At 49.2% G+C, this 57671-nt stretch carries 55 protein-coding genes and 1 pseudogene (2 of these 56 cut by a window edge); 7 read left to right on the top strand and 49 right to left on the bottom strand.

What is annotated here, in order from left to right; genetic code table 11:
* From tkt to BLS58_RS17575, 3 genes are all read right to left on the bottom strand, one after another.
* Positions 1 to 995 carry the 5' end (the start) of a transketolase gene (gene tkt / locus BLS58_RS11420; RefSeq protein ID WP_176764723.1) on the bottom strand. The gene continues 997 nt to the left of window position 1, outside the view, so only the first 995 of its 1992 coding nucleotides appear in the window; it begins with the start codon at positions 993 to 995; its stop codon lies off the left edge, out of view.
* 156 nt (positions 996 to 1151) lie between these two features.
* The gene (locus tag BLS58_RS11415) at positions 1152 to 1385 is read right to left on the bottom strand and encodes a DUF896 domain-containing protein (protein WP_090398926.1); all 234 of its coding nucleotides are present in this window, start codon (positions 1383 to 1385) and stop codon (positions 1152 to 1154) included.
* A gap of 163 nt (positions 1386 to 1548) precedes the next feature.
* The gene (locus tag BLS58_RS17575; protein ID WP_176764722.1) at positions 1549 to 1722 is read right to left on the bottom strand and encodes a hypothetical protein; all 174 of its coding nucleotides are present in this window, start codon (positions 1720 to 1722) and stop codon (positions 1549 to 1551) included.
* 113 nt (positions 1723 to 1835) lie between these two features.
* On the opposite strand from BLS58_RS17575, the gene lexA reads away from it, so the two are divergent.
* Positions 1836 to 2468 (top strand): transcriptional repressor LexA, encoded by a 633-nt coding sequence (gene lexA / locus BLS58_RS11410; RefSeq protein WP_090398925.1) that lies wholly within the window; start codon positions 1836 to 1838, stop codon positions 2466 to 2468.
* Positions 2469 to 2856: 388 nt separating this feature from the next.
* Here the strand turns inward: lexA and BLS58_RS11405 are convergent, their stop codons facing one another.
* The 6 genes and pseudogenes from BLS58_RS11405 to BLS58_RS11380 form a co-directional block, all read right to left on the bottom strand.
* Complete coding sequence (locus BLS58_RS11405) at positions 2857 to 3807, bottom strand: ABC transporter permease (protein ID WP_090398924.1); 951 nt, start codon at positions 3805 to 3807, stop codon at positions 2857 to 2859.
* A 1-nt stretch (position 3808) separates the two neighbouring features.
* On the bottom strand, positions 3809 to 4870 hold the full coding sequence (locus tag BLS58_RS11400; protein ID WP_245723148.1) for an ABC transporter permease: 1062 nt from the start codon (positions 4868 to 4870) through the stop codon (positions 3809 to 3811).
* A pseudogene (locus BLS58_RS11395) lies at positions 4867 to 5832 on the bottom strand (ABC transporter ATP-binding protein); the annotation flags it as partial. The pseudogene BLS58_RS11395 and the gene BLS58_RS11400, both read right to left, overlap by 4 nt.
* Entirely contained in the window at positions 5831 to 7699 is a 1869-nt protein-coding gene (locus tag BLS58_RS11390) for a bifunctional metallophosphatase/5'-nucleotidase (RefSeq protein WP_425433690.1), read from the bottom strand. The gene BLS58_RS11390 and the pseudogene BLS58_RS11395, both read right to left, overlap by 2 nt.
* Before the next feature lie 347 nt (positions 7700 to 8046).
* A complete protein-coding gene (locus tag BLS58_RS11385; protein ID WP_090398922.1) occupies positions 8047 to 9198 on the bottom strand; it encodes an NADH-dependent flavin oxidoreductase in 1152 nt (383 codons plus the stop codon).
* A gap of 64 nt (positions 9199 to 9262) precedes the next feature.
* Positions 9263 to 9673, bottom strand: coding sequence for a MarR family winged helix-turn-helix transcriptional regulator (locus BLS58_RS11380; RefSeq protein ID WP_090398921.1), 411 nt, complete (start codon positions 9671 to 9673; stop codon positions 9263 to 9265).
* A 608-nt stretch (positions 9674 to 10281) separates the two neighbouring features.
* Here BLS58_RS11380 and BLS58_RS11375 point away from each other — a divergent pair.
* The gene (locus BLS58_RS11375; protein ID WP_218126217.1) at positions 10282 to 10608 is read left to right on the top strand and encodes a hypothetical protein; all 327 of its coding nucleotides are present in this window, start codon (positions 10282 to 10284) and stop codon (positions 10606 to 10608) included.
* A gap of 19 nt (positions 10609 to 10627) precedes the next feature.
* Here the strand turns inward: BLS58_RS11375 and BLS58_RS17570 are convergent, their stop codons facing one another.
* Positions 10628 to 10798, bottom strand: coding sequence for a hypothetical protein (locus tag BLS58_RS17570; RefSeq protein ID WP_218126215.1), 171 nt, complete (start codon positions 10796 to 10798; stop codon positions 10628 to 10630).
* Positions 10799 to 11150: 352 nt separating this feature from the next.
* Between BLS58_RS17570 and BLS58_RS18405 the strand changes: the two genes are divergently transcribed.
* From BLS58_RS18405 to BLS58_RS11355, 3 genes are all read left to right on the top strand, one after another.
* A complete protein-coding gene (locus tag BLS58_RS18405; RefSeq protein ID WP_425433689.1) occupies positions 11151 to 11546 on the top strand; it encodes a tyrosine-type recombinase/integrase in 396 nt (131 codons plus the stop codon).
* Complete coding sequence (locus BLS58_RS11360) at positions 11519 to 11863, top strand: tyrosine-type recombinase/integrase (RefSeq protein WP_218126213.1); 345 nt, start codon at positions 11519 to 11521, stop codon at positions 11861 to 11863. Before BLS58_RS18405 ends, BLS58_RS11360 begins: the two co-directional genes overlap by 28 nt.
* Before the next feature lie 69 nt (positions 11864 to 11932).
* Positions 11933 to 12256, top strand: a complete 324-nt coding sequence (locus BLS58_RS11355) for a tyrosine-type recombinase/integrase (RefSeq protein ID WP_245723147.1) — start codon at positions 11933 to 11935, stop codon at positions 12254 to 12256.
* Positions 12257 to 12384: 128 nt separating this feature from the next.
* Here the strand turns inward: BLS58_RS11355 and glnA are convergent, their stop codons facing one another.
* From glnA to BLS58_RS11330, 5 genes are all read right to left on the bottom strand, one after another.
* Positions 12385 to 13740 carry a type I glutamate--ammonia ligase gene (glnA, locus tag BLS58_RS11350; RefSeq protein WP_090398915.1) on the bottom strand — a complete coding sequence of 452 codons (1356 nt, stop codon included), beginning with the start codon at positions 13738 to 13740 and terminating at the stop codon, positions 12385 to 12387.
* Between the two features lie 77 nt (positions 13741 to 13817).
* Positions 13818 to 14174 (bottom strand): MerR family transcriptional regulator, encoded by a 357-nt coding sequence (locus BLS58_RS11345; RefSeq protein WP_090398936.1) that lies wholly within the window; start codon positions 14172 to 14174, stop codon positions 13818 to 13820.
* Positions 14175 to 14283: 109 nt separating this feature from the next.
* Positions 14284 to 15546: a methionine gamma-lyase family protein gene (locus BLS58_RS11340; protein WP_090398914.1), complete on the bottom strand. Its 1263-nt coding sequence runs from the start codon at positions 15544 to 15546 to the stop codon at positions 14284 to 14286.
* A gap of 511 nt (positions 15547 to 16057) precedes the next feature.
* Complete coding sequence (gene hflX / locus BLS58_RS11335) at positions 16058 to 17302, bottom strand: GTPase HflX (protein ID WP_245723149.1); 1245 nt, start codon at positions 17300 to 17302, stop codon at positions 16058 to 16060.
* 24 nt (positions 17303 to 17326) lie between these two features.
* Positions 17327 to 18235 carry an AAA family ATPase gene (locus tag BLS58_RS11330; RefSeq protein WP_245723146.1) on the bottom strand — a complete coding sequence of 303 codons (909 nt, stop codon included), beginning with the start codon at positions 18233 to 18235 and terminating at the stop codon, positions 17327 to 17329.
* Positions 18236 to 18312: 77 nt separating this feature from the next.
* Between BLS58_RS11330 and BLS58_RS11325 the strand changes: the two genes are divergently transcribed.
* Positions 18313 to 19347: a tyrosine-type recombinase/integrase gene (locus BLS58_RS11325; protein ID WP_176764720.1), complete on the top strand. Its 1035-nt coding sequence runs from the start codon at positions 18313 to 18315 to the stop codon at positions 19345 to 19347.
* Positions 19348 to 19377: 30 nt separating this feature from the next.
* Here the strand turns inward: BLS58_RS11325 and hfq are convergent, their stop codons facing one another.
* From hfq to BLS58_RS11205, 24 genes are all read right to left on the bottom strand, one after another.
* Positions 19378 to 19614, bottom strand: a complete 237-nt coding sequence (hfq, locus tag BLS58_RS11320) for an RNA chaperone Hfq (RefSeq protein ID WP_090398911.1) — start codon at positions 19612 to 19614, stop codon at positions 19378 to 19380.
* Positions 19615 to 19651: 37 nt separating this feature from the next.
* A complete protein-coding gene (gene miaA, locus BLS58_RS11315) occupies positions 19652 to 20605 on the bottom strand; it encodes a tRNA (adenosine(37)-N6)-dimethylallyltransferase MiaA (RefSeq protein ID WP_090398910.1) in 954 nt (317 codons plus the stop codon).
* Entirely contained in the window at positions 20605 to 21396 is a 792-nt protein-coding gene (locus tag BLS58_RS11310) for a class I SAM-dependent methyltransferase (protein WP_176764719.1), read from the bottom strand. Before BLS58_RS11310 ends, miaA begins: the two co-directional genes overlap by 1 nt.
* A gap of 281 nt (positions 21397 to 21677) precedes the next feature.
* Positions 21678 to 23549, bottom strand: a complete 1872-nt coding sequence (mutL, locus tag BLS58_RS11305; protein WP_090398908.1) for a DNA mismatch repair endonuclease MutL — start codon at positions 23547 to 23549, stop codon at positions 21678 to 21680.
* 20 nt (positions 23550 to 23569) lie between these two features.
* Positions 23570 to 26146, bottom strand: coding sequence for a DNA mismatch repair protein MutS (mutS, locus tag BLS58_RS11300; RefSeq protein ID WP_090398934.1), 2577 nt, complete (start codon positions 26144 to 26146; stop codon positions 23570 to 23572).
* Positions 26147 to 26324: 178 nt separating this feature from the next.
* A complete protein-coding gene (gene cotE / locus BLS58_RS11295) occupies positions 26325 to 26972 on the bottom strand; it encodes an outer spore coat protein CotE (protein WP_090398907.1) in 648 nt (215 codons plus the stop codon).
* A gap of 147 nt (positions 26973 to 27119) precedes the next feature.
* Positions 27120 to 27599, bottom strand: a complete 480-nt coding sequence (locus BLS58_RS11290; RefSeq protein WP_090398906.1) for a Dps family protein — start codon at positions 27597 to 27599, stop codon at positions 27120 to 27122.
* Positions 27600 to 27818: 219 nt separating this feature from the next.
* Positions 27819 to 28226, bottom strand: coding sequence for a YlbF/YmcA family competence regulator (locus BLS58_RS11285; protein ID WP_090398905.1), 408 nt, complete (start codon positions 28224 to 28226; stop codon positions 27819 to 27821).
* A complete protein-coding gene (miaB, locus tag BLS58_RS11280; protein ID WP_090398904.1) occupies positions 28223 to 29797 on the bottom strand; it encodes a tRNA (N6-isopentenyl adenosine(37)-C2)-methylthiotransferase MiaB in 1575 nt (524 codons plus the stop codon). The genes BLS58_RS11285 and miaB overlap by 4 nt, the downstream gene beginning before the upstream one ends.
* A gap of 91 nt (positions 29798 to 29888) precedes the next feature.
* Positions 29889 to 31568 carry an ABC-ATPase domain-containing protein gene (locus tag BLS58_RS11275; RefSeq protein ID WP_090398903.1) on the bottom strand — a complete coding sequence of 560 codons (1680 nt, stop codon included), beginning with the start codon at positions 31566 to 31568 and terminating at the stop codon, positions 29889 to 29891.
* 77 nt (positions 31569 to 31645) lie between these two features.
* Entirely contained in the window at positions 31646 to 31906 is a 261-nt protein-coding gene (locus BLS58_RS11270; RefSeq protein ID WP_090398902.1) for a stage V sporulation protein S, read from the bottom strand.
* 86 nt (positions 31907 to 31992) lie between these two features.
* Positions 31993 to 32787, bottom strand: coding sequence for a TIGR00282 family metallophosphoesterase (locus BLS58_RS11265; RefSeq protein ID WP_090398901.1), 795 nt, complete (start codon positions 32785 to 32787; stop codon positions 31993 to 31995).
* Positions 32788 to 33152: 365 nt separating this feature from the next.
* Positions 33153 to 34724, bottom strand: a complete 1572-nt coding sequence (gene rny / locus BLS58_RS11260) for a ribonuclease Y (protein ID WP_090398900.1) — start codon at positions 34722 to 34724, stop codon at positions 33153 to 33155.
* 988 nt (positions 34725 to 35712) lie between these two features.
* On the bottom strand, positions 35713 to 36738 hold the full coding sequence (gene recA / locus BLS58_RS11255) for a recombinase RecA (RefSeq protein ID WP_090398899.1): 1026 nt from the start codon (positions 36736 to 36738) through the stop codon (positions 35713 to 35715).
* A 311-nt stretch (positions 36739 to 37049) separates the two neighbouring features.
* The gene (locus tag BLS58_RS11250) at positions 37050 to 38651 is read right to left on the bottom strand and encodes a DEAD/DEAH box helicase (protein ID WP_090398898.1); all 1602 of its coding nucleotides are present in this window, start codon (positions 38649 to 38651) and stop codon (positions 37050 to 37052) included.
* A gap of 80 nt (positions 38652 to 38731) precedes the next feature.
* Positions 38732 to 39970: a competence/damage-inducible protein A gene (locus BLS58_RS11245; protein WP_090398897.1), complete on the bottom strand. Its 1239-nt coding sequence runs from the start codon at positions 39968 to 39970 to the stop codon at positions 38732 to 38734.
* 23 nt (positions 39971 to 39993) lie between these two features.
* Positions 39994 to 40569, bottom strand: a complete 576-nt coding sequence (gene pgsA / locus BLS58_RS11240; RefSeq protein WP_090398896.1) for a CDP-diacylglycerol--glycerol-3-phosphate 3-phosphatidyltransferase — start codon at positions 40567 to 40569, stop codon at positions 39994 to 39996.
* Positions 40570 to 40705: 136 nt separating this feature from the next.
* On the bottom strand, positions 40706 to 41608 hold the full coding sequence (locus BLS58_RS11235) for a helix-turn-helix domain-containing protein (protein ID WP_090398895.1): 903 nt from the start codon (positions 41606 to 41608) through the stop codon (positions 40706 to 40708).
* A gap of 16 nt (positions 41609 to 41624) precedes the next feature.
* Positions 41625 to 42398 carry a DUF3388 domain-containing protein gene (locus BLS58_RS11230; RefSeq protein WP_090398894.1) on the bottom strand — a complete coding sequence of 258 codons (774 nt, stop codon included), beginning with the start codon at positions 42396 to 42398 and terminating at the stop codon, positions 41625 to 41627.
* Positions 42399 to 42565: 167 nt separating this feature from the next.
* A complete protein-coding gene (locus BLS58_RS11225; RefSeq protein WP_090398893.1) occupies positions 42566 to 42817 on the bottom strand; it encodes a DUF3243 domain-containing protein in 252 nt (83 codons plus the stop codon).
* A gap of 86 nt (positions 42818 to 42903) precedes the next feature.
* Positions 42904 to 43626: an elongation factor P 5-aminopentanone reductase gene (gene ymfI, locus BLS58_RS11220; RefSeq protein ID WP_090398892.1), complete on the bottom strand. Its 723-nt coding sequence runs from the start codon at positions 43624 to 43626 to the stop codon at positions 42904 to 42906.
* On the bottom strand, positions 43623 to 44909 hold the full coding sequence (gene yfmH, locus BLS58_RS11215) for an EF-P 5-aminopentanol modification-associated protein YfmH (protein WP_090398891.1): 1287 nt from the start codon (positions 44907 to 44909) through the stop codon (positions 43623 to 43625). The genes ymfI and yfmH overlap by 4 nt, the downstream gene beginning before the upstream one ends.
* A complete protein-coding gene (gene yfmF, locus BLS58_RS11210) occupies positions 44909 to 46186 on the bottom strand; it encodes an EF-P 5-aminopentanol modification-associated protein YfmF (RefSeq protein ID WP_245723145.1) in 1278 nt (425 codons plus the stop codon). Before yfmF ends, yfmH begins: the two co-directional genes overlap by 1 nt.
* A gap of 10 nt (positions 46187 to 46196) precedes the next feature.
* Positions 46197 to 48506, bottom strand: coding sequence for an FtsK/SpoIIIE family DNA translocase (locus BLS58_RS11205; protein ID WP_090398889.1), 2310 nt, complete (start codon positions 48504 to 48506; stop codon positions 46197 to 46199).
* 274 nt (positions 48507 to 48780) lie between these two features.
* Here BLS58_RS11205 and BLS58_RS11200 point away from each other — a divergent pair, with 274 nt between their 5' ends.
* Positions 48781 to 48981, top strand: a complete 201-nt coding sequence (locus tag BLS58_RS11200; protein ID WP_090398888.1) for a hypothetical protein — start codon at positions 48781 to 48783, stop codon at positions 48979 to 48981.
* A 55-nt stretch (positions 48982 to 49036) separates the two neighbouring features.
* On the opposite strand, the gene BLS58_RS11195 is transcribed toward BLS58_RS11200, so the two are convergent.
* From BLS58_RS11195 to BLS58_RS11150, 10 genes are all read right to left on the bottom strand, one after another.
* On the bottom strand, positions 49037 to 49246 hold the full coding sequence (locus tag BLS58_RS11195; protein ID WP_090398887.1) for a YlzJ-like family protein: 210 nt from the start codon (positions 49244 to 49246) through the stop codon (positions 49037 to 49039).
* Complete coding sequence (locus tag BLS58_RS11190) at positions 49243 to 49971, bottom strand: ClpP family protease (protein ID WP_090398886.1); 729 nt, start codon at positions 49969 to 49971, stop codon at positions 49243 to 49245. Before BLS58_RS11190 ends, BLS58_RS11195 begins: the two co-directional genes overlap by 4 nt.
* Before the next feature lie 103 nt (positions 49972 to 50074).
* The gene (locus BLS58_RS11185) at positions 50075 to 51745 is read right to left on the bottom strand and encodes a ribonuclease J (protein ID WP_090398885.1); all 1671 of its coding nucleotides are present in this window, start codon (positions 51743 to 51745) and stop codon (positions 50075 to 50077) included.
* Between the two features lie 214 nt (positions 51746 to 51959).
* Entirely contained in the window at positions 51960 to 53180 is a 1221-nt protein-coding gene (gene dapG / locus BLS58_RS11180; RefSeq protein ID WP_090398884.1) for an aspartate kinase, read from the bottom strand.
* Entirely contained in the window at positions 53177 to 54226 is a 1050-nt protein-coding gene (locus BLS58_RS11175; RefSeq protein WP_090398883.1) for an aspartate-semialdehyde dehydrogenase, read from the bottom strand. The genes dapG and BLS58_RS11175 overlap by 4 nt, the downstream gene beginning before the upstream one ends.
* Positions 54227 to 54328: 102 nt before the next feature.
* Entirely contained in the window at positions 54329 to 54922 is a 594-nt protein-coding gene (locus BLS58_RS11170) for a dipicolinate synthase subunit B (protein ID WP_090398882.1), read from the bottom strand.
* Positions 54923 to 54925: 3 nt separating this feature from the next.
* Positions 54926 to 55810 carry a dipicolinate synthase subunit DpsA gene (dpsA, locus tag BLS58_RS11165; protein ID WP_090398881.1) on the bottom strand — a complete coding sequence of 295 codons (885 nt, stop codon included), beginning with the start codon at positions 55808 to 55810 and terminating at the stop codon, positions 54926 to 54928.
* Positions 55811 to 55957: 147 nt separating this feature from the next.
* Entirely contained in the window at positions 55958 to 56194 is a 237-nt protein-coding gene (locus BLS58_RS11160) for a YlmC/YmxH family sporulation protein (RefSeq protein ID WP_090398880.1), read from the bottom strand.
* Between the two features lie 42 nt (positions 56195 to 56236).
* Complete coding sequence (locus tag BLS58_RS11155; RefSeq protein WP_090398879.1) at positions 56237 to 57487, bottom strand: M16 family metallopeptidase; 1251 nt, start codon at positions 57485 to 57487, stop codon at positions 56237 to 56239.
* Positions 57472 to 57671, bottom strand: the final stretch of a protein-coding gene (locus tag BLS58_RS11150; protein WP_090398878.1) for a polysaccharide deacetylase family protein. It continues 832 nt past the right edge of the window; only the last 200 of its 1032 coding nucleotides appear in the window; its start codon lies off the right edge, out of view; it ends in the stop codon at positions 57472 to 57474. The genes BLS58_RS11155 and BLS58_RS11150 overlap by 16 nt, the downstream gene beginning before the upstream one ends.

The following is a 57671-nucleotide window of genomic DNA, read 5'->3' as shown; positions in this document are numbered from 1 at the left end:
GCAAACGCGCGCGTAAGTTCGGCGGCATTTTCGGGATAGTCTTGTTGGTACGCTTCGAATAGTTCCCTCCACGCCTGATAGTCATACTCAGCTTCTTGTCGTTGATTTTCAAAAAATGTCTGTACGTCCTCGGGAATATGGAAAGGTTCATGATCCCAGCCGTACGCTTCCTTAACGAGTGCCGCTTCTTCTTCTCCCAGAGGTTTCCCGTGCGCTTCATTTGATCCGGCACGGTTCGGTGACCCGAAGCCGATGACCGTTTTCACTTCAATAAAGCTGGGTCGGGGATCCGCTTTCGCTTCCCGAATCGCTCGGTCAATCGCTTCCACATCATTGCCGTCTTCGATAAAAATCGTGTGCCAGCCATAGGCTTCATACCGCTTTAAAACATTTTCGGAAAACGCACGATTCAAATCGCCATCGAGGGAGATGTCATTCGAATCGTACATGACAATTAATTTCCCTAATTGTTGATGGCCCGCAAGCGACGCCGATTCCGAAGCCACGCCTTCCATGACATCGCCGTCACTGCAAATGACGTACGTATGGTGATCGAATATTTCATAACCATCTTGGTTATACGTCGCTGCGAGATGCGTTTCGGCCATCGCCATTCCCACTGACATGGCAATGCCTTGTCCGAGCGGTCCGGTCGTGGCATCGACCCCCGCTGTGTGTCCATACTCGGGATGACCGGGCGTTTCGCTCCCTAATTGCCGGAAATTTTTCAGTTCCTCCAAACTTAAGTCATACCCACTTAAATGCAATAAACTGTACAATAGCATCGATCCGTGTCCGGCTGACAAAACAAAGCGGTCACGATCCCACCATCCCGGCTGCGCGGGGTTATGTTTAAAATGCCTTGTCCACAATGTAAATGCCATCGGCGCCGCGCCCATAGGCAAGCCGGGATGGCCTGCTCCCGCGCGATTGACGCTGTCGATGGATAATGTCCGAATCGAATCAATGGCCTTTTGTTCTATGTTGGTATTCAATGTCTTCATCCTTCCTCTCTATGTATGGCTACTTCTTATGATATACGCTTTTTAGACGTAAAACAAGAAATGACAGCACAAAAAACGGCGCTTCACCTGTAAAAGTGACGCGCCGTTTGCATTCTTCATTCTGGATTTCAAGATCGCTGCTGCTCATCAATAGGAGCGACGATGAGTTTTAGCCGTGCGTAACTTGTCCGGGGTGACTTCGTTTCCTTCTTCATCGACAACGGTTACGTTTTGAATCTGCTGCTTGAAAGAAGTGCGGAAATTCTTAAGGTATTCTTCACGTAAATCTTTTTGCTCGTTTTCTTCTTCGGTCGTTAAACCCGTTGTCTTCTCCCGTTTGGCTAGCTCATTAATGCGGTCAAGCTTTTCATCGGATATCAATGAAGCTCCCCCTTAAAAACATGGATTAGACTTATCGTTACTATAACGTTCATGAGACTTGATATCAACAGGCAATATTTTTTAATATCATGGAAAACATCGGCTTAAAACAAGTGAAGGTTACTGTGCTTTCAATTCCTTATACATTCTTTTATTCCCTTTATCAACTTTGAACATCCATTTCAACCTTTTCCATTTGCGTATCCGCAGCCGAACTGGCTTCAAGTGTGTCATTGGCGACCCACGTCATAATCACAATGGAGAGGCCAAACAAAAATAACAGAATACGCTCTTGTGTTTTTTTCTGCTTCTGCTTTTGCGCTTTTTCGTTCATCATGTCACAACCTCCAAAACGTTTGTTCTTATCAGTGTAACGAAAAGAACTAATGTTTGCAAACATCTGTTTTACATGGTATGATATGGTTACTATAAAAAAATGAGGTGAATGAATTGAAAAAACTTTCAGAGCGACAGGAGACGATTCTCGCGTATATTAAAGACAATGTGAAAAAGAAAGGCTATCCGCCCTCCGTCCGGGAAATCGGCGAATCCGTCGGTCTTGCCTCCAGCTCAACCGTCCACGGCCATCTGGCGCGTCTCGAAAAGAAAGGCTATATCCGCAGGGATCCAACCAAACCGCGAGCGATCGAAGTGCTTCACCTTGACGAAGACGGCAATGAAATCGCGGAAGCGGACAAGCCTGAAAGTGCGTATGTTCCGCTCATCGGAAAGGTCACTGCCGGGCTTCCGATTACAGCTGTTGAAAATGTGGAAGCATATGTTCCTTTACCTGAAAACATCGTCGGCGGCGACCAGGTCTTCATGCTCACCATTGAAGGGGACAGCATGATCGACGCCGGGATTCTCGATGGTGACCAGGTGATCGTACGCCAACAACCGACCGCCGATAACGGTGATATTATCGTCGCGATGACCGACGAAGAGGAAGCAACCGTCAAACGCTTCTTCAACGAAGGTGACCATATACGCTTGCAACCCGAAAATGCAACCATGGCGCCGATCATTCTCGACAATTGCCAGGTACTCGGAAAAGTAAGCGGTGTTTTCCGGACGCTTCATTGAATGAGAGCAGGGCTCCCGGCTCTGCTTCCATTTAAGTTTACATAACACTATTATTGTATACTAAGTAGTCTTGTCTTTTCACTGTATGTTCTCCCATTGCCATTTAGAATAAAGAAAACTTGGCTTATCGCCAAGCCTTTAAGGCGATAAGCCTTAGTTGCACTTATGCAGGATAAGAAAGTTATACTTTTTGTATGAAAACAACCGTTATTGGAGCAGCGCAAACCATCAGTATAACCAACATATGTCACGATTATACTTTTTGCGCTAAATCAGTTGTTTTCATGGTAGATGGTGGCTACCGGCAGCGTAGCCACATTGTTTCTTATCTGCCAAGCAAAAACCCCGATGCCCGCGGCACCGAGGTTCTATTTTTTCCAATTTATTTTCAATCCGTCTGGTTCAATGCTTTCGGAGGTTCCGCCTTACCTACAAAACCGGCAAGCGCCAGGATCGTCAGCACATACGGGAGAATCAGCATGTACACTTGCGGGATTTCGGCAAGCCCGGGTATTTGTTGGGCGGAAATGCTCAACGCCTGCGCGAATCCGAAAAATACGGCTGCCCCCATGGCCCCGACGGGATGCCATTTACCGAATATGAGAGCGGCGAGGGCCATAAACCCTTGTCCGACGATAGTTCCGGCCGAAAAATTACCGGCGGTGGTGATGGCGAATATGGCGCCGCCTAAACCGCCGAGCGCACCGCTAAGCATCACCCCGATATAGCGCATACGGGTCACTTTGATCCCCATCGTATCGGCCGCCATCGGATGTTCACCTACCGAACGTAGTCGAAGGCCGAACGGTGTTTTAAAGATCACGTACCAAACGATCGCAACGACGATAAACGCAAGGAACGTTGTCGCATAAATTCTCGAGAAAAACATCGGCCCGATCACAGGGATTTCACTTAAAAACGGGACATCAATCCTGAACAGTCGTGCACTGATCGCATCTGTTTGGCCGCGGTCAAAGACTTCCCTGACGATAAAGACACTTAACCCGAGCGCGAGAAAGTTTAAAGCCACACCACTTACAATTTGATCAGCTTTTAGTGTAATGGACGCAACAGCATGAAAAAGCGAGAAAACCGCTCCCAATATAATGGCCGCGAGCATCCCCATCCACGGAGAAGCAAAACCAAAACCGATCGATTCGAAGAATAACGTTCCGACAATCCCGGAAAAAGCGCCCATCACCATCAGGCCTTCAAGGCCGATGTTGACGACACCGGACCGTTCACTGAACAATCCACCAAGGGCTGTAAGAAGTAAAGGGGTAGATGCAATCAGGGCAGCCGGAACTATCGTATAAAGAATTTGTAGAATGTCTGCCATTTTATTTCCCCTCCTTCTTACTTTGCAAGCGACTATAGATCCATCGAATCAAGTAGCTGGAAGCGACGAAGAAAATAATTAAGGCAATGATAATGTCGGCCAGTTCCGGGGCAACGTTCGCTTGCCCCTGCATATTGTTGGCGCCTTGCTGGAGACCCCCAAACAAAAATGACGAGAAGAAAATACCGATGGCATTACTGGCACCAAGCAGGGCGACAGCGATACCGTCAAATCCATAATCCGTAAATGAGGAAAGAATCTCGGCATATTCAAACGTTCCCAGCCCGAGCATAGCCCCGCCGACACCTGCAAACCCACCGGATATAGACATCGACATGATGATATTCGTATTAACATTCATCCCGGCGTAGGCAGAAGCTTGCCGATTATGACCGACTGAACGTAACTCAAACCCTAATTTCGTTTTCCATAACAGAAACCACATGAGCACACAAGCGAGCACGGCAAGAAAAAAGCCCCAATGCAACCTGGAAAAATTCGTAATTTCTGCTAAAAATTCCGAGGCCAGTGATGCCGAATCATGAATAAAGGCCGTCCTCTGACCGGATTCCTGAAAATAAGCCCTGATCAAGGCATTGGCGACATGCATGGCTATGTAGTTCATCATAATCGTCACGATGACTTCATGAACTTGCAAACGCGCTTTTAATAACCCCGGTACGAAACCCCATAACGCACCGGCTATGGCACCGCCCAATATCGCCAGGGGCAAATGAATCATCAGCGGCGCTTCAATGGAAATGCCGACGATCACGGCCGCAAACCAGCCGACGATTAACTGACCTTCAACGCCGATATTCAAAAGCCCGGTTCTGAAAGCAAAAGCGACAGCAATACCGGAAAAAATTAACGGAATCATCTGCTGAAGGGTTTCGCCAAAATAGTAGAGATCGCCAAAAACACCTTCAACTAAGGCAACATAACCGGTCACCGGGTTGTTGCCGCTAATAAGCATAATGAGAGCACCGGCAAAGAAGCCAAACCCTATCGCGATCAGGGGAATGAACAATCCGAACCATCGGGATGTCAGTAGATTTTTCAACGTTGTCCCTCACCTGCTTCCCTTTTACCGCCTGCCATGAGAAGGCCGAGTTCTTTTTCATCCGTCTCGTCGGCCTTGACGATATCTACAATGGTTCCTTCATAGATCACGGCGATACGATCACTCAAGTTAAGAATCTCATCAAGTTCCAGAGATACAAGCAAGACAGCATGACCTTTATCCCTCTCTTCAACCAACTTTCCATGGATGAATTCGATCGCTCCCACGTCCAGTCCCCGTGTCGGCTGCGCAGCGATTAACATATCCGGTGAACGGTTAACTTCCCTGGCGATGATCATTTTCTGCTGGTTGCCGCCGGACAACGAACGCGCCGGCGTTTTTTCATTTGGGGTACGGACATCGTATTCCTGAATGAGTGCTTTCGCTTTTTCATAGATGTTTGGATAGTTTAATATGCCTTTTTTCGTATAGGGAAACTGATAATACGTTTGTAACAGCATGTTTTCGGCGACGGTGAACGCCATGACCATGCCGTGTTTATGCCGGTCCTCCGGTATATGGCCGACGCCTGCTTCGGTGACTTTTCGCGGTTTATAATGGGTGATATCTTGTTCAGAGACGGTCACCGATCCGGCTTTTACAAGTCTCAATCCGGTCATGGCTTCGACCAGTTCTGTCTGGCCATTGCCGTCAACCCCGGCTACGCCAACGATTTCACCGGCACGTACATCAAGGTTTAAGCCATTGACGACGTCCACCTTGCGTGTATCTTCGACCTGAAGATCTTTAATGGATAGCACCGTTTCTTTTGGAACAGCCGTTTCTTTCTCTACAGCAAAACTCACTTCCCGGCCGACCATCATTTCGGCGAGCTTATTCTCTGAGGTATCGGCAACATCTACCGTTCCAACGCCTCTCCCCCGGCGAATGACCGTGCAGCGGTCACAAACCTGCATAATTTCTTTCAGTTTATGTGTAATGAGGATAATCGACTTACCCTCAGTTTGCCACATCCTGAATGCGGCCTTCCACCTCGTAATCCACTTCTTCAAGGTCGACCATGTAGTCCCGAAGCATTTCCCAGTCCGTATCGCCGACGATAGTCCCGCGCCCATCATCATAGGCATCGCCAAGAACGTCATGGCCATCGCCGCCCGTAGCTGTAAAGTTGTTGGTCGCCACCGTATACATATCATCTTCAGTAATTTCTTCATATTCGCCGTCAATATTGACTTCTAAAGTTTCCACACGTTCACCCGGATCTTGACTACTGTCATACGTGAGACGGGTATCACCTGAGATGTGCAGAAAGCCCCCATTTTCTTCGGGACTATTCGATACGCTTTCCTCAAACATCTCGATTAATTCTTCACCGGATAACTCAAGCAGCGTCAGACGATTGCCGAATGGCTGCACTTCAATGATTTCACCTACAGTGACTTCGCCTGCCGCCATCGATGTACGGATGCCGCCACCGTTCTGAAAGGCCATAATCGTATCTTCATCGGTTAATCGCGCGGCTTCCAGCTGCGCATCGGAAATTAAATTGCCAAGTGCTGTCTCATCAGCGCGGACACTCTCTTCATCCCCATCTCCGTGGCGAGGGTTGGGCAAATCATTGACAACAGTTGCACCAACCTCTTCATTTTGTAGGTCTTCGACGATGTCCTGATATGGCTCCAGAATGTCCAGCGCCTCCGGATCCGGTTCGCGCTCTTCCGTGGCCATCAGTTCACCATCCACATCTGTGACAGCGCCCTTGTCATCAAAAGTTACATTCATCCAACCAAGATATTCACCATATTCTCCGGCTTGTCCGATGACGGTCGGGTCCATGTCTTCACCGTCTTCATTTTCGGTCACGATGGTGGGCGACTCTACGGTCGTGTGGCTATGACCCCCAATAATGACATCAATGCCTTCTACCTGTTCAGCGAGCAAAAGATCATTGCCAACACTCGGATCACTGTCATAGCCAATATGTGTTAAAGCGATGATTTTGTCGATGCCTTCGTCTTCAAACTGATCCACCATCTCCTGTGCCGCCTGAACGTAGTCGCTAAATGCCACATCCATCGGGCTGGAGATATCGGCCGTATCTTCGGATGTAAGCCCGAAAATACCTATGTCTTCTCCCTCATGTTCCTCGATGATGCCATCATAGATCATCCCATCTTCAACTTCACCACAGACGCCTTCCACCGTTAAATCATTTAAGCTTTCATCTTCGGAGAAATCGGTATTGCCTGCCACAATCGGAAAGTCGGCAGCTTCGAAAAAATCCACCAGTTCCGGATGACCATCCTCCGGATCACCGAGATCATATTCGTGATTGCCCGGTACAAATGCGTCGTATTCCATCAAATTCATGAACTCAATCGCATCTTGTCCCCGGAACTCGTTAAAATACAACGTTCCCGAGAATACGTCGCCGGCATCCAGGACAAGACCGTCTCCATGTTCATCTTTGGCTTCATTTAAGGTCGTAACCAATGGCGGAAACATCTCTGTTTGGCCATGATGATCGTTCGTATGATAGATGTTCATGCTGAACGTACCATCATATTTGGCGATCAAGTCATCTGCCATTGCGTGAAGAACAGCAAAACCATGTTCGGAGATGAATTGGTTTTCCTGCTGATGAGCAAGCAGATCGTGAAAACCGCCCATGTGCTCGACGACTTTGTCCGATTCACCTTGATCTTCGAAATGACCGACCGCCTGCAAATGCCTATCCAATGCATGCGGTGCGCTACTATTTGCAAATGCCCCATCCTTGTCCAATTGTTCAACAACGCTTTGCAGCTCCGCTGCCGAAATGTCGTCTGCATCATTTTCCTGCGCGACCACGCCCGTCGCGGAACTCATGACGAGCAAAAAAGCAAAAAGCAAAAACAGCGGCGTTTTCTTCCTATGACTTCGTTTCATTTAAATCACTCCCCTACTATTATTATAAATACGTAAAGGATTATGTAGCAATAATATTGCTAATATTAATTTTAGTCTATACGAACGGGTATATTAAATTTTGGGACTCAAGAGGTTAGGCGTTGTTCCGAATTTGCATACATAGACACATTCATATCGGATACACCCTTAGGTACTATAATTTTTGCATGTCTCATACATACAAAACCCTTAGCACCCGCAGTGCTAAGGGTTTCCGTTTCCTTAATGGTTTTCTGTTTCACTTCGTGGCGTTTTTCGCGTTGGCTTTACCTGCCATCAGTTCTTGGCAATGAATATAAACCGTCATTAAATTGATTCCATAAATTAGGTGGTAAATCATGTTTATCTTCTCTATAAGGGTCGAATTTCGACATGATTTCGTCCGCTTTACCATTCTGTATTTTATCAACGAAATTATGATCTAAGAGAATTTCTCTACCTAACGCCAATAAATCAATATTTTTGGGTTCTACAGCTTCTAATGCTTGTTCAGCCGTAAATATTGATCCAATACCAACTAATGGCATCCGACCGTCAATCCATTGATGAAGTAACTTAATTCTTTCTTCACCTTGATACTTACCTTCACGCGTTTTAGCGTGTACGTCCATTAATGAAACATGTAAGAAATCTAACGGTTTTTCAATTAAATGTTTCACCAGTTCTTCGGTGATTTCCATCGTTATACCTGGCGTTTCTGCTTCTTCTGGTGAAAATCTATAACCAACGATGAAATTCTCATCTGCATGAGCTTTAACCGCATGGACAACCTCATCTACCACTTTCATTGGGAATTTTAATCTATTTTCTCCCCACTCATCATCACGACGATTATAATAGGGGGAAACAAATTGATGTATGAGATAATGGTTTGCCCCGTGAATTTCTACACCATCAAACCCTGCTTCGATCACTCTGCGTGTTGCCTCGCCAAATGCTTTAATGGTGTGTTCAATTTCTTCTTGCGTAATTTCCCTGGCATGATGTTCTTCTTTTTCATAGGATGGACTATGTTTCTCATCACCCTGTAAAGTTATAGGACTTGGCGCAACGACATCTCCATTTGGTGTTAAATATGGCATTGACTGTGCCCCGCCATGATGGATTTGTACAATCGCTTTTGCGCCATTTCTCTTCATCGCTTTAGCTAATCGTTTTAAACCATCCAGATGTGAATCATGTGCAACGGAAGGCTGGCCAGGAAATGCCTTCCCCAAATCAGTCACATTACTAGCCGCAGAAATAGCTAATCCTACATCTTCAGAACGTTGTTCGATATGATCAATTTCCACATCAGAAATTGTTCCATCATCGTTCGAAGATATATGAGTGAGTGGTGCTAAGACAAATCTGTTTCTTAATTCTACTTTATTGGGTAGTTCTACTTTTTCAAATAATGGTTCAAACTTCTTATCCAATGCTACAATGCCTCCTATAAATATACATGTATGACATATATCCTTCTTGAACAATCAGTATTCCTTATTCAACAAGCCTTTTAATATTTTGTATATCTTTCTCACTCAACCGCGACTGTAAGTGATCATTAATGACCATTTCCATCTCGTGAATGTAATGTTCTCCTTTTTTCATGAGGAAGACATCAATCGATCGCTTATCATTTGCATACGTTTGGCGTTCAACTAACGACCCGCCTCGATATTGTTCAAGTCTTGTAACTAAGCGTGATAAAGCACTATGGCTAAGACCCACTTTTGGAACTAAATCTGATAACTTCATCTTCTTTTGTTCTGATTGTGCCAAGTAGTACATAAGGTAAAATTCTTTAATGCCTAATTGAAATTGTTCTTGAAGTGTACAATCCATTGCTTTCAGTAAACGGTCGTGATATTTCGTCAGATTAAGCCAAGCACTAAACAACTCATTATTCATGATTATAATCCTTTCAAGACGGCCTAAGCCTCTCTTTTAGAGAGACTCTAAAGGGAGTCAAAGACCTTCGATATGCTAAGGAAGTTTAATAAAGTATTCATCCTTGATTACGTTTTGCAGGCGTCCAACATCCCACAAGGAGTACGTATAGAAACTTATTTCCTTCACCGCCACTCAGGGTAGCCTAATAATTCATTAGGTTCGGTGTTCATTTTGCCAACAGCTTTGACCAAGATCAGCAGCTTAGCCGATATCATATAGATACCATAACAAATATTACATGCATGCGCAAACATTTTTTTGATTAACTTTAATAATTAGCCACCTTTTCAATGTTCAAGAGGAATAGATAAGCAATGAGAAGGCATTGTCTATTGCGCAGCCGGAACTATAGCAAATACTCATCTAACTAATACAGCTAATCGTTCGAGCATATCCTCGATGAACTCAGTGGAGACTTCTTCTATGTACAGAAAACCTCTCGAATTCAGTAAACTTTACCGGTAATTTTCAGATCATTCTCCAAATCGACAGCAAATGACCATGTTGATGTCGCATTCCATTCTTTGTTTTTGGAAATGGACACAGATGGAGTTGATGGCACACAGGTGATGTCAGTATTACATGCGCTAGGAATTGATTTAGAAAATGAAGATATGGGCGATATGATTGTAGATGCAATGTTGATTGATACAGCCTTTGAAGAAACTCGCCAAATTGAAAATTATCAAGTTAACCTCTTTGCAGACGAAACGACACAACTGTTAGTCCAAGGAATTGGAAATTCAAACACTATCCATAATTTAAAGCACGGGCCCCGACCCGTGTTTTTTTCATCTACAAAAAACAATCCCCTGACATCTGCCAAGGGATTGAATAAGGAGAATAACATGAGCTGCTTTGTGGGCGCGGAAGTTGGGCAAAAAGAAGTTTAGTCACAGTCGATAAAAAACTTCACTTTACACTCTTTCTCGCGGTCGCGGTCGCGATCACGGTCGTCTTTTTTATTACATCCACATCCACAGTGATCGTGGTGCTTATCGCGTCTGCAATGATCACGCTTCCTTCTTTCTTCCTCTCGTTCACATTTGCACTTAAAACGATCACCATCAAAGTCAAGTCCAAAGACGATTTCATCCCATTTTTTAAACATTTAGCATACCCCCCCTTTCTTACTGAGGTATACAATACTTTATGTAAGATCGTATATTGCTTGTAATGCACGTACCTACTTGTACGAAAAACAAACGGATTAACTAGAATGATCTGCTAAATAATGGATACAATAAAATGAAGGGATCCTTTTATAAAATACGGTGGCTATACATCATGAATAGGGATTCCTGACAAACACGGGCTCCGGCTCGTGTTTTTTGTTTAGGACTTTGTTACTGAAATGAAATTTCTGTAAAAAAAGTTCTTATTCGCAGATTCAAGGGTAAAGAAAAATGAAAAGACAGGTAAGTGATATTTCAGGCTGCGGTATAAAGATCCTACCACTCAAAAATGGAAGGAAAAGAAGCGCGAAGGTTTTAGGACAAGACCAGAAGGCGTTGCAGCACTCAAGCGGCTTGAACATGAAACTGACCTCGGGTTCGACCAGGCAAAAGATGAAACGCTGAAAGAGTATCTCCACATGTGGCTTGCGGAATACAGGGAAAACAAGGCCGCGAAAAACACCCACAAACTGGATAAGCTGAACATTGAAACACGTGCCTTGCATTATTTTAAAAATATTAGACTAAAAGATATCACCCCAGCTTTGTATCAGACATTTATTAACTACTTAATGATGATAAAGGATATAGCAAACAAACCACTGATCTCGTACACAGGACAATGTACATGTCCATCAAGCGAGCTGTTGGATTGAAAAAGATACAATCTAATTTTTGTGAGGAAGTGGTCATCAGAACACCCCGCGAAAAGAGTGAGAAGGTCAAGGTCAGGTTCATTGACTATGAACAGATTACTACTTTTCTTTCTGCAGCGAAAAAGGACAACTTGCTGTATCATGCTTTCTTTTGCCACCTAATCCAGACAGGAATGCGAAAAGGTGAAGCAGGTGCGTTGCAGTGGCAGCAGGTCGATTTGTCTGAGCAACGTATTAACATCGTCCAAACACTCGACTACGCTCCAGAGACAGATGCAGACCTGTTCGGGGATCCCCAAAGCTACAAATCAGCATGAAACATACCAATCACTAACTGGTGGACGATGCAGCTGAAAGCACACCGTGTCCGGCAGAACGACAACAAAATGAGATTTGGTGATGATTATCGGCACAACCTTGATTTAGTCCTTGCTCGTAAGGACGGATCGCCTATACCAAAATCAACCCTGTTCAACGCTTTTAGGCGCATATGCAGAAATGCAGGTATTTCAACCGATCTTGATATCCATTCTCTACGTCATACGGCTGCCGTCTTACTTCTCGAATCAGGAGCAGAGACGAAATACATCCAGGAACTTCTCGGCCACGGATCCATCACGTCAGAAGTATATACACACGTGAGCAACCGGATCGAACGCGACTCCCTGAACAAGTTTGAAAAGTATACAAAGGAACTGTTTGGATCATGACGATCCTTATTATGTTTTTCAAAGTTCGTGGCGGATTCGTGGCGGCCGGGAAAACCGGGGAACGATTGACCAGACATGCGCCACGAAAAAAAAAGCCCTGATGCTTATACACCAAGGCTTTCAATGACTTAATAACTCTGCATATACTGCTCCCGTTCCCAAGGGTGCACGGCCGTGCGGAACATATCCCATTCGATTTCTTTGGCTTCGATGAAGTGCTCAAGCGCGTGTTCACTGAGAGCATCAAGAAGAACCTTATCCTGTTTAAGTGCATCGATCGCTTCTTTTAAGCTAGGTGGCAATGCCTGGATATTTTCTTCCTCGCGTTCTTGTTCGCTCATCACATAAATGTTACGGTCGGTTTCCTCCGGTGCCCGTAATTGGCGCTTCACACCATCGAGACCGGCCGCGAGCATGGCTGCCATCGCTAAATATGGGTTCGCCGCGGGATCCGGACTTCTAACCTCGATTCTTGTGCTCAGTTTGCGTGATGATGGGATACGCACGAGCGGACTGCGGTTGCGCATCGACCATGCGATGTAGACAGGCGCTTCAAAGCCCGGGACGAGGCGTTTATAAGAATTAACGATCGGATTGGTCAGGGCGGTGAACGCCTCAGCATGGTCCAATATGCCAGCAAGAAACTGCATCGCTGTTTCACTTAACTGCGTCTCGGTGCTTTCATCATAAAAAGCATTGGTCTCCCCTTTGAAAAGCGACATGTTACAGTGCATCCCCGACCCGTTTACACCGAATAATGGTTTGGGCATGAACGTCGCGTGTAAGCCGTGCTGGCGGGCGATCGTTTTGACGACGAGCTTAAACGTTTGGATATTATCACACGTCGTGACGGCATCGGCATATTTAAAGTCAATTTCGTGTTGCCCGGGAGCAACCTCATGATGGGAAGCTTCAATTTCAAAACCCATATTCTCCAGTTCAAGAACAATATCCCGACGGCAACTCTCACCCAAGTCTGTAGGCGCAAGGTCAAAGTAGCCCCCCTGATCATTCAATTCCAATGTCGGATCGCCTTTTTCATCATTTTTGAACAAGAAAAATTCCGGCTCGGGGCCAATGTTAAAGTCGGTGTAGCCAAGGCTTCTGGCTTCCTCCAGCACATTTTTGAGGACCCTGCGCGGATCACCTGCAAAAGGTTCAGGCTCTCCGCCTTTGTGGGCGGACGGTTCATAGATATCACAAATCAGACGGGCTACTTTTCCTTTTTCCGGCGTCCACGGAAAGATGACCCATGTGTCCAAATCCGGGTATAAGTACATATCCGACTCTTCAATGCGAACGAATCCTTCAATCGAAGATCCATCAAACATCATTTGGTTATCGAGCGCTTTTTCCAATTGATCGGTAGGAATTTCCACATTTTTGACAATCCCTTGCAAGTCGGTGAATTGCAGACGGATAAATTTGACGTTTTCCTCTTCGACTAATCGTGTGATGTCCTCACGTGTGTACGATGGTGCCATGTTAGCAACCTTCCCCTCTTTTGAAAAATTTAACTTATTTATGTGGAACGTTGCCGGCTGGCAAACGTTGTCACCGTTTAATGGAAAAAGTGCGAAAGTTGCCCCTGGATGATGGATGATTTATGGGAATTGGCATTGTTGAGGGCCTCCCATCTCACCTGCTCGTGCAAACGTTTGGAATGCACGCGCTCTCGCTCCTCGTTTCGTTCTTTTTCCTGGCGGTTAGTAAGCATTTCCTTAATACCTGCCATATTAATGCCCTGCTCGGTTAATTGCTTGATATCAAGCAAGCGGTCGACGTCGGCGAACGAAAACAAGCGTTGATTGCCCTCTGTTCTCGCCGGGACGACTAAGCCGTGCGTCTCGTAATAACGGATTTGTCGCGGGGTTAACTCAGTTAAGTCCTGGACGATGCGAATGGAGAACAAAGGCATATGCAAACGGTCGCTTTGTTCCACTTGTCTCCTCCTTTCATTCACATCCAACCTTGAATATAGATTGATTATAAGTGAATATGATATTCATGTCAACTTTTTTATCAATTCATGTGAAATTACTTAACATATCATCGAGAGCGTGAACGACGGCGATTTTTACGTGGGCGAAAGAGAGACCCCCTTGCACGTAAGCGATATAAGGCGGCTTTACAGGCCCGTCAGCGCTAAGTTCAATGCTCGCCCCCTGGACGAATGTGCCGGCCGCCATGATCACTTCCCCTTCATAACCGGGCAAGGGCCCGGGAATCGGTGCGGCGTAAGCGTCGATTGGAGAGTGCTTCTGGATGCTTTGGCAAAAAGTGATCATGGCATCGCGATGTGTAAACGTCAGTGATTGAATCAAATCCGTCCGCTCTGTAAATGGATCCGGGCTTGTCTGCAAACCTGCCTTTTGTAGCAGAGCGGCCGTAAAATGGGCGCCTTTTAACGCTTCGCCCACAATCATGGGGGCGAGAAAAAAGCCTTGCAACGCCTCGTTGAGAAATCCACCGGTCGCGCCCGCTTCCAAACCGATCCCCGGCGCGCTTAAGCGCGAAGCTGCCTGTTCGACGAACCGCTTCTTTCCGGCGATGTAGCCGCCTGTTTTCGCTAACCCGCCTCCGGGATTTTTAATGAGCGAGCCCGCGATTAAGTCCGCCCCGATGTCTCCCGGTTCGTTTTTTTCCACGAATTCGCCATAACAATTATCGATAAATATGTGCACCTCAGGCCAACGGGTCTTGATGTATTGAATCTGCTGCGCAAGCGAAGCAATGGGAATCGACGGACGTTCGTCATAGCCGCGGGAACGTTGTAATACAACCCATTTCGTCTTTTCATTGACGACGTCAGGCAAATGCTCAAGATTAACATGGCCGGTTGAAGTTAACGGGAGGACACGCGTGTGTATGTCATACTCGCCAAAATGGCCGGGGCTGTTTCCGACAAGTCCGAGGACTTCTTTCATCGTTTCGTACGGATCGCCGCTTGCGTAGACGATTTCATCGCCAGGACGAAGGTTGCCAAACAAAGCGGCAGTAATCGCGTGCGTTCCGGAGACAAATTGCGGCCGCACAAGGGCTGCTTCCGTGCCGAAAGCCCTGGCATAGACTTGTTCGAGGGCTTCCCGGCCAGCATCGTCGTAGCCATATCCATCTGAGCCCTGCAAATGATGGCTGGAGATGTTTTCGGCCTGATAAGCCTTGAGGAGCTTTTCCTGATTGCTTTCCACAATGTCTTCGATTTCCCGATGGAGGGGATACCATTGTTCCTCGATCTCAGCCAGCCAGCGCGAGATTTTTCTCTGATTGTGTAATTGTGTCGTATCCATTATGTGATGTCTTCCTTTTTAACAATTTTTCCTTATTGAGGTATCATATAGCCTTTTGACCCCTTCGGAACCCCCTCATCTGCCGTTTGGGGATTCACAGGTCGCTTCTAATCCCTCTCGGGGCGGCTCAACTGGCGTTCGAGGGATTACGTCGCTCTTCTGATCCCTCTCGGGGCATCTCAACTGGCGCCTGAGGGATTACATCGCTCTTCTGATCCCTCTCGGGACGGCTCAACTGGCGTCTGAGGGATTACATCGCTCTTCTGATCCCTCTTGGGACGGCTCAACTGGCGCCTGAGGGATTACATCGCTCTTCTGATCCCTCTCGGGGACGGCTTAACTGGCGCCTGAGGGATTACATCGCTCTTCTGATCCCTCTCGGGACATCTCAACTGCCGTTTGAGGGTTCACAGCTCGCTTCTGATCCCTCTCGGAGCAACACATCTGCCATTTGGGGGTTCATACTGCCCATTTGAAAATAGTTTTACTTTGACGTTTCATTGCTGCTGTTTTACGGTTCCTGTCCTTCTTTTTTCAGGCGCTCGACTTGCGGATGGCCCTCGAATGCGTACCCTTCAAGCTTGTACATTTCTTTTTCTTCGTCAAACGTTTCCGATTGCACGAGCGTCGTTTGCCGTATAGTGTGCAGAAGGCGGCCGTTACTGGCCGGAATATGAATGGCGTAAAAGGCCATTTGCTTGCTCAATTCATCTTCCATCACCCTGTGGAGATCCCCGATATGGTGATGTTCTTTTGCGCTCACATACAACCACGGGCGATCAACATTCACGATCGGAACCGTTCCCTCATCGAGGGTTTCGGCCTTATTCATCACCGTTATGACCGGAATCTCACCGGCACCGAGCTCATTTAACAACTGGAGTACGGTTTGCTTTTCGGATTCTGCTTCCGGACTGGTGGCGTCAATAACATGGATGAGGATATCGGCATCCGTCACCTCCTCCAACGTCGCCCGGAAAGCCGCGATTAAGGTCGTCGGCAATCCCCTTATGAAGCCGACGGTATCACTGACTCGTGCCGATAAGCCCGAGGGCAAACGCAACCCCCGTGTTAAGGGATCCAAAGTGGCAAATAATAAATCTTCCGCCAACGCGTCTTCGTTCGTTAATGCATTTAAAAGCGTCGTCTTTCCACTGTTCGTATAGCCGACAAGGGTAAATTGCGGCTGGTTGAGCCGATCTTTTTGCTCACGAATCGTGGAACGATGTTTGCGAATCCGTCGTAAATCTTTTTTTAACTCATCCATTCTTCCCCGGATATGACGGCGGTCCGTTTCCAGCTTCGTTTCACCGGGTCCGCGCGTTCCGATACCGGCGCCCAGGCGTGAAAGGGACTCCCCTTGCCCGCGCAACCTCGGAAGTAAATACGTCAGTTGGGCCAGCTCAACCTGAATACGCCCCTCTTTCGTGCGCGCACGATCCGCAAAAATATCCAGAATCAATTGTGTGCGGTCAATCACGCGGGCGGTTGTTCTCGCGGTGAGCGACTGCCCTTGCCGGGGAGACAATTCGCCGTTAACGACGACAACGTCCGCTTCCCACTCTTCCACGAGCGTTTGAATTTCCTCCGCCTTTCCTTTGCCAACATATGTCGAAACGTCAGGGGCCGGACGATTTTGGGTCGCCGTCGCCATCACCGTCCCCCCTGCCGTGGTCACCAGACTTTTTAATTCCGCCAAAGAGGCGCGGGCATCGGTCTCCCTTTCCCGTTCATCGATCACTGCTGTGACGATCACTCTTTCCAAAAATCATTCCTCCCGCTATTTAAAATCAGCACCGATTAAAGTTTTGAGCGCTTCTTTATCGTGTTCCTTCTTTTCCCGCATCGTTCGCACCGCATGGTAGCGAATGGCCTGCTCGATTTCATTGCGAATGTAGCGGCCGTTACTGAATGAGTGTTCAGTCTTCCCGGCGCGACGCAACTGGATTTTTTTCTCCATTTGTTCCTTTGCTGCCGATGTCCAGATATATTCACGCTCGCCCAGCATATTTTCTGCAATTTCCAGCAACTGTTCGGTTGTAAAGTCGGGAAATTCGAGCTGCACGGGAAAACGTGAAGGCAGACCCGGATTCATATTCAAAAAGCGATTCATTTCCGTTGAATAGCCGGCCAGGATGAGCACAAACGGGTGGAGATTATCGTCCATCGCTTTGACGAGTGTGTCCACCGCTTCTTTGCCAAAGTCCTTCTCTCCCCCTCTGGCAAGGGCGTATGCCTCATCAACAAACAGAATCCCGCCTTCGGCTTTTTGCACTAAAGCCTTCGTCTTTTGTGCCGTTTGGCCGATATATTCGCCGACAAGATCCCCCCGTTCCGCTTCGATGAAATGACCTTTCTCCAAAAAACCGAGTTCCCGAAACATCTCCCCGAGTAAACGGGCAGCCGTCGTTTTGCCTGTGCCCGGGCTTCCCTTGAAAATCATATGCATCGATTGTTGTTTCGTTTTTAATTGATGTTTTTCGCGACAGCGGTTAATATGAATCCAGGCATAGATTTCACGAATGAACGTTTTTAATTCGTTGACACCGACGAGTTTATACAGCTGTTTCTCAGCTTTCTGTAATATATAGTGATCAGGATCAGCAAGCATGGCCTCTCGTTGCTGTTGATCACGTTCACGGTCCTGGATTAATACACGAATACGCGATTTCGACGTTTGTGCGTTCACGCGAACCCCCTCCCCTTCTCTCTATGGATGATCTATCAGGGCATCTGCCCATAGTTTACGCACGGGAGGGTAGATGTGTGAATCCGGAGGTCAGAGGTCGGAAGCCGGAGGCCGGAAAAGGAGGGATGGGTTTGATTCCGCAAAAAGAGAAATTGCCGACAGAGGCGCTTGAGTTTCTTGAGTTTTTAATATCCCGGGGGCGTAAATCTTCAACGATTCGAAGATACGCCTATGATCTCGCCGATTTTTACAGCTTTGCCGCGATTCATGCCGACCGCAAAGTAACGAACCTCCATCCGGTGGAAGCGATCATTCTGGAAGATTATTTTACATATTTAATGGAAACACGCGCGTACAACCGCAAAACAACGAAGCGAATCGCGGCGGTTTTGCGGCGCTATTTCCTGTTTTTATCGCAAACGCACGGGCACACCACAACAAACCTTATGCGAAACGTTCAGCTCCCTCCCGCAGCCGATGAAGCGATCAGCAAGGACGATTTACTAACGCAAAACGACCTCACCCGTTTATTTCAAAGTCTTGACTCCGATCTCGGCTTAAGCGAAGAGCAAAGACAGGCAAGGCCCCTCTTGGCTCCCCGCAACAAAGCGATGATCCAACTGCTTCTTCATCACGGCCTGCGCCTGCAGGAACTGCATAGCCTGAGCCTCGATGATGTCAATTTCGGAACGGGGACGATTTCGATTTCCCCCACTGACAGTGAAGTGCAGGCAAGAGTGCTCCGCCTTTCCAAATCGGATCGCCGGGACCTTAACCGTTACATAAAGGTGATTCCCAAGCCGGTCCGTCCTTATCCGGGTGAGCGCCATCCTTTGTTTGTCGCGTTTGATTTCCAAAAACAAACGTACCGCTGGTCTTATGAAAATGACGAACCGAAACGACTGACGATCGTCGCCATGCAAAAGATGATTCGCGAAGAAGCGAGGCGGGCCGGTTTGCCGCCGGGAAAAAGCGCGCGGCATTTCCGCCATACCTATATTGTATCTGCGCTCAGGCGTGGCCATTCCCTCGAAGCCATTCAGGAAACGCTCGGTTTACATTCCCCACTCGTGCTGTTCCGTTACCAGGACTATGTGAATGAACACACCTAAGACTCCGCGCTTTAAAAGGCGGAGTCTTTTCTAGCTTTGCTCTTTCGGCTCCAATTGGAGTTCCACATTTCGCTGCGGAGCAAACGTCGAGATCGCGTGCTTATATACCATCTGTTGCTTCCCATCCGTGTCAATGACGACGGTAAAGTTGTCAAAGGCTTTCAGAAAACCCCGAAGTTGAAAACCGTTGGTGAGAAAAATCGTGATCGGAATGTTATCCTTTCTTAACGTATTCAGGAATTGATCTTGAATATTGACATTTTTCATCTTGCTCTTCCCCCTTTTCATACATCTCTTTGCCTTATCAGTAATCTTTCGACGTGTTTGCCCATTTTCCTGCAAGATGTGTACATATTTTATCGATGAGCTTCTTTTCTTCGCCTTCCCGGACCTCAAACCACGTTACGTTTTCCTTGTTCCGAAACCAGGTGAGTTGTCTTTTCGCAAATCTTCTTGAATTTCTTTTTAATTGCGTCACTGCTTCCTCGAATGAGCAATCTCCGTCAAGGTAGGCGACGAGTTCCTTATATCCGATGCCTTTCATCGCCTGCGTATGGCGAATCCCCGCCTCGTATAAGGCGGACACTTCCGAGAGCAAGCCTTCGGCAAGCATGTGCTCAACGCGGGCCTCAATGCGCTCGTAAAGGGTTGCGCGTTCCATCGTCAATCCGATCATCAGCACCTGATGCGAGCCTGGTTGCCCATCGTCACGCGTCACCGGAGCGGGGGCAGGCTTTCCGGCGTAAATAAGCTCAAGGGCGCGGATGATCTTACGCACATTACGAGGATGGATCCGTTTGGCCGCGTCCGGATCATGGAGGGCCAGTTCCTCGTGAAGTTTCTGGGCTCCCACTTCTTCCTCCCCGCGTGCTTCCAATCGTTTTCGGAACTGCTCATCGCCCGCTACATCGTTAAATGACCAATCGGAGGTTATCCCTTTGATGTACATTCCCGTCCCACCAACGATTACCGGCACATGGCCGCGGCCGTCGATCTCGTCGATTTTTTGGATGGCGTCGCGGCGAAACTGGGCAGCTGAATATGTATCGGTCGGTGCAAGGATGTCGATCAGATGGTGAGGGACGCCATCCTGTTCTTCTGTCGATGCTTTCGCCGTTCCAATATCCAGCCCTCGATAGACCTGGAAAGCATCCCCGTTTATAATTTCGCCTGCGAATGTTTTCGCCACCTCGATACCAGCGTGTGTTTTCCCAACCGCGGTCGGTCCTACAATGACGATTAACGGTTTCTTTTCCATCACCTGCCCCTTTCCGCCGGCATCGCTCCATAAGAGACACTGCGGTGTTTCTTAATCTCCGGAAAACCTAAGCGCGTAAAGATTTGGCTCCCCCGCTCTGCCTTTAGCACAACCGCCCGTCTTGCCACTCTCTTCGCTTCCTTGAGGACGTCTTTTGTAACCTTTTCGTCCTCAGCCCAGAAACGCAGTGGCGTTAAATGGGCAGAATGAACTCGGGCTTCCCTGAACATGGGGTCAACATAAACAGTGTCAAAGGAACGGTCCTTGAGTGCTCTTAAGTAAGCCAAATGATCTTGCTGCACAACCATTATGCTTCGCATCGCCTCATTCAATCCCGGTACGTCTTCATCCCAGTGCTTAAGACCCTGGGCGACAACTTCCGCGATAAAGGGATTTTTCTCCACCCCGACCACATTTCCGGCGGGAGCGACGGCGTGGCTTGCGACGATGCTGTCAGCCCCGAGACCAAGCGTTAAATCGAGGAAATCATCCCCCGGACGCAATTGCGCGATGGAAACGAGGGGATCAACTTCTCCGCTGAGCATACGTTGAACACGAATCTTGGCCATGCTCGGGTGGAAAAAAAACGGTTGCTCGCTATCTGCGGTATAAAGCATATCCCGTCCGAGTTTTCCTACCATATAAACCTTGTCGGCCTTTCGCAAAAAAGCGTTCATCGTTTTGTGCAAACGCTCCTCGAAAGGGCATTGAAAGCGAGTAGCCAATTGATAAGCACGCTCGATCATCTCGGGAGTCGGTGAAACACTCGTCGTTATGAGCTTGTCTTCCATGCCCCTAGTGTACATGTATTCTTTCCTTCTCTCAAATCAAAAATAAGGTGTGCGGGCTGCACACCTTATTTTTGGGGTTAATTCTTGTCTGAGGTTGCCATTTTGAAAAGAACCAGTGTCATAATCACGGCGACGGCAACGGCAAAAAATGAAATACCGATAATGGCGACGAGGTCTGTTCCTGTCATGCGTTTCTCTCCTTTTTCTCCTATTAATTTTATTCTAACAAAAAAAGGCAATAACAGCTGTGACGAAGCGATGACTTTTCTTGTCTGTTACGTTTACATGACGCGCTTGAACATTTTTTCCAGTTCATAACCGCTGATGTGAACATAAATCGGACGACCGTGCGGACAGGTAAAGGGATCTATGCACGCGCGTAAATCTTCCAATAACGCGACCATTTCATCCCTACTTAAATGGTGGTTGGCTTTGATCGCCCCCTTACACGAAGTTAAGGCGGCCGCTTCTTCCCGCAACGTGCCGATATCCGGTTGTTTCAAAGCGAGCAATTGCGCAATCAACTCACGAATCGTCTCCTCCTCCAACCCTCGCGGAATCCAGGTTGGATGGGCAAGCACCCGATACGTGTGTACACCAAAAGGTTCCACGCTCAGGCCAAGCTCTTCCAGCGAAGCACCCATCTCCTCAATCCTCGCACTCTCCTCCGGTGTAAACGTCATCGTAAAAGGGACGAGCAATGATTGACTGACGCGTTCCGGTTCCCCTAGATGTTTCCGGTAATATTCATAATGAATGCGTTCCTGAGCCGCGTGTTGATCAAGCAAATAAAGCCCTTGCTCGTTTTGGGCAAGGATATACGTGCCGTGCAGCTGACCGATCGGATAGATGACCGGTACCCGCCGCGTCACTTCCGACCTTTCGGTCGTCGTTTCGTATGACTGCGCCGGGGCTTCGTACGCCGCTGGCTTATCATCACGGCCGAAGGGATCATAAGCTTTTTCATCTGTACCACCCTGAGCCTGTTCCTCCGCGCCCGGGGAGCTTTCCCTTATAGTTTGTTCATGATCCCTCTCTCTTAAGCTGGAGGATGTTGGCTCATCTTGTTGGCTGCCCCCGGAAAACGTCAGAGGCAATTCCTGGGCTTTTTCCGGCGCTTTGTCCGAAGATCGCGACACAGCGCTCTCGATTGGTTCCGGAATGAGCGTCTCTTTTTGCAAACGATCCCGGATCATCTCACTGATTTCGGCGAGTAACTCATCTTCTTTGCTGACACGCACATCCCATTTGGAAGGATGGACATTGACATCTACGAGGACAGGATTCATTTCAATCGCGATGACAACGACCGGATACCGGTGGATCGGCAACAATGTTTGGTAAGCTCTTTCAATCGCTTTTATAAACGGGAAATGTCTGATGTAGCGCCCATTGATAAATACGCTCATATAGTGGCGGCTCGCCCGATTGACTTCCGGTTTGGCAATGAAACCGCTCAGTTCATGATCCGCGGAGCTTCTGGACACCGTGAGCATATTTTCCGCCACCTGTTTGCCGTAAATCGCGTATAAGACGGCGCGCCGGTCCCCTTTACCGTTGGTGAAGAGCAATGGCTTCCCGTTGTGAACGAGGCGAAAAGATACATCAGGGCGCGCCAACGCCGTGCGGTTAATAATGTCTGTCGCTTTACCGAGTTCCGTGTTTACGGTTTTCATGTATTTCAGACGGGCGGGCGTATTGAAAAAAAGCTCCTCGACGACGATGGACGTGCCCTGTCGCGCTTTGCTCCTGCTCCGCGCGATTAACCGCCCGCCCTGATAACGAAGCTGGAGGCCGGCTTTATGATTCTGCGCGGTTTCCATCGTCAATTTGGACACCGAGGCGATACTCGGAAGGGCCTCTCCGCGAAAGCCGAGCGTCTTGATTTGCTGGAGATCGTCTTCATTTTTGATTTTACTGGTCGCATGTCGCAAAAACGCCTGTTCCGCCTCGTCCGGGTCGATGCCCGTCCCGTTATCCAAAACGTGAATGCGCGAGAGCCCCCCTTCTTCCAGTTCGATGTCAATACGCGTGCTTCCCGCGTCCAACGCGTTTTCCACCAGCTCTTTCACGACGGATGCCGGGCGTTCAACGACCTCGCCGGCCGCAATTTTGTTGGAAAGGGTTTCTTCCAATGTAACGATCACACTCATGACTCTCCTCCTTCCGTCATTCAGGATTCCTTTCCTGAGCGCAGCTGCTTCTGCCAGCGATTAATCGCCTGCAGCGCTTCGATCGGCGTCAGGTTCAATACATCCATGTCACGCACTTGCGCGGCAATGGATGACGCTTCTGCCGGTTCTTTTTCCTTACGTGGCGCCCGATTCGATCGTTGATCCTCCTCATAGATAAACAGCGGCACTTGTTCATGGGGCTCTTCTTCCCTGTTTTCCAATTGTTCCGGCGGTTGTTCATAATGCACCAGCAATTCACGCGCACGCTCGATGACCCGGTCGGGAAGATGAGCTAATTGCGCCACATAAATGCCGTAACTTTTATCGGCCCGTCCTTCTTCGACTTTGTGCAAAAACACGACCTCACCGTCTTCTTCCTCCGCCCGTACGTGAACGTTCCATAATTTCCCGAGTTCGTCCTCCAAAGCGGTTAATTCATGATAATGGGTGGAAAATAACGTTTTCGCACCGATCTCTTCATGAATGTATTCGACGATCGAACGGGCGAGTGCCATCCCATCATACGTCGATGTCCCGCGGCCAATTTCGTCAAGCAATATAAGGCTGTCCTGGGTCGCTTCCTGCAGGGCGTGTTCGGTCTCAAGCATTTCCACCATGAACGTACTCTCGCCGCTGACGAGATCATCGGCGGCTCCGATGCGTGTAAACATTTTGTCGAACAAGGGAAGCGTCGCTTCATCCGCGGGCACATAACAGCCTATTTGCGCCATAATGGCAATGATGGAGATTTGCCGCATATACGTACTCTTGCCCGCCATATTCGGCCCGGTAATGAGCAACAGTTCCCGCTCGTCGTCCATATGTACATCGTTGTCGACGTACGCTCCGCTTGCCAGTGTTGTTTCCACGACAGGATGGCGACTGTTGACGAGCGACATCGTGCGCTCCTCGGAAAAACGGGGACGCACGTATCGTCTTTCCTCGCTCACGCGTGCGAAGCTTTGCAGGACATCGATGTAGGCCATCATTTCGGCCAACGGTTGCAGCTTGGATATATAGGCAGTCGTTTCTTCCCGCACCTGTTTAAAGAGGTCGAGCTCCAGCTGTTCCATTTTTTCTTCTGCCTCGAGAATACGATTTTCCATCTCTTTAAGGTCCGGAGTGATAAAACGCTCGGCATTGGCCAGTGTCTGTTTGCGTTCAAAATGGTCCGGTACGTGTTGCAGTTGTGCTCTGGAAACTTCGATATAATACCCGAAAACACGGTTATAGCCCACTTTTAACGTTTTAATGCCTGTGCTTTCCCGCTCTGTATGCTCAAGGTTTGAGAGCCACGTTTTCCCGTTTTCACTGGCCTCACGATATTCATCCAGTTCCTCGTGATACCCGGCACGAATCATGCCGCCTTCACGAATCGTCGTTGGCGGCTCATCCACAAGGGCGGCTTCCAGGTGCGTGAGCAGCCCCTCGCAGCGGTCGATATCGTGCGTGAGGCGCTCCCCTTCCTCCCCGAGCGTGGGCAACAGTTCGATAATCGCCGGGACTTGTTGCAGGGAATGGCGTAACTGTACGAGCTCACGAGCGTTGACATGCCCGTACGCCACACGACCAACGAGACGCTCAAGGTCATAGACAGAACGAAGATGCTCCTCGATTTGCGCCCGCGTCATGACGTCATCCACGAGTCGGTTGACGAGGGCGAGCCTTTCTTCCACATCAGCCCGATTCACGAGCGGCCGTTCCAGAAACCGTTGCAACAGGCGACTTCCCATCGCTGTGCTCGTCTTATCAAGCAGGTGAAACAGACTGCCTTTTTTCGTTCGTTCCCGTAGTGAAGCTGTAAGCTCCAGGTTGCGGCGGGTATGTACATCCATTTGCACAAATGTGCGCGAGGCAATCGTCGCCAGCGGTTGCAAGTGATCGAGCGCCCGTTTTTGTGTGCGGCCGAGATAATTGAGCATGCGGCCAAAGGCTGCGCGGATATGCGGATTTGTTCCATCATATAAATGTGTGTATCGCGAAGGTATCTCTTCGTTTTCCTCATAGGAGACCGTCATTGCTGTTGTCGTTTGCCATGCCTCCCATGAAGGGGGGAGGTCTCCCGCAGGAAAGACCACTTCTCGCAATCCGTCGACCATAAGCGCTCTTTCCAGGTCAACGACGGCAGAGGCGATCACCCCGCCCTCGGTCTTTCCGGTCGTCAAATCTGTGCGAACATAAGCCGTCGTGCTCTGATCATCGCCTGCCAGGGCGGCAATATAGTGATTATCGTCCGCTTTTACGGCCTGCTCTTCCATGATCGTGCCCGGCGTGATCACGCGAATCACCTCGCGTTTCACGACGCCCTTGGCCGTTTGCGGGTCCTCGACTTGTTCACAGAGGGCAATCTTATAACCCTTTTCGACTAAACGGGTGATGTATTGCTCGGCCGAATGGTAAGGGACCCCGCACATGGGAGCGGCATCTTCACCTTTTCCCCGGCGCGTCAAGGTGATTTCCAACTCTCTGGCCGCCAGGCGGGCATCATCGAAAAAGAGCTCGTAAAAATCCCCTAGCCGGAAAAATAGAAAAGCGTCCGGATGTTGATCTTTGATCTCGTGATATTGCTCCATCATCGGTGTTTGTTGTTTCGACACAAAGGATTCCCCCACTAGACACTACTATTTGAAATTATAGCATAGGGAGGACGTATACACGAACGGAAAACTAAAAAAAACGAGTGACGGGTCACCAAGCCCTTCACTCGTTTTTTGGCTTTCGCCATTGCTTGACGAAAAGCCAAGTTTTCTTTAGTTATTCCTTCTTTTCACTATGATGGTGCTCTTCTTCGTGCTCTGAGTCTTCTTTCTTCCGAAGGCGTCCATGCAATTCAAATTCTCCGGGTCGCCGGCCGAGAAAATCCGGTTTAATGTCATCTTTTAATTCCTCATCGGACACTTGCTCATCCCATTTTACGTCGCGATAATAGTCATCTTCCTTCGACGGATGAACCAAAATGCTCACTTTCGTCTCCCCCACGACTTCCGCAGCAAACTCTTTTTCCACTTCAACGTTCACTTCTTTATCCTTCTTTGAGATGGAGGCTTCGATCGTATTCGGTTGTTTCGTCGCTCTCGCGATCACATCGAAATCGTCGGTCATGACTTCATCCGCGCGCATTTTCAAGGGCACATGTTCTTTGTAGGATACCTTTTCACTGGCTACATCTGTTTTCGTATTGTCTTCATATGAATACCAGACATTAATGTCATAATTTCCGGTAATCTCCACGCTGTCCCCCTTTCGTCTCGCATCATAATGGTGGTTAATCACCCAGCACCCGAGGATACTTGTCGGACGATGGGCCGGCTTAATCGTGTGTGTCGTCTTCGAGAATTTTTTTCCTTTCCCGATAACCGCCTTTGTTATAATTTCACGATAATGCTCCCGGCTTTTATCCACGTGACGGTCCCTCCTTTATAATTCGGGCTTACGGCGTTTTCATGCCTCTCCTTCATATGTATGAGCAGTTTTGTCGTTCATGACTGCTCATGAGAAAAACTTGGCTATAAAAAAACCTGCCGTTGACGGCAGGTCTTCTTTCATTATTTATTCTCTTCCCGAATAAGCCCGTAACATCCAGTCGTCCTTCTGGAAATCGCGTGCCATATCCTGGACAGCATCGGCGAGGGATAACGCTTTGTTATTTTCCAGATCTTCGACCATCTCCAGCAATTGTCCGCTAATGGCTTGCAAATCGGCGGATAAGTTATCCACCATTTCCTGTTGGTCTTCGGTGCCGGAGGCCTCCTCGATGGTCGCGTTAGCCATAAATTCTTTCATCGTCGCAACCGGCTGAACTTGAATTGCCAGCATTTGCTCGGCATAGTCATCGATGTAGTCTTTTGTCTTGTTGTACATTTCCTCGAACTTCTCATGGAGTGAAAAGAAATGTGTGCCTTTCACAAACCAGTGATAATTATGAAGTTTTACATACAACACATGTAAATTCGCGAACTCTCGGTTTAAATCCTTCTCCAGCGTGCGTGCGCTTTGTCCTTTAATTTCAATTGCTTGTCGCTTTGCCATGGTTATATCCTCCTTTTCATTTTTGAGGTTGTTCCTTCATGATTACAATATCTATTATATTATAATCATTATTAAAAAACAACCTTTATTAAATAATCCTTTCGACAAATTCTTTTGCCACTTATCTCATTCCCGTATTACACGGAAAGTATGCCTCGAATTTTAGAAAAATGACCAGGTATGCACGTGGCATACATGGTCATTAGAGGCGGATCGTATCTACTTGTTTTCCTTGAGGGCCGACGACGCCTGTCCCTGGCGTTCCTGAATCTCTTTGGTGACCGTATTTGAAATCGTCGTCGAGACGAGCTGCAGAACTTCATTCACGTCGCTTTGGCTCTGTTTGAACTCCTTGACGATGGGAATTTCGTCGATTTCCGCGTGCAGAGCGTTGATCTCTGCCTCTTTCTGGCGGACAGCCTCGGTCTTGTTGTAATGTTTCAGGTTCACAAGTTCTTTTTGCTCGCTTTTGATATTGCTGATCAGCGTTTGGATTTTTTCATTGCGATTGATTTTTTCCTCTGCTTTCTTGAAAAAATCAACTTCCTCCGTATCGACCATCATCTGCCCGAGATCCCTGGCCTTGGCAAGAATCTCATCTTTTGTATACAGGCGCTCCTCCGTCATACCTTTTGCACCTCACTGTTTTCAACCATATCTCCGTTCAACGACCATGTCTTCACATCGGTAATACGCACGTTTATAAGCTCGCCGATGAGTTGTTTCGGCGCTCGTACATTGACCAGCTTATTCGTACGCGTACGTCCGGCGAGAATGTCCGGGTTTTTCTTGCTTTCTCCCTCGATGAGCACTTCCACGACTTGATCCTGCATTTGTTCATTGCTGCGTGCGGAAAATTCGTTGACGACTTCATTAAGACGCTGCAAACGATCGCGTTTGACTTCATGGGGCACATTATCTTTCATACGAGCCGCCGGCGTGCCTTCACGCGGAGAATAAATATACGTAAACGCACTGTCATAGCCGATTTCCCTCACTAGGGAAAGAGTATCCTGAAATTGCTCTTCCGTTTCGTTCGGAAAGCCGACGATCAAGTCTGTCGTAAACGTAGCGTTCGGCATCGCTGTCTTGATTTTGCGGGCCAGTTCAAGATATTCCTCACGCGTGTACTTGCGACCCATCAATTTTAACACATCGCTGTTGCCGTGCTGGACCGGCAGGTGAATATGTTCAAGGAGGTTATCTCCCTTGGCCAACACTTCGATGAGACGATCATCAAAATCACGGGGATGACTCGTCGTAAACCGGACACGCGGGATATCGATTTTACGGAGCTCATCCATTAAATCACCGAGCCCGAAATCGTCTTCCAGGTCTTTGCCGTACGCGTTCACATTCTGACCGAGCAAGGTGATTTCTTTATACCCGTGCCTGGCCAGCTCGCGCACTTCCTGGATAATATCTTTGGGGAGGCGGCTCCGTTCCTTGCCGCGAGTATACGGAACGATGCAATACGTGCAAAATTTATCGCATCCGTACATAATATTGACCCAGGCCTGAATGTTGCCTTGCCGACGGCGGGGCATGTTTTCCACCACATCCCCTTCCTTGGACCAGACTTCCACGACCATTTCCTTACTCTGGATCGCATCCTTGAGCAAATGGGGCAAACGATGGATGTTATGCGTGCCGAAAACAAGGTCGACGTGTTGATGCTTTTGCAAAATCCGGTTGACGACATTTTCTTCCTGCGACATGCAGCCGCAAAGACCGAGGACGACCTCGGGACGTTCTTTCTTGAGGTTTTTGAGATTACCGACCTCGCCGAACACTTTATTTTCCGCGTTTTCCCGGATCGCACATGTATTTAACAGGATGACATCGGCATCATCGGTCGTATCGGTAGGCGTGAACCCGAGTTCTTCCAGGATACCGGACATATTCTCCGTATCATGTACGTTCATCTGACACCCATAGGTGCGGATGTAATATTTTTTCCCATTCCCGATGTGCTGCATATCTTCGGGAATTTTAAAGTCATAATACACGTCCGTCTCATTGCGGCGACGCCGCTGCCCTTTTCGGTAGTTTGGCTGTTCATTTATTTTTATACGACGGCCGCCGATCTTCATGATTTCCTGACCGTCATCGTTGACTTCGATGGTTGCATTGGAGAAATCAAAGTACTTGCTGTAATCTTTATCTTTATTGGGTTGACGGCGTTGTTCCTCGTTCATAGGCGAGGGAAGCCCCCTTTCCTGCTTTGCCATCCTTTAAAAATTATAAAGCTTCCATCGCCTGAAGGCAACCACTACGCCACGTGTATGATCACTGGCGCGTCGACAGTGTCCGCAAACGATTGATGGCCGCCGCGATTTCAAAGCGGCGCGGCCTCGCCAGATCACCGGGATGCTTGCCTTTGAATGGAGATAAATCATCCAAACCGGCAGCCGTTTCCCGCTCATAGATATCAAGGAGTTCACCGAGGGAACGTTCTCCGTTGACATATTTTTTGGCGAGAAAGTCCACGGCGCGGGCAATCGCCCGTGTCTGGCTCGGGTCGATGCATTGCTCGACAGCCGAGAGGTCAATGGTTTCACGGCCATACAAAATCGTATTTTTGCCCCAGCCATCGACTTTTTCTTTTTTGCCGCGGCGGGCATCAAAACCCTTGGGCTCAGGGATACGCCTGCTCTTTGTCGTAAAAGGCGCGGCTTTGTGGGTGATCCGTTGACTCTCATCTATTTTTACGATGGCTTGCGCCCTGTCTGTCACATCAAAGGGGCGATACTCATCCATCATCGTAACCGTGTCGGCCACATCGAAGTAATCGCCGGTGCCCCCGACGACGATGATCGTCGATACGCCTTCTTCTTCATACAAGTCCCGGACCCGGTCGATAAAGGGGGTGATCGGTTCCTTGTCGGGAGCGACGAGTTGCTGCATCCGGTAATCGCGGATCATGAAATTCGTCGCACTCGTGTCTTCATCGATGAGCAAAAGACGGCTCCCCGCCTCCAGGGATTCAATAATGTTCGTCGCCTGCGACGTGCTCCCGCTCGCGTTCTCCGTCTGAAAGCGTTCGGTGCTTTTATTATTCGGGAGATCCCCGATAAATGGAGAAATGTTTACGTCCGTGACCCCGCGACCATCTTCGGCGCGAATTTTGCAGGCACTGGAGGTGGTGACGATATAGGCCCGTCCGTCCCCGTCAATGTGATTGTAAATACCATTTTCCAGTGCCTCCAGCAACGTACTCTTGCCGTGATAACCGCCGCCGACGATGACATGAACCCCGCGCGGGATGAGCATGCCCCTTAACTCGCCGTAATGCGGAAGGGAAACGGTGACCGCCATTGTCTCAGGGCTGGTAAAAGGGATGGCGCTGTCTGGATCAAGGGGGCGATTTTCCACGCCGCTCGCCCGCGGCAGAATCGAGCCGTCCGCGATAAACGCAAGCGCCTCCCGGTCATCGACATAGGCGCGCAACGTTTCTTGATCATCGCTGAGCGCCACGTGCCGGCGAAGCTCGTCCATGTTCATGTTAAAAACGGCTTGCTCGATGATCGCCGGCAGTTTTTCGGTTAAAAGTTTCCGCGCCTCTTCGCCCATAATCGTTCTTCCCCGCGCGGGCAGATGGATGGAGAGGCGAATATCGATTTTATCCCGATCACAAACGACCGCAGTCCGTTCCAGAATCTCTTGGCCCGGCCGGTCAATAAACAGGCTCTTTTGTGCGTTTTGTTTGCGGATCTCCTTTCCTACCGCACGTGCCACGTAGTCTGTAAAGGCGACGTTACGATGCCCCTGTTCATACAAGTCGGGATCTATATGTAATTGTCGGTGCTGGACGACTACCCGCGCCCGCGACGGACTGGCGTATGGATCTGCCTGAATATGATCCATATGCAGGCGAAACGAGGAAAACGTAAAGGTGCCCCGGATATCGTTATAAGCTTTATACCCTTTGCGATCAATCCGTTTTAATTGCTGTATAAGTTGCTGCATCTCTCATTCACTCCGATTTTCTTGTAATAATGGCGAAAAACTCAGCGTAGCGGGGTACGCTGAGTTTAACCGTTTTATCATCGAGGTTCGATAATCAATTTAATGGCTGTTCGTTCTTCACCGTCAATTTCAATATCCGTAAATGCCGGGATACAAACCAAGTCGATTCCACTGGGTGCTACAAAACCTCTCGCGATGGCAATGGCCTTGACAGATTGGTTCAATGCGCCTGCTCCGATGGCCTGGATCTCCGCTGCTCCTCTTTCGCGGATCACGCCCGCGAGGGCACCGGCAACAGAATTAGGGGTGGATTTCGCTGATACTTTTAATACTTCCATGATTAGAGTCCTCCTATAATGGTGGAATGACACCTTTATCCCTTACTATATTCTTCCGCTATCTCTCTATGCCTGAGGGGTTCCTTTTACTCGGCAAATGGATGATCCTCATTGAGCAAAATTCTCTCGATTTTCACTGCGTTCCCGGTCCGATCATCGATGTCCATAAAGGCCGCGTTCAATTGTGTTCTTCCCTGTGCCACCTCAAATTTTGCCGGCAGGGCCGTCTGCATTTTTTTCATGACTTCGTCCCTTTCCATGCCGATAATCCCGTCATATGGACCGGTCATGCCGACATCGGTTAAATAGGCCGTCCCTCCCGGCAGAATTCGTTCATCAGCCGTTTGAATGTGGGTATGGGTTCCGATGACCGCACTCGCGCGTCCGTCCAAAAACCAACCCATCGCCTGCTTTTCACTCGTTGCCTCGCCGTGAAAATCAACAAACACAAACGGCGTACGCTTTCTCGCTTCATCCACAGCCTTATCCAACGCCTGAAAGGGACTATCGATGGCTTCCATGAATATTCGTCCCATGGCATTGATAACCACTAGCTCCTGTCCGTTCACGTTAACGGACGTTTGCCCGTTTCCGGGCACTCCCGGCGGATAATTGATAGGCCGAATAAGGTTTGGTTCTTCGTTGATAAACGCAAAAATGTCATTTCTTGCCCACGTATGGTTGCCAAGCGTAACCACCTGCGCTCCAAAACCCAACATCGATTTATAGATTTTTTCCGTAATGCCTTTACCGCTCGCCGCATTTTCCCCGTTGACAATCGTCACCTGGGGCTTATAGCGTTTCTTCAATTGCGGCAAGTGCGATTCCAGCATGTTTCGCCCGGGACGTCCGACAACATCTCCGACAAATAAAAGACGCATCGATTTACAACCTACTTTCCAACGACAAACGGCATTTCTATCCCCACTTATACCCATTTCGGGCAAGCTGTTAAACGTATTTACGATAATCCGTTCCGTCTTTTTCGCTAAAGAAACCTTGGCTTATCGCCAAGCCTGGCGAAAGCCTTAGTTGCACTTATGCATGATAAGAAACAATGTGTCTACGCTGCCCGTAGCCACCATCTACCATGAAAACAACTGATTTAGCGCAAAAAGTATAATCGTGACATATGTTGGTTATACTGATTGGTTTGCGCTGCTCCAATAATGGTTGTTTTCATACAAAAGTTATACTTTTTTATCTGCTTAAAAATGAAAGAAAGCAGCACAAAAGATGTGCCGCCTTACTTAGCGTAATCAACTGCCCGCGTTTCACGAATAACGGTGATTCGTATATGACCGGGGTAGTCGAGTTCGTTTTCCACTCTTTTCGTGATGTCCCGTGCCAGCGAATGCGCCAGCACATCGTCGATTAAGTCTGGTTTTACCATAATACGGACTTCGCGACCCGCTTGTATGGCATACGTCTTTTCAACACCATCAAATGATTCTGCAATCTCCTCCAGTTTTTCCAGGCGGCGAATGTACGTTTCAAGCGTTTCGCGTCTTGCCCCCGGCCTCGCCGCAGATAACGCGTCCGCAGCCGCGACGAGCGTGGCAATAACCGAGGTTGCTTCGACATCACCGTGATGAGAGGCAACGCTGTTCACAACGACCTCGTTCTCATTATATTTATTCGTTAATTCAACTCCAATTTCAACATGGCTGCCATCCACTTCGTGATCGATGGCTTTCCCGATATCATGGAGCAATCCGGCCCGACGGGCCAGTTGCACATCTTCGCCTAATTCTGCGGCCATCAGCCCTGTTAAATAGGCGACTTCCGTTGAGTGATTGAGGACATTCTGTCCGTAACTCGTTCTAAACCGTAAACGGCCCAAAATTTTGAGAAGATCAGGGTGTAAATTATGAATCCCCATTTCAAACGTCGTTTCCTCTCCGTATTCACGTATCCGCTCATCAACCTCCCGTCGGGATTTATCGACGGTTTCTTCAATACGGGCGGGATGAATCCGTCCATCCTGAACGAGTCTTTCCAAAGCCGTGCGTGCAATTTCCCTGCGGATCGGATCGAAACCGGAGAGGATGACGGCCTCCGGTGTATCGTCAATGATTAAATCAATGCCGGTTAACGTCTCCAGGGCGCGAATATTCCTGCCTTCACGTCCGATGATACGGCCTTTCATCTCATCGTTCGGCAAATGAACGACAGACACCGTTGTTTCGGCGACATGATCCGCCGCACATCTTTGCAGTGCCACAGAGAGAATATCCTTGGCTTTCTTATTGGCTTCTTCCTTGACTTTATCCGTATTTTCCTTAATCATCACTGCTTTTTCATGGTCGAGTTCCCGTTCGGTTTCAGCTCGAACGATTTGGCGGGCGTCCTCTCTCGTCAGCCCTGAGATCCGTTCCAGTTCTTCGTGTTGTTCGGCGATTAATTGTTCCACTTTGCTATTCATCGTTTCTGTCTCTTCTTGTTTCTCAGCGAGCGTTTGCTCCCGGAGTTCCAGAGATGCTTCCTTGTTGTCAAGCGTTTCACTTTTACGGTCAAGCGCCTCTTCTTTTTTCTGCAGGCGGCTCTCCTGATTCTGAACTTCAGTTCTCCGTTCGCGAATATCGTCTTCGGCTTCGGAGCGCAAGCGATAAGCTTCATTCTTTGCTTCCAGGATCGTTTCTTTCTTGCTCGTCTCGGCATTGCGCTCTGCATCTTCAATCATCTTATTTGCCGCGTATTCCGCGCTGGTGATTTTAGCTTCGGCAATTTTTCTACGGATGAAATACCCAATAAACCCGCTTAAAACAGCAACGACAACAAGCAAAATGGAGATGATCAAGATGAGTGTGCCATTCATCTCGCCTACACCTCCTTTGCTATGCAATTGTAATTTTTAAGTCGACAATCGAAAACGTTGCGGGCTTGCCTAACGAAAAACGGAGATAGCAAGCAGGCGATGCCTGCTTTCATTCGTAGGTGTTGACGGTTCAAAAAGTACGGAGGTATGATGTCCGACCGAAAGTCCTTTTGAACACAGTTAGTTGGAAACTGTCGCCTCTTTAGGGCGCTTTGGCGTCCGGTGACCACACCGGGACGTGAGCCTGTTCCATGCTCTTTGTCAGCGTGCTTCATTGCAAATATTTGAATGTGCCACAAGTTCACTAAAACTCGTGATCAAAACTGGGTAACACCATTTAAGAACATGATCATACAAAGATCATGGGTGAAAACCTGCCTGTAAACGGCCAAGCCAAGCCTTTGACACAGGCGGGACAGTTCGCCGTTCCCCATACATTCATAATTTATTGTATACTTGCCGTTGTTCATATGTCAACAGCAGTTACCGCGTCCGCCAAGGTAAAGTCAAAGTCCAACAATTTATTAAAAGAAATAACGTTCGTCTTTCCACTCTGTGAACCCTCAAGTGGAAGTATTGCCTCTTCGAGAGGGATCAGAAGCGCAATGTAATCCCTCTGACGGTGATCGCACTGCCCCGAGAGGTACAAGCAGCGCTTTGTAATCCCTCAAACGGCGTTCGCTCTACCCCGAGAGGTACAAGCAGCGCTTTGTAATCCCTCAAACGGCGTTCGCTCTACCCCGAGAGGTACAAGCAGCGCTTTGTAATTACAAGAAACTCCTCAAACGGAGGGAATTGCTATTTTCCGTCTCTACACTTCCGGACATAAGTGATTATATTGACTTTGACGATGTCCTTACCACGTCCGCTGGAATGTGCAGCGCGGGGATCCACCTGAAAAAGTGCCCCCATCACGTCCGCTACATCTCACCTCTCATCTCCAAAACAACGATAAAAAGCCGGCTTCAGCAGCCGGCTTTTTCTATCTTTAGGCATGTGGTTCCTGGCTCTCTTCCTGTTCGTCGCGGATCGGCAGTTCATGGTGCTCGCGGATACGCGTTTCAATTTCCGAGGTGACGGCCGGATGTTCTTTCAAATACTGTTTGGCATTTTCGCGGCCCTGACCAAGCCGTTCGCCTTCGTAGGCGTACCAGGCGCCGCTCTTTTGCACGATTTCCAGTTCAGTGGCAATGTCCAGCATCGACCCTTCGCGGGAAATGCCTTCCCCGTACATAATATCGACTTCCGCTTGCCGAAACGGAGGTGCCACTTTGTTCTTGACAATTTTCAGGCGCGTCTTGTTTCCGACGGTTTCGTTGCCTTGTTTCAACGCTTCCGCTCTGCGCACTTCCAGGCGCACGGAGGAGTAGAATTTAAGGGCACGTCCACCCGTCGTTGTCTCAGGGCTTCCGAACATGACCCCGACTTTCTCGCGGATTTGATTGATAAAAATCGCGATGGAGTTCGATTTGCTGATCGCACCTGACAGTTTCCGCAGTGCCTGGGACATCAAGCGCGCCTGCAAACCGACATGCGCGTCGCCCATATCCCCTTCGATTTCCGCTTTCGGCACGAGTGCGGCCACGGAATCGACGACGATAATATCGACGGCACCGCTACGGACAAGGGCTTCCGCAATTTCCAGTGCTTGTTCGCCCGTATCCGGCTGCGAGAGCAGCAGTTCATCGGTATCAACACCGAGGGCGCGGGCGTAGACGGGATCAAGAGCATGTTCCGCGTCGATAAATGCGGCCTGTCCGCCATCGCGTTGAGCTTCTGCGATCGCGTGCAGGGCAACCGTCGTCTTGCCTGAAGATTCCGGCCCGTATATTTCAACGACTCGTCCCCGCGGATATCCGCCGACCCCGAGCGCGATATCTAGGGCGAGTGTTCCACTGGAAACCGTGGAAACGCGATTTTCCGTTTCATCTCCCAACTTCATGATCGAGCCTTTTCCAAATTGCTTTTCAATATTGCGCAAAGCTTGATCAAGCGCTGCTTTTCTTTCACTCATGCTAAAAGTCTCCTTTAATCCCTTAAATTTAATGAAACAATGATTACTGCCGTTGAGCGCTTTCTTTCGCCATCAGGCAAAAGCAGGCACTGATCGTTTCCCCTACATTCATCATACCGCGTTTTGAACCATTTGCCAAGTGAAATACGAACATTTATTCTAACTTTTTTAATAAAGAAAACTTGGCTTATCGCCAAGCCTTTAAGGCGATAAGCCTTAGTTGCACTTATGCAGGATAAGAAAGTGGTTTATACTTTCTTACCTGCCGAGAAAAGGCTCCTCGGAAAAAGGAGCCCGGAGGGGTGGCCGTACTAGGAGGTTGAAGAGCGCCGCTGGTCGCGTTTCGGTCTCGGCTTGGCCGGTTCCAGGTTTACACGCGCGCCGTTAATCCGTGAGTGCCGCAAACCTTCGTAAACAAAAGGAGCGACATCTTCCGGCACTTCCACGAACGTAAATTTTTCGAAAAGATCGATGCGTCCGACGGATTTTTTGGGGATGCCAACGGCATCGGCGATTTCATCAGCGAGGAGCTTCGGGGTTAAACTCACGTTACGCCCCACGTTGATAAAGAAGCGAACCATTCCTTTCGCCCCGCCTGTGTCTCCAAAATGATACCCTTCTTCGAAAATATGGTTTTCCGTTTGGTAATTCATTTTCAGGAGCGCATCAACGATTTCCTGGGGACGATATTGCTCAAGGAGCTCCTGGGTCAACTCGTCAAAGATGGATGTCTCTTCACTATGCTCAATGACATTTGCGATTTGTTGCCGCCACGTATCCTGTTGTTTCTCGACCACTTCTTCCAGCGTTGGAATGTCACGGGTCGGCAAGGCCATTTTGATTTCTTTTTCAATCGAGCGCAGATGCTTCATTTCACGCGGAGTGACGAGTGTCAGCGCTTGTCCGCTCTTGCCGGCTCTACCGGTCCGTCCGATACGATGGACATAGGATTCCGGATCCTGCGGAATATCGTAGTTGATCACATGACTCACGTTTTGGACGTCCAGCCCGCGGGCGGCAACGTCCGTGGCGACGAGAAATTCAATCGTACTTTCCCGGAACCTCTTCATAACCGCGTCCCGCTGCGATTGATTCAAGTCACCGTGCAGGCCGTCCGCAAAATATCCCCGCGCCTGCAAGGATTCCGATAATTCTGCGACGCCCTTTTTCGTACGACAGAAAACAATCGCGAGCTCCGGATTATAACGGTCGATCACCCGGCAAAGGGACTCGAGCTTATTCCTTTCCAGCACTTTAAAATAAATCTGTTCAATCGATGGGGCAGTCACATCACTTTTGCTGATCGAGACGGTATCCGGTTGCTGCATGTAGCGTCTGGAAAGCTTGCGGATTGGGTCCGGCATCGTAGCGGAAAAGAGCATCGTTTGCCGGTCGTCATTCGTTTGCTTTAAAATCGTTTCGATATCTTCGATAAAACCCATGTCCAGCATTTCATCCGCTTCGTCGAGGACGAGCGTCTCCACGCGGTCAAGCTTGAGTGTCTTTCTTCGCAAATGATCCTGAACGCGTCCGGGGGTGCCGATGACGACCTGGACCCCTCGTTTAAGGGCCTTGATCTGATGCCCGATCGATTGCCCGCCATAGACCGGCAACGTTGTGACATGCAGGTGCGTGGAAAGCTTTTGCAATTCCCCGGCCACTTGAATCGCGAGTTCGCGGGTCGGTGTCAGTACAAGCGCCTGCACATGAGAGGACGACTGGAGCCTGTTAAGGAGGGGAATCCCGAAGGCGGCCGTTTTTCCGGTGCCCGTCTGTGCCTGGCCGATCACATCTTTGCCGTCCAAAGCTTTCGGTATGGCTTGCTTTTGAATGGGTGAGGGTTCTTCAAAACCAATCTCTTTAATCGCTTTTTTTACTTCAAGTCTAATATCGTCGCTTTCAAATACACTCATATTCTTCATCACCTTCTTCTATCAGTTAAGGAACACACCTGGGATGTAAGAGCGTTCTTCTTAGGGCTTCTTCCCACTTCTCACCTCTCACCTCCCACCTCCAACAAGCAGGCGCAAGCTTCCTTGGCCGCTCTTCGTCTTATCGTCGCGCGATCACCTTGCAAATGGCGCGCATATACCTGGGTCACATCCGGGGAGCTAATGCCGATAAAAAGGGTTCCCGGCGGATGGCCTTCCTGGTCATCAGGCCCGGCAACGCCGGTTAATGAGATGCCGACTTCAGAATGGTATGTCCTTCTCACCCCGGCGGCCATCTCCCGGGCGCAGGCTTCGCTCACGGCTCCATCCGTTTGCAATGTCGCCGGTTTCACGTTTAGCTGTTTTTGTTTGGTTTCATCGCGATACGCGATCACACCACCTGCAAAAACGTCGGATGCGCCGGCCACATCAGTTAAGGATGCTGAGAGCCATCCACCGGTCACACTTTCGGCGCTGGCTACGCGCCATCCACGGCCTCTCAGGCGATCAAGGGCTTTTGAAACGAGCGTATCTTCATCGTAGCCGTATAAAAATTCCCCGCAACGTTCATTGATCGCCTCTTCGAGTGTATCGAGCTTACTTTCGGCATGTGCCCTGTCTGTGTCTTTCACGGTCAAGCGTAGCGATACTTCATCCTGGCCGGCCAGCGGCGCGATTGTCGGATTGCCCTGATGTACAATCAAGTCATGGAGTCGTGCTTCCAGCGCCGATTCACCAATACCGTAGAACTTTAACGTCCGTGATAACAAAAACTCGTGGGACTGATTCGCAGCCGACAGCAAGGGGCGAACTTCTTTTTCGAACATCCCTTCCAGTTCCCGGGGCGGCCCCGGCAACAGGATAAACCATGTATTTTCATGTTTATACACCATTCCACAGGCAAGGCCTACGTGATTTTGCAACACTTCCGACCCTTCCACGTGCAGCGCCTGGCGCCGGTTCGCGTCACTCGCAGTTTGGCCCCTCGCTTGAAAAAAAGCTTCCACATGTTCAAGGGCTCGTGCTTCATGTACGAGCTTGAGATCATATTCCTCTGCGAGCGCGTTTCTCGTCACATCATCCTCGGTGGGGCCGAGACCGCCGGTCAGGATGACGATATCATTATGTTTCGCCGCGGTACGAATGGCTTGTCGAATCCGTTGCAAATTGTCTCCGACAACGGTATGCCTGTAAATGTTCACCCCATGATGCGTTAACTGCTTCGAAAGATACTGGCCATTCGTGTTGGCAATTTGTCCGAGGAGCAGTTCGGTTCCTACAGCAATAATTTCAGCATTCATGGACGAATCTCCTTCCCAGTCGTCTAAGCGTCTTTTAATACGTGTTTATTTTTCACAAAATAGTCAATGCCGGAAATCACCGTCAAAATCACGGCGACCCACATCAAAATCATCGCAATCGGCCATCCGAACCCTGTAAACGGGGCGTTATGAACGATAAGGAAAAAGATGGCGAGCATTTGGAAGACCGTTTTCCACTTCCCGAGCGGGCTGGCGGCAATCACCGCACCATCGGCCGCTGCCACCAGCCTCATGCCGGTGACGGCAAACTCACGGCTTAAAATGATGACAGCCATCCAGGCCGGTAAAAGATCGAGTTCGATGAGCGATAACAACGCGGCGGTCACAAGCAGCTTATCAGCAAGCGGGTCCAGAAATTTTCCGAAGTTGCTAATGAGATTACGGTTACGGGCGATGGCTCCGTCCAGCCAATCCGTCCCCGCCGCCACGGCGAAAACCATTCCGGCAACAGCGTGATTGACAGGCACTTCCGTGCCTAAAATGTCGAGTGACCCCCACTGAAAAGGGTATAGAAAAATCAGCATAAATATCGGTATAAACCCGATACGGATAAGGGTGATTTGGTTTGGCAAGTTCACGGAACGCTTCACTCCTACAGGAACATACTTCATTCTAACAAAAATCAATCGTAAAAAGAAATGCCGAGTACCGCTCGAATGGGATGGGCACACTAGAATAAAAGTCCTTCACACTCGATGTGTGCAGGACTTTTGCTTACTCATCTCTTTGAATGGTAATGCGCTGGAAGTCTCTTTCGTTGGGATCGAGCTCATATTCCAACTCTTCTCCGTTCACATAGATAGTAAGGGCAGGTGTGTAGCCAGCGTTTATCGTAATCTCATCGTACTCGCTGAAATCATATTCCTGCTCGGAGGCTTCGGAAGGAGCAGCCGCCGTCTCGACGATGGAACCATCATCTGTCGGTTCTTCGCGAAAATCTACATAGCTGTCGGTATCTTCATCGAATTCGAGGGTCACATCCAATGAATCGCTATCAGTCGTATAAACCGAGTTAAACCCATCGGTGACCTCTTCAAACGTGAGTGAGCCGTTATCATTGTCTCCATTGGTATCGGTGCCGTTTGTTTCATTATTTTCTTCTGCGTTCTCGGCGTCTTCGTCTCCGTTCCCTTCCTCTTCCGTGTTTTCATTATCGTCTTCTGCAGCCGGTTCGTCGATGATGTCCATATCACCCTCTTCTTCCTCAGAGGCTATATCACCGCCGGTGTCAATGTTCATGAGCCAAATCACGCCGACGATCGCAACGAGAAAGGCCACAACGAGGATGGCCGGGAGTACGGGATTCTTTTTTTCATTTTCCTGGGAAGCACGCTTGTTGGAACGTTCGGCCCGGGTGGGCAATTCCACTGATTCTTTCCGTGGTTTCGGCAAATCGTGCTCATACTCGGCGAACACTTCTTCAGGCTCCAGGTCCAGAGCTTCAGCGTAACTCTTGATAAATGCCCGCGCGTAAAAAGCACCCGGAAGATCGTCATAACGTCCTTCTTCTATAGCCAGCAAATAGCGCTTTTGGATTTTCGTGCGGGCCTGGACCTCATCGAGTCCCCATCCTTTTTCCTCGCGCTGTGCCTGTAAAAATTGACCTAATTCACCCATACCAAACACCTACCACTTAGCTAATATCAAATGAGGAGAAACCGGACTCCACCATTTCATAAGTAATCGTCTCGTCTACATTGTTCCTAAGTTCAATGATGCAATCAAAATCTTTCAACGTATAGGCCGTTTCCCGGATAAAGATATCCGGATGCTCGACGACCTTTACGGCAGCCAACCCCATAATTTCATCGACAAGCGAGCGGTGTTTTTCCGGGGCACGCATGGTCGTCACGATGCCATCGATAATATAGACGAGATCTTCGCTCATTTCATCGTCGGGAAGTGTGCTTCTGATCGTCTGCCTAAGTAACGTTGAGGAAATAAATGACCAATGTTTATTGGCACAGACGCTCGCGGCCACGATGGATTCCGTTTTTCCGACTCTCGGCATTCCCCGGATGCCGACGAGATAATGCCGTTTTTCCTTAAACAGTTCCGCCATAAAATCAACCAATACTCCGAGTTCATCACGGACGAAACGGTAAGTCTTTTTATCATCCGTGTCTCTTTCGATATAGCGGCCGTGCATAACAGCCAGACGATCGCGCAGCCTCGGAACGCGAACCTTCTTGAGAGAAATCACGTCCATCGTTTCCAATATATCACGTAGACGCCAAACATTATCATCGCTGCTGCTCTTGATCAGCATTCCGCGTCGATTATTTTCAATCCCGTTAATCGTAACGATATTAATCGATAGCATCCCAAGTAACGAGGAAATGTCCCCGAGCAAGCCGGGACGGTTCTGATGGATCTGATATTCAAAATACCACTCTTTCTTTTCCATCTCTCTCCCCCTCTCTTATTATCCATTCTCGTGCGCTGTCGATTCAATACTTGTGCTGTCATTTTACGCTATTTCTTTGCATTTGAACAGTGTTACCCGTATTTTCTTCCAAAAGCAAAAGCACCCTTGGCACAACAACTTTGTGTCAAGGGTGCTCCCGCTACGTATTATTGTCTTTCCTGAACCAGCTTTACCATCACATTGGCGATCGCGTGTTGTTCCTTGTCGTCAGCCACGTGCCAGAGATCCGATAACACCCGCTCCTGTTCATTCTTGGGGTCGACATTGTTCGCCAAATAATCCCCCACCTGAAAAGCTACATCTGAAACCGCTTCGTTTTTCATTCCGTCATCTTCGGCATTTTTCAGGCTATCACCTAAAAACGATTTCCATTGATCCCAATTATCCAGTACGGACATACAGGGTTCCCTCCTTACCATTAAACTATAGTTTTACACCCTTTTACACCCATAGTTTAACTACGGAGCTCGGAAAATATACACGATTACCCGCCCCAGGCCCCGTTAATGGAAAGGATGTGCCCGTTCACATACCCGGCTTCCGGGCTCAGCAAATATTGACACGCGCTCGCCACTTCATTGACCGTCGCTAAACGTCCGGCCGGGATGGTCTCTGCGAGCAATCGCATGTCTTCTTCGTCGAAAGTATCCATCATTTTCGTTGCAACAACCCCCGGGGAGACGCCGTTTACGGTAATATTGGACGGCGCGACTTCCTTGGCAAGCGCCTGCACAAATTGGTTCAAGCCGCCCTTCGCTGCGGAGTACGCCACCTCGTATGCCGCGCCCACTTCTCCCCATAGGGAGGAGATGGCAACGACACGACCGTATTTTTGGCTGATCATCGCAGGAAGAAAGCGCTTGATAATGCGCATCGGGACCGTGAGATTAAGCGCGAATAGATCCAGCAGTTCCAGATCATCCATATCCGTAAACAGGCCGTAATACGCCTGTCCGTTTGCGAGTACGATGTGATCGACCGGAAGACGAGTCCCGGCGACAAGCGTTTCAATCCCTTCCGCTGTTTGCAGATTCGCGGGCACTAACACCGTCTTCGCTCCCTGCGCTTCACATTGGTCACGAACATCCTGCACCCGCCGTTCTCCCCGATGATAATGCAGGTATAAAGTTTGCCCCTCTCCGGCGAGGGCTGTGGCAATGGCAGCACCTATGTCTCCGCTGCTCCCGGTGATCAGTGTTGTCGTCATGACTGCGGGGCGACGACTTTCGTAACAGAGCTGCGATCGGAATGAAAATGGCGCTGCAAAATGCTCTCCAAATCGCCGAGCGTCATTTTCTCAAGCGTCGGCACAACGGCAAAAAGAGAGTCCCCATTCATTTCGTAGCGCGTGAATTGGGTCGCGATAAACTCCGGGCTGTTCAATTGTTTCAAAAACGCCCCGATTTTTCGTTTTTTCGCGGTTCGGATGTCTTCTTCCTGTAACGGTTTTTGCTTGAAGGCGTGAATCGTTTCTTCGAGTTGGGAGACGAGTCTTTCCGGATCTTTTGTATCCCCGCCGATCGCGGAAAATCCGAAGGAACGTTCCATCGTAAAATCAGCGGAAAAGCTGTTATCGATGAGGCCTTCTTTATAGAGTTGTTCATACGTGCTTGACCCCGGCCCGAACATGACATCCAGGAGGAGCTGCACGCCTAATTCATAGGAGAGGCCCGGGTGGGGATAGTGATCATCGGGTTCTTTAAAGCCGAGCAAACATTTCGGCGTCTGCACGTTCATTTCAATCGTCTTCTGGCGCTCATAGCTTTCCTTCGGTTCATCGCCATAAGAGCGGCGAATCTCACCGGCTTCGGGGAATGGTTTCTTTTCCTGGTTATCTCTCACGAGTTGAACCGTTTCCTGCGGATCGACGGGGCCAACGATGAACAAGACCATATTGGACGGATGGTAAAACGTTTGATAGCACGTATACAACAGATCCTCCGTGATTTGGTCAATGGACTGAACGGTTCCGGCAATATCGATACGAACGGGGTTCTCTTTGTAGAGGGAGCTGAGCAAGCCAAAAAAGAGGCGCCAGTCGGCATCATCATTATACATGTTGATTTCCTGGCCGATAATCCCTTTTTCTTTCTCTACGGTCTCTTCCGTAAAATACGGCGACTGCACAAAATCAAGCAGTGTTTCCAGGTTAGCCTGCACCTCGCTTGTGCTCGAAAATAAATAGGCCGTTCTCGTGAAACTCGTAAAAGCGTTCGTCTGCGCGCCCCGTTTGCTGAACGTGTTAAAAGCATCGCCGTCTTCATCCTCAAAGAGTTTATGTTCGAGAAAGTGGGCAATGCCATCGGGTACCTGCACGGTTTCAGCGCTGTTCAGGGGCGTAAACGCCTGGTCGATGGAACCGTAATCCGTCGTAAAGATCGAAAACGTCTTGTTATGGTCCGGCTTCGGCAATACGTACACTTTTAACCCGTTGTTTAACGTCTCCAGGTAGATGGTTTCGCCGATTTGCTCGTAGTGCTGTATTTCCATTAAGCTGTCTCCTCCTCTCCCGTTAACAGGTAGATCGTATCCAATTGGATCTTCTGGGCCGTGGCGATAACCGTCTCTTTGTCTACGTCCTCGATCTCGTGCAAACGCTCATCCACGGTTCTTGTATTGTTGCTTAATACATTCTGATAGTTCATTTCAATCGCACCGCGGGCACTGTCCATCTGTTCGAGGATTTGATTTTTAAGCATTTGCCTGGTCGTCGTGAGTTCTTCCTCGGTCACTTCTCCGTTCCTGATCGCTTCCAGTTGGGCTTGCATAATCTCGCTGGCCTTTTCATATTGCTCGGGGGCAATACCTGCCATCGCGAATAAAATGCCTTTATAGGGTTCATACCGGGAGGCGGCATAGTAGGCAAGGCTTTCTTTCTCCCGAACGTTAACGAACAGCTTCGAGTGTGGGTAAGCCCCGAAGATGCCATTCGTCACGAGTACAGCCGTGTATTCATCGGCATCAACGGTGTAGGGAATGCGAAAGCCGAGGTGCAATTTTGCTTGTTGAATCGCTTGCCGTTCTACAACTTCATTGATTTCGGCCGGGGGCTGGGAAGGGGTCGCCTTTGCCTGTTTACGTTCTCCGGTCTTAAAATATTCACCGGCCGGCTCGACGACATTCAGAATTTCCTCTTTAGAGCCCGGCCCCGTCACAAACAAGTCAAATTGATCGCTCGCCATCATTTGTTCGTAGGCCTGTTGAAGTTCATCGTTTCCGAGCGCCTCCATGTCTGCAACCGAGCCAAACGGATGTAGGCCAAACGGTTCATCGGCACACATTTCTTCCAGCATCCGAATATTCGCGTACCGGGTTTTATCATCGGCAATGTTACGAATGCGCTGGGTGAGCGCCTGTTTCTCTTCTTTAATAATCGTTTCACTAAATCCGCTTTCCGTCATATTCGGGCTTTGCAAGACCGACAATAGAAACGTCAAAGCTTTCGGCAATAACGGCGATTCGTTTTGCAAGTACTGTTCGCTCGCGACTTCCATGACAAAAGTCAGGACGTGATTTTCCCCTTTTTTGCCTACATCCGCGTAAAAGCTCGCTCCATAAAGGTCATCGAGAAAATGGCGGATTTTTCGGCGCGACGGGTAATCTGCCGTGCCTGCCTGCAGAACGTGGGCAAGCAGGGTACGCGCAGCTGCCGTCTCTGCTTCCAGAGGGGCCTTGATGTGCAAAACGATCGTCGTTGTCTTGAATTTATTGCTCGGTTGCCAGTGAACACGCAGTCCGCCGGCGTCTAACTGTTCTGTTTCTGCCACGCTTATCACCTCAAACATTGGATATATCATCGGGAGCCTGGTATAACACTTCCCGCGGTTTTTTGCCTTCGTACGGACCAACGATCCCCTGCGCTTCCATCTCGTCGACGAGTCGGGCCGCGCGCGTATAACCGATCCGAAAACGTCGTTGCAGCATGGAGACGGAGGCGGCATTCATTTGTACGACGAGGTCTACAGCATCATAATACAGTTCATCCTCGGGTTCTGCGCTCGTTTCCGGCACTTCCTCGGGCATCATTTCTTCCTGATAAGACGCTTTTTGCTGGTTGATGACATCATTGACAACTGCTTCCACCTCATCGTCGGAGATAAAGGCGCCCTGAATGCGCGTGGATTTGTTCGCGCCCACCGGGATAAATAACATATCTCCGCGCCCGAGCAGTTTTTCCGCGCCGCCGGCATCGAGGATGGTGCGTGAATCCGTCTGACTGGAAACGCCAAAAGCAATCCGCGAGGGAATGTTTGCCTTAATAACACCGGTGATCACGTCTACCGAAGGGCGTTGGGTCGCAAGAATCATATGAATCCCCGCGGCTCTGGCCATCTGTGCCAGGCGGGTAATCGCGTCTTCGACTTCCCCGGAGGCTACCATCATCAAATCCGCCAACTCATCAACGATGACGACAATATAGGGAAGTTTAGGTTGTTCGTCCCCATGTTCATTTTGCTTCCGTATCATTTCATTATACGCTTCAATGTTGCGAGCCCCGTTATGCGAGAACAGATCATAGCGCCGTTCCATTTCCGCAACGACTTTTTTAAGGGCCTGGGCAGCTTTTTTCGGTTCGGTGACGACCGGGGTTAACAGGTGTGGAATCCCGTTGTACACGTTGAGCTCGACCATTTTCGGGTCAATCATCATTAACTTGACTTCGTTTGGCTTCGCCTTCATGAGTATGCTTGTGACAATACCATTGATGCAGACACTTTTCCCGCTTCCCGTAGCACCGGCGACGAGCATGTGGGGCATCGTGTCGAGATCGGCGGTCATCGGTTCACCGGATATGTCCCGTCCTAAAGCGACGGAAAGCACATGGGATTTTTGCGCTTTATCCGATTCGAGTACTTCCCGTAACGTAACCATGGAGATATCCTGATTGGGCACTTCGATACCTACTGCGGCTTTCCCCGGAATCGGTGCTTCAATGCGGATGTCCTTGGCCGCCAGAGCGAGGGCAATATCATCGGTGAGACTGACGATTTTGCTTACTTTCACACCTGTGGCAGGCTGAACCTCATATTTGGTCACGGCGGGACCTAAATGTACCTCGTTCACTTGCGCCTGCACCCCAAAGCTTTGCAGTGTGTCCTCCAGTTTTTTGGCATTTGAAGACACATGGCTACGGTCATTCATTTGCTTATTCTGGACGGGAGCGCTCAATAGCTTCAGCGCCGGCAGACGGTAATCTTCATTGGTCGTCTCCGAAGTCAGCAGCGGCGTCATTTCTCCTTTATCCGCTTCCTTTTCAGAAGAGGATGGTTTTGCCGCCGCGTGGGACGTTTTCGACTCTTCCTGATAGGCTTGCTCTTTAAAATTATGAATCACCGGCCGATCATCGTCTTCCTTGCCTGAGGCCTGCGGTGGCTTGGATTCAGCTTTCCCCGACCCTTTTTGTTTCGGTGTCGCTGTTGCACTGGTCGCGGCCGACGATGCTGTCGTTTTGGCCTGGCGACTTTGCCGGAGTTTTTGCAGCGTTTGCCCGAGGGAAGCAGCCATCGCTTTGACCTGTTTTAATACCCATTGACCGGTTTCTTTTAGCGACTTTCCGCTTAAAAGCACAAAACCAATGACGACGAGTAAGATGGCGAGCACATGCGTACCGGTGACATCGACGAGAAAGGTGCCGGTGGCATACCCTACTGCACCGATCATGCCGCCGCCGAGGTCATCAGCCTGTCCGGTAAGATCGAGCGTGTAAAGCTGGAAAGTGTTCATAATCACGGAACCATCCTGAAAGGGGCCACTGTTTGCCAAATTTTCAAATAAACCGAGATGGCTATATAAAAGAACGGTAAACATGATCGTATAGACACCAGCTAAACGACGTGACCAAAAACTCACGAACGTGCGCTTGAATATGAGCGTGATGGCAAAGGCATATAAAAAAGCGGTCAAAAAATGATGCCATTCACCGGCAAAAAAACGAAAAAGTTGAATGATAATCGTTCCGACCGGCCCATATGTAAAGGTGGCGATAACGGCGAGGGCGAGGAGTATCAAGCCCGATACTTCAAACTTCAGCTGGCTTGTCCATTCTTGCTGTTTCTTTCTTCTGCGTCTTTTCTTTTTGTTCGCCATGAAGAGACCCTCCTTCCTGGACTGTCTCTCTATGATAACCCGAGCCGCATACGATTGCTGTCATTTCTTGGCAGATAAGAAAGTATAAAACTTCTTACCCTGCATAAGTGCAACTAAGGGCAAGTTTTCTTTACGACGGGTGGCAGTCCTTGCCTATTATAACATAGACATGGAAAGTTGTTGGCACACATTTTCAGGCTGAACGCTTTTTTAAAAAAAGCAATCGGGCTATAATAAATAAAGTACATCGTTTATTGAGAACAGGAGAATGTTGATGAACATAGGAATAATCATACTGTTACTGGTAGGGGCCGGTGTGATCATAGGGATTACGCTTGCCATCGGCCGAAATCCCGATAACAATCACAATTACAGCAGCGAATCCAGTTTTAAACTCATGACTGTCATGTATTCGGTGGTCGTTCCGATCATTCTCGTCATTGCGGTCGCCGTTTTCGCCTTTTTCTTTATGTAGTGCGGTAATAATCTGACAAATTTATATAGGCTGGCAGATCCAGCCTATACTGCTGCTAATCATCGCTTTGCCACCACTCCCCGGGCTGGTAATCACTTCGCAAGTAATCAGCCGGGTTCGAGCTGACTAAACGCTGGACGAACCAGCGCCCTTCCTCGTCCTTTTGCAGAATGACCGTACCCGAAGAGGTATCCTTGTATTTGACTTCCGTATCGTTCTCCTCTTGCAACACATCCTCAAGAGGCATCGTTGTATAAATAATCATTGTAGCATGTTCCCTTCTTTTTCCTGGATCAGTTCGTTCAGTTTACGGATGGCAGGTCCCACTCCTCCCGGGGAATGGATGAGCCCATGATCAACGGCGTCTTTACCGATGACATTGGTGCCGATATCTCTCGATAAATTGCCTTTGGCAAACATCAATTCCCTGAACTTATCTTCTGTCGTATTGGAATGATGGATGACAAATTTAATGATTCGCTCCTGCATTTCCTCGATGTACTCAAAGGTTTGCGGCACGCCAACCACCATCCCGTTCAAACGGATAGGGTGAATCGTCATCGTCGCCGTTTCGGCAATAAACGAGTAATCCCCGGCGACAGCGATGGGTACCCCGATAGAATGCCCGCCGCCAAGCACGATGGTCACCGAAGGTTTATCCATGCTCGCCACCATCTCCGCGATCGCCAGTCCGGCCTCAACATCACCGCCGACGGTATTGAGCACGAGTAAAAGCCCCTTGATCTTGGGGTTTTGTTCAATAGCTACCAATTGGGGAATGATATGCTCATACTTTGTCGTTTTATTTTGTGGCGGCAATTGCATATGACCTTCGATTTGCCCGATCACCGTGATAACATGAATGTCCGAATTCTCCGCTTTAGGTACATTCGTTTCGCCGAGTGCCTGAATCTTGTCGACGAGTCCCTGGGCCGTTTCGTCTGATTGTTGGTCAGGCTCGTTCGGTTGGTTCGGCTGTTCTTCTGCCATTTTACCTGCCTCCTTTATGCTTTTTAGTATGGGAGGCCATAGCGTTATTCATGCATGAAAAAAGGCTTGCTCCTCTTTTTCAGGAGCAAGCCTTTTTTTGTGTTTACACTTCCATAATGATCGGCAGAATCATCGGTCTGCGTTTCGTCTGGTCAAACAGATAACGGCTGAGTACATCACGGACATTGCTTTTAAGCGATGACCATTCATTGACATTGTCATTCATGCATTCGCGCAACGTCTCCGTTACTTTTTGTTTTGCTTCATCCAATAATTCTTCGGATTCACGCACATAAACGAAGCCGCGGGAAATAATATCGGGACCGGAAACAAAGGTATTTGCTTTTTTGTTTAAAGTGACGACGACGACGAGAATGCCATCTTTAGATAAAAGGCGCCGATCTCTTAACACGATATTGCCGACGTCACCGATGCCCAGTCCATCGACGAGGACATTCCCCGCCGGCACTTTCGTACTTTTGGTCGCATTCTTCTCTTCAAGCTGCAACACTTCTCCATTTTGCAACAAATGGACGCGTTCGGGATGCACGCCGGTCGTTTGCGCCAAATTTCCATGCGCAATTTGCATGCGGAATTCGCCCTGAACCGGGACGAAATGACGCGGTTTCATTAAATTCAGCATAAGCATAAGCTCTTCCTGGCTGGCGTGGCCGGATACATTCACGTCTTTATCGGAGTGGACGACTTCGGCCCCCACTTTATAGAGAAAATCGACGACGCGCCCGATGGATTTTTCTTTTCCCGGGGTGGGGATCGCCGAGATGATGACTGTATCCTTCGGCATAATCGAGAGTTGACGATCGGTTCCTTTAGCCATTCGATGCAGGGCCGATGTCGGTTCTCCCTGGCTGCCGGCTGTTAATACGGCAATCTTTTCTCCTTTGTGATTGGCCAGTTCATCGACATTGATCATTAAATTTTTCGGTACGCGCAGATAACCGAGACGCTTGGAAATATTGATGACTTTTTTCATCGCTTCACCGACGACCGCGACCTTACGGTTCGTCTCCCTGGCCGCGTCCATAGCCTGTTGAATGCGGTACACATTCGATGACGGCGTACTGACAATCACACGACCGAGCGCTTCACGAAAAACGGCTTTAATCCCCGGTTCGGTCACCTTCTCCGAAGGGGTGGTCCCGGGAAGTTCGGCGTTTGTGCTGTCGGAGAGTAAGCACAGGACGCCTTTTTTCCCATATTCTGTCATTCTGCCAGTATCGGCAAACTTGCGATCCGCCGGGGTCTGATCAAATTTAAAATCACCGGTGTATACGACGTAGCCCTGGGGTGTGTCAATCGCCACCCCGATGCAATCAGGAATGCTATGGCTGACTCGGAAAAATTCAGCTTTTACGTTTCCGATCTTCACACGGTCACCCGGTGACACGATTTTTATCTCCGTTTTCTTCAGCAAGTGATGGGTTTTAAGATCATCTTCAATGAGACCCATCGTTAATTTCGTACCATAGACCGGTACTTGCAATTTCTTTAATACGTACGGCAACGCTCCGCAATGCTCAGCATGACCATGCGAAAGAATGATGCCTTTGACCCGTTCCTGGTTTTGTACGAGATAGGAAATATCGGCAATAACAATATCAACGCCGAGCATATCGTCTTCCGGGATCATCTGACCCGCGTCGAGGACGATCATCTCGTCGTTTACTTCCACGACGTACATATTTTTGCCTGTTTCACCGAGTCCGCCCAAGGCAAAAACACGCACTTTGCTTGTATTTTCCTGCTTTGACACTATCAGTTCCTCCTAATGATTTGGTTGTTTCCGATTTGAAAGTGAAAGGCTGACCTTTCACGATGAGAACATGATCTTTCCCGAACGAATGAACTGATAGTCAGTATACCCTAATCATCGTGATCAAGACAAGTCAAAATGTCTGGGATATTTTTGTGTGAAGCTGAAAAAAGCACGCCCGCGGGCGTGCAACCACATCAATCCGGATATTTTTTCACTGATTGTCGGCCAGTTTGAACACCCCATGAAGCGCGTTAACGGCATCATTCAGCTCTTCTTCGCGGACGAGGACCCAAATGGTCGTGTGCGAGTCTGTGGCCTGCAAAATATCGATCCCCGCTTCATGAAGGGCGAGGGTGATGCGGGATACCACACCCGGAACGCCCGTCATTCCCGCACCGACGGCTGAAACCTTGGCACAGCCGTGCAAAAGCGTCGGCGGGTAGTTGGCATCGACCAGTTTTCGTTCCACCTGTTGGCTCTTTGCTTCCGGGATGGTAAAAACGATGGAGGTGGTATCAATATTAATAAAGTCAACGCTGATCCCTTCCGCCGCCATGCGCTCGAAAATAAGGGAAGGCGCTTCAAGATCCTCCCGTTCCTTCGAAACGATCACTTGTGTAATGCCTTTGAGATAAGTGATGCCGGTGATGAGCCGCTCCTGTACATCGCTCCCGGGGGCGCTGCCATGGGTGGAAGAGACGAGCGTGCCGTCGCCGTCTGAAGTGAGGGAGCGAATGCGAATCGGCACTTCCGCATGCATGGCGATTTCGACGGCCCGCGGATGGATAACTTTCGCTCCCTGATGGGCCAGATTCGCCACTTCCGTATAAGTGAGTGACTTCATGGGCCGGGCATCATTAACGATGCGAGGGTCGGCGGTCATAATGCCCTCAACATCGGTGAAAATATCGACGGTTTTCGCCTTTAAGGCCGCGCCAAGCGCGGTGGCGGAAGTATCACTTCCGCCCCTTCCCAGCGTTGTCGTTTCCCCGCTTTCCGATTCTCCCTGAAAACCGGCAACGACGACGACATCCACTTCATGCAAACGCGCGAGCACAGGCTCAGGCTGCATTTGCGTAATACGCGCCTCGCCAAATTCTTCCGTTGTCCGAAATCCTGCTTGCTTACCCGTAAGCGCCGACGCTTTTAGGCCTTCGGAAATCAGCAGATTGGTAAAGACAACAGAAGAAATGACTTCCCCGCACGCTTGCAGCATATCCTGTTCACGTCCCGGCAATTGCCCGTCATCACCTGTGATCAGACTTAACAATGTGTCAGTGCTGTAGGGGTCATTCATGCGCCCCATAGCCGAGACAACGACGACGACTTTATAGCCGTCCTGCACCGCCTGTTTGACATGGCCGGCTGCTTTTTGGCGCAACGTTTCCGATTGCACGGACGTTCCGCCGTATTTTTGCACAGCGATCTTCATGACCTGATTAGCCCTAACTTGACGAGACTTTCGGCAATCTGAACGGAGTTGTAAGCGGCTCCTTTCAACAAGTTGTCGGAAACGACCCAGAGATGATAGCCATTCTCCGCGTCAAGATCCCGGCGCACGCGCCCGACAAACACGTCGGGTAAGCCTTTGGCAGCAGTGGCCAGCGGATAAGTCTGCGTGGCGGGATCATCCTGCAGGGTGATGCCTGCGCCGCCTTGCAAAACAGCCTGCATATCGCTTGTCGTTGCCCCGCTCTTTTCCGTTTCCACATATACGGATTCCGAGTGTCCGGTTTCAACAGGCAAGCGTACACACGTCGCCGAGACGGCAAGAGACGGATCGTGAAGAATCTTTTTCGTCTCGTTGACCATTTTCATCTCTTCAAACGTATAGCCGTTGTCCTGGAAGACATCGATTTGCGGGAGCGCGTTAAACGCGATCTGGTAATGCTTTTCATCCTTGGAGACCGGCAACACTTCCGGGGAAATGTCTTCGTCATTTAAGATCTGACCGGTCTGTTCATACATTTCATCGACAGCATCGAGACCTGCACCCGACACCGCTTGATAGGTTGAGACGACGACTTTTTTCAGGCCATAGGCTTGCTTGATCGGCTCCAGGGCAACGGCCATTTGAATCGTGGAACAATTCGGATTGGCGATAATACCCTGATGGTTATGAATATCCGCTTCGTTGATTTCCGGAACGACAAGCGGCACCTCATCAGCAAGCCGATAGGCACTCGTATTGTCGATGACGATCGCGCCGCGTTTGACAGCCTCCGGCGCCAATTTTTTCGAAACGGATCCGCCGGCGGAAAAAAGCGCCACTTGCACCCCATCGAATGATTCGGGGGTTGCTTCTTCAACTGTTAACGTTTTTCCGTCGAATTCCATTTGCTTGCCGGCCGAACGCGATGATGATAACAATTTCAATGATTTGATCGGAAACGCTTGCTCCGCGAGCGTTTTAAGCATCTGTTGCCCAACAGCCCCTGTCGCACCTACGACAGCGACATTAAATCCTTGTTCAGTCATTTCCTTTTTCGTACCTCCTCAAATTGGCTGCTTTCATTATGACATATGATTGCTCCTCTTAAAATAAAGGACTCCAGGGATTTTGGCAACAGCTATGAGCGACTAATCAGCAAACTTTTCTATGATGAGCGGTTGATATTGCTCGCCACGTATCGCTGCTTCAATGGTTGGCGGAATATCTTCCATTCTGGCCACAAGAGACGTCGGTTTTTTATAAGGATTATCCTGACCAAACGGCACGAGATACACGTGGTGCATTTGTAACAATTTAGCCAAATTGCTCGCGTTCAATCCGAGAGCATCATTCGTGGAGATCGCCAATACGACCGGAGCGCTGTTTCTTAACGTCGCTTTCGCTGCCATTAACACCGGAGAATCGGTTTGGGCATTGGCAAATTTACTCACGGAACTGCCGGTCATCGGTGCGATCAACATGGCGTCCAGCGGCGTCTTCGGGCCGTAAGGTTCTGCTTTCGGAATCGAGTTCACCGCTTCCTGGCCGGCGGCCTTTTCGATGGACTCCAGCCACTGATTGGGCGTGCCGAATTTCGTCTCTGTTGTCTGTATCGTGTGACTTACGAAGGGGATCACCTCTGCCCCTTCAGCCTGCAAGGCATTGATCATCGGAATGACCTCTTCCAATGTACAGTGGGAACCCGTCAACCCAAAACCGATCTGTTTGCCGACGAGCATCATTTTTTATCTTCCTTTCTTATTTTCAGATTTCATTAGCGCTAAGGTCACTTGAGCGAGAATGTCCCCGGCCGTTCCGGGCGCAACTTTTCCGGGTAGTCCGGGGGCAATTTGAGCGTTCAGTCCCAGTTGAAGGGCACCATTGATATCAACCCCCCCGGGGCGACTGGCAATATCGAGGATGTAGCCTCTTTCATTGGCTTGCTGCAACATCTCCTTTGTTATAACGAGGAGAGGGATGGTGTTGACACAGATGTCGGACGTAGACAGGGCAGCAGGGAGATGGCTCAGCTCTTTCACTTCATGACCCGCTTGAAAAGCCCTTGCCTGTTCTGTCATATCATCTGTTATCACGGTGACCTTCGCTCCCACCGCTTTGAACAGTTCGGCAATGGTCAGTCCGCAACGGCCAAAGCCTACGACGGTAACATCGGCACCATGAATCGTATCGTCCGTGTTCTCCATCGCCAACATGAGCACGCCTTCCGCTGTAGGGATGGAATTATAAACGGCGACATCGTCCCTTTCCATCCAACAGACGACGTCTTTGACAACATTCTTTTGCCGGAAAAACTCGGTCATAATACCGGTGAAGATCATGCAACGGCTGGACCGTTGTGCAAGCATCTCACCGGTGACTTTAGGCGGTTCGGCTGCATAGTCAGCCTCCACTTTGCCATCCGGTTTTACCCCACTCATCGGAAATAGGATCGCGTTCAATTGCTCCCAGGGAACTTCCGCTAATGTACAAGCGTTAATATTGGCATGAGAGAAAGGCATCTTTTCAAATCCGACCACCGAAATCTGCTCTACATTCTTCTGGAGCGTGTGCACCAGTTGAATTTGCCTACGGTCTCCGCCGATAACGGCGACATGTTCAATGATCTCCACCTCCTTCTATGCCCCTGCCCTTATAGAATATGTGCAGAAGCACAGTCACGTGAGTATCCAGAAGTCGGAGGTCAGAGGCCGGAAGTCGGAGGGGAGAACAGAAATCGGGAAATTAAAAAAAGATGCGGCCGGCGGCAGCCGGGCGCATCAAACTGAACGATTAACGATAATCATATCTTCACCAATCGTATGAATATGGTGCCAGCGTATTTCCAGCGTTTCTTCATTCTTTCGAAAAGGACTCCATCTCGACGTCGGAAACAGAAAAGCTTCAATTTCACCCGTTGAGGCGTTGACACGGGCATCGAGACGGCCGGGAACCCCGAGCCGTTCTCCTTGTTCAAAGTCGACGATTTCTTTAGCGCTCATTTCACTTAACCTCATGCGCTCCCCCTTTTGTTGGCCCTTTTTACATAGCTATGCCGGTCACCGGGAAATAGAACAACCTGTCGGCCATTCACCATCAGGGCTGATGAGGGAAAGGGCATATTCACTTTTATAAAGTTTTTCGGCCACCGCCTGTATATCCCGAGCGGACACGGCATCGATCTCTTCGGTCAACGTGTCGAGAGAACGATGGTAACCGAGGCTTAATTCATTTTTGCCATTGCGGCTCATACGACTGCTCGTGCTTTCCAAGCCGAGCAAAAGACTCCCCTGAACTTGCGACTTTACATTTTCCAGCTCATTGTCTTTCAGCTGCTTGCTGGCAAAATGTTCGAGCATGGCCATCGTCGCGTCTAAAATCTCACCGACGTACTGGGGTGCGCTCCCCGCGTAGACCGTCAACATTCCCCCGTCACGATAAGCGATATGATGGGAGAACACGGCGTAAGCCAGACCCCGCTGCTCCCGTATTTCCTGGAACAGGCGACTGCTCATGCTGCCCCCCAATAACTGATTGAATAAGACCATGGCATAAATTTGCTCGTCCTGAATCGAAACGCCATCAAACCCCAGGCAAAGATGAGCCTGTTCGATGCTCTTCGCCCGCGCTGCTTTATTCCCGTTCAAGACTGGAGGTGTTTCTTGAATATTGCTGCTCTTTTGCGCCAAAAATCCGGAAAACTGCGTTTCTACACATGATAAAAGTGAATCATCGATCTTCCCGGCCAGAGACACAACGACATTGTCCGGTCGGTAGTGCTTATGAATAAAATGCTTGAGTTGTTCCCTGTTAAAGGTTGGAACCGTGTCTTCGGTCCCCAGTATCGGCCTTCCCAGCGGATGGTTTCCATAAGCGGTTGCATCAAGGTCGTCGTGGACGACATCGTCAGCTGTATCCTCAACCATGCGAATTTCTTCAAGGACGACATTGCGTTCTTTCGTAATTTCCTCTTCCGGAAACGCCGGATTAAAAAACATATCACTAAGAATATCCACCGCTTCCCGGGCGTGGGTATCGATCACTTTTGCATAAAAGCATGTATATTCCTTAGCCGTAAAGGCATTCACATAGCCGCCCATACGGTCAAAAGCTTCGGCAATTTCCGTGGCTGAACGTTGCTGCGTCCCTTTAAAAAGCATATGCTCGAGAAAGTGGGTGATCCCGTTCTCCTCTTGTTCTTCATCGCGGGAGCCTGTATAAATCCAAATGCCGATGGATAGCGAGCGTACGTGCTCCATCGGCTCGTAAACAACACGCGCCCCATTCGTTAGTGTCATTCGTTGGACCAATATTCGTCGGCCTCCTCTTCGTCTGCTGGTGCCTGTGATGTACCGCCTGTAACGCGATTCTCACTCATCACGGATGAGATCGGACCGATCTCCAAATCCTGCCTTTGAATACGCTCAATCATTTCACCGATGCCCTCTGCCGTCGGTTCTGTCGGGTGCATCAGGACGGTCGCCCCAGGATGAA

The sequence above is a fragment of the Natribacillus halophilus genome (assembly GCF_900100185.1).
GTDB classification, from domain to species: Bacteria; Bacillota; Bacilli; order Bacillales; family Marinococcaceae; genus Natribacillus; species Natribacillus halophilus.
This window is presented reverse-complemented; position numbering and strand designations above follow the sequence as displayed.

Bases quoted from the DNA above. Each gene is read 5' to 3' on its own strand.
- BLS58_RS17575 (WP_176764722.1), bottom strand. From the start codon at position 1,722: ATGATGAACGAAAAAGCGCAAAAGCAGAAGCAGAAAAAAACACAAGAG.
- BLS58_RS11405 (WP_090398924.1), bottom strand. From the start codon at position 3,807: ATGGCAGACATTCTACAAATTCTTTATACGATAGTTCCGGCTGCCCTG.
- BLS58_RS11390 (WP_425433690.1), bottom strand. From the start codon at position 7,699: ATGAGTTCCGCGACGGGCGTGGTCGCGCAGGAAAATGATGCAGACGAC.
- BLS58_RS11380 (WP_090398921.1), bottom strand. From the start codon at position 9,673: ATGAATAATGAGTTGTTTAGTGCTTGGCTTAATCTGACGAAATATCAC.
- BLS58_RS11360 (WP_218126213.1), top strand. From the start codon at position 11,519: ATGTCCATCAAGCGAGCTGTTGGATTGAAAAAGATACAATCTAATTTT.
- BLS58_RS11355 (WP_245723147.1), top strand. From the start codon at position 11,933: ATGAGATTTGGTGATGATTATCGGCACAACCTTGATTTAGTCCTTGCT.
- glnA (WP_090398915.1), bottom strand. From the start codon at position 13,740: ATGGCACCATCGTACACACGTGAGGACATCACACGATTAGTCGAAGAG.
- BLS58_RS11345 (WP_090398936.1), bottom strand. From the start codon at position 14,174: ATGCCTTTGTTCTCCATTCGCATCGTCCAGGACTTAACTGAGTTAACC.
- BLS58_RS11340 (WP_090398914.1), bottom strand. From the start codon at position 15,546: ATGGATACGACACAATTACACAATCAGAGAAAAATCTCGCGCTGGCTG.
- hfq (WP_090398911.1), bottom strand. From the start codon at position 19,614: ATGAAAAATGTCAATATTCAAGATCAATTCCTGAATACGTTAAGAAAG.
- miaA (WP_090398910.1), bottom strand. From the start codon at position 20,605: ATGGAAAAGAAACCGTTAATCGTCATTGTAGGACCGACCGCGGTTGGG.
- BLS58_RS11310 (WP_176764719.1), bottom strand. From the start codon at position 21,396: ATGGAAGACAAGCTCATAACGACGAGTGTTTCACCGACTCCCGAGATG.
- mutL (WP_090398908.1), bottom strand. From the start codon at position 23,549: ATGAGTGTGATCGTTACATTGGAAGAAACCCTTTCCAACAAAATTGCG.
- mutS (WP_090398934.1), bottom strand. From the start codon at position 26,146: ATGATGGAGCAATATCACGAGATCAAAGATCAACATCCGGACGCTTTT.
- BLS58_RS11290 (WP_090398906.1), bottom strand. From the start codon at position 27,599: ATGGCAAAGCGACAAGCAATTGAAATTAAAGGACAAAGCGCACGCACG.
- BLS58_RS11285 (WP_090398905.1), bottom strand. From the start codon at position 28,226: ATGACGGAGGAGCGCCTGTATACAAAAGATGAGATTCTTGCCAAGGCC.
- miaB (WP_090398904.1), bottom strand. From the start codon at position 29,797: ATGAACGAGGAACAACGCCGTCAACCCAATAAAGATAAAGATTACAGC.
- BLS58_RS11275 (WP_090398903.1), bottom strand. From the start codon at position 31,568: ATGCAGCAACTTATACAGCAATTAAAACGGATTGATCGCAAAGGGTAT.
- BLS58_RS11270 (WP_090398902.1), bottom strand. From the start codon at position 31,906: ATGGAAGTATTAAAAGTATCAGCGAAATCCACCCCTAATTCTGTTGCC.
- BLS58_RS11265 (WP_090398901.1), bottom strand. From the start codon at position 32,787: ATGCGTCTTTTATTTGTCGGAGATGTTGTCGGACGTCCCGGGCGAAAC.
- rny (WP_090398900.1), bottom strand. From the start codon at position 34,724: ATGAATGGCACACTCATCTTGATCATCTCCATTTTGCTTGTTGTCGTT.
- recA (WP_090398899.1), bottom strand. From the start codon at position 36,738: ATGAGTGAAAGAAAAGCAGCGCTTGATCAAGCTTTGCGCAATATTGAA.
- BLS58_RS11250 (WP_090398898.1), bottom strand. From the start codon at position 38,651: ATGAGTGTATTTGAAAGCGACGATATTAGACTTGAAGTAAAAAAAGCG.
- BLS58_RS11245 (WP_090398897.1), bottom strand. From the start codon at position 39,970: ATGAATGCTGAAATTATTGCTGTAGGAACCGAACTGCTCCTCGGACAA.
- BLS58_RS11235 (WP_090398895.1), bottom strand. From the start codon at position 41,608: ATGGGTGAATTAGGTCAATTTTTACAGGCACAGCGCGAGGAAAAAGGA.
- BLS58_RS11230 (WP_090398894.1), bottom strand. From the start codon at position 42,398: ATGGAAAAGAAAGAGTGGTATTTTGAATATCAGATCCATCAGAACCGT.
- BLS58_RS11225 (WP_090398893.1), bottom strand. From the start codon at position 42,817: ATGTCCGTACTGGATAATTGGGATCAATGGAAATCGTTTTTAGGTGAT.
- ymfI (WP_090398892.1), bottom strand. From the start codon at position 43,626: ATGACGACAACACTGATCACCGGGAGCAGCGGAGACATAGGTGCTGCC.
- yfmH (WP_090398891.1), bottom strand. From the start codon at position 44,909: ATGGAAATACAGCACTACGAGCAAATCGGCGAAACCATCTACCTGGAG.
- BLS58_RS11205 (WP_090398889.1), bottom strand. From the start codon at position 48,506: ATGGCGAACAAAAAGAAAAGACGCAGAAGAAAGAAACAGCAAGAATGG.
- BLS58_RS11200 (WP_090398888.1), top strand. From the start codon at position 48,781: ATGAACATAGGAATAATCATACTGTTACTGGTAGGGGCCGGTGTGATC.
- BLS58_RS11195 (WP_090398887.1), bottom strand. From the start codon at position 49,246: ATGATTATTTATACAACGATGCCTCTTGAGGATGTGTTGCAAGAGGAG.
- BLS58_RS11190 (WP_090398886.1), bottom strand. From the start codon at position 49,971: ATGGCAGAAGAACAGCCGAACCAACCGAACGAGCCTGACCAACAATCA.
- dapG (WP_090398884.1), bottom strand. From the start codon at position 53,180: ATGAAGATCGCTGTGCAAAAATACGGCGGAACGTCCGTGCAATCGGAA.
- BLS58_RS11175 (WP_090398883.1), bottom strand. From the start codon at position 54,226: ATGACTGAACAAGGATTTAATGTCGCTGTCGTAGGTGCGACAGGGGCT.
- BLS58_RS11170 (WP_090398882.1), bottom strand. From the start codon at position 54,922: ATGATGCTCGTCGGCAAACAGATCGGTTTTGGGTTGACGGGTTCCCAC.
- BLS58_RS11160 (WP_090398880.1), bottom strand. From the start codon at position 56,194: ATGAGGTTAAGTGAAATGAGCGCTAAAGAAATCGTCGACTTTGAACAA.